This is a genomic window from Streptococcus sp. 20925_1_77 (genome assembly GCF_041432125.1).
Lineage (GTDB): Bacteria > Bacillota > Bacilli > Lactobacillales > Streptococcaceae > Streptococcus.
On sequence record NZ_JAPVZB010000016.1, the window covers coordinates 1 to 48,383 of the forward strand.

Here is a 48,383-nt window from a genome sequence, read left to right on the forward strand (position 1 = left end):
CAAAAATAATTAAGAGGCCAGGACTTTTGTCCCAGCCTCTTGCTGTTTATTTATTATGTTTCCAATTGCTGTAGATCCCAAAAAGAATGATCCAGATGGTTGCTCCAACCGCTCCAATGTATGTTGATTCTTGCAAGAAGAGACAAACGAATACAAAGAGGAAGAAAACAATGGTCAATGGATTCAACACTTTATAGGCCGGCATGACAAAACCATCTGGCATAAATTCTTTTGATTTACGGTACTTAAGATGGGCTAACATGGTCAAAATATAAATAGCAATGTAAACACCAGAAGAAGATGCCGTAATCAAGGCAAAGGCATCTGAGACACCTGGCAAGACATTGATAAAGGCAGAAACAGCAACCACAATCGCAGAAAAAATAATCGCGCGACTTGGAATTCCCATACGAGATAAGCTATTCAACTTCAAACGATTCATCACTTTACTGTTTGGCGTCTCTTTTGCAATCTGGTACAAGTGACGCCCTGTTGAATAGAGGGTGGAATTCAAGGAGGATGCAGCTGCTGTCAGTACAACAAAATTAATCAATCCTGCTGCCCACTTGATTCCAACCATCTGAAAGACCGTTACAAATGGTGATTTATTGACGGGAAGCTGTTGCCAAGGGAAAATAGCCATAATCGCCAACAAAGCCCCTACATAAAAGATTACAATTCGGATTGGAATTTCTTTAATGGCTTTTGGCAATACTTGGCGGGGATTAGCTGTTTCAGAAGTAGTAATTCCAACAAACTCGATCGCTTGATAAGCAAAGAAGACCATTTGGAAGGCCATGACGAACTTGACCCAACCATTTGGAAACATTTGAAAACCACTGGTAATATTGGTTAAGCTAGCGTGTCCAGCTGGTGTTTCAAAATTCGTCGTCACCATAAAGATCCCTGTTGCGATCAGGGCTAAAATCGTGACAATCTTGATCATTCCAAACCAGAATTCAACCTCTCCAAAGACCTTCACAGCAATCAAATTCACACAACTTAAAAGCGCTAAAAAGATGATTTGAATCTGCCAGGCTGGCCAATTTGGAAACCAAAGTTGGACATAGTTGGAAACGGCTGTAATTTCTGCCATCCCAAGAAATACCAAGGAAACCCAATAGGACCATCCTGAAAAATAGCCCCAACCCTTTCCTAAGTACTTGGTAATAAAGTTGATAAAGGTGTGTTGATCTGGATCCATATACAGCATCTCGCCAATCGCCCTCATCATGAAGTACATGAAAGCTCCAGTCAGCATATAGACTAAAATAATAGACGGACCTGTCAAAGAAAGGGAACGACCAGCTCCAAGAAAGAGCCCTGTTCCGATGGTTCCTGCAATAGCAATCAACTGAACATGGCGATTTTGCAGACCACGAACCATCCCATTTTCAGTTTCTTGACTAGGATGATGTTTTTTTGACATATGATTACTCCAATTCTTTTTTCTGTACTTTTTCAGAAAAGTATACTTCCAATTTTCACTCAATCTACTATACCACGTTTTAAAAAATTGGTCAATCTAGTCCAGAATGTTCTGAATTTTGAAGGTACAAAAGAGTGCTGGAGTTTCTTCCAGCACTCTTTTAATTATGAATTGGGGTCATCGAGACTACGGCCATGCAAACCTTTTTCCCGTTGCACTTGGCGTAGTTTCTCAGGTGTCACATCATTTCCTTCTTCATCCACAATTTTGATTCCTTCGATGTGGTGACGAACGGAGCGACGATAACCCTCAATGTATTCTTCACGAAGTTTTGCTTGTTCCACTGCTTCTTCTGGCGTCAAACCTTCTGTTTTTTTCTTTTTAGCAAGCTCATTGATCCGAGCAATTTTTTCAGGTGTCATAATAAGACCTACTTTCTACCTGCCATCAGGTACTTATTTTGTGTTCAATTGGTTAAAGGCTGCAACAGCATTGGCTTTAGACACAAGACCTGCAAGAAGGGCCAAACGGTTGTTTTTTACAGCCTCATCTTCAGCCATAACCATGGTATTGTCAAAGAAGGCATCGATGACTGGGCTAAGAGCAAAGAGCTGTGCCAATTTATCACTAGCTGAACCTGTCAATTCTAATTCTTCAATCGCCTTAGCAAGGGCCTTTTCTTGATCATTTTCAAAGAGACTAGCATCGACTGCTACTGAAGCATCTGCTTTTTCAGCCAAGTTGAAGGCACGAGAGAGTGACTCAACAGCTGCCTTGTAACCATCCGTCTTAGCAGCTTCTGAGAGAGCATCTGCTGCTTCCAGCATATCCGCAACCACGAAATTTGAACCAGCAAGTACAGCTTCTTTGATATCTTTTGGTGTACGTCCCATCATCTTGTCCACACGCGCCTTGATGAAGTTGAGCACTTCTGCTTGATTGTCATAAGAAAGACTAGCAAATGAAAGTCCGTAAAGGCTGTCGATCAACTCATCCATAGGGATGTGCCAACCAAAGGCATCCAAGATACGAACAATTCCTTGTGTCGCACGACGAAGCGCATAAGGGTCGTTTGAACCTGATGGAATCAAGCCAACAGAGAAGAAGGAAAGGAGGGTATCTAATTTATCTGCAAGCGCAAGGATAGCACCAACCTTAGTCTCTGGAAGGGCTCCATCTGCTGAATCAGGAAGGTAGTGCTCACGGATAGCTGTCGCTACTGCAGGATCCTCACCAGCAAGGAGGGCGTATTTTTCACCCATGATTCCTTGCAATTCATCGAACTCTCCGACCATACCAGTCAAGAGGTCAAATTTGTAGATTTCAGCTGCACGAGCTACGGCTGCCCTTTCTTCGGCAGTCAAACCAGCTTGTTCAGCTAGTGATGCTGCAATGACACCGGCACGGGCCATGTGTTCTGAGAGAGAACCGATTTTTTCATGGAAAGTCACGTTCGCCAATTTAGCAACGAGATCTTCAATCTTAAGTTTTTGGTCTTCACGCCAGAAGAATTCACCATCTTCAAGACGTGCCACCAATACTTTTTCATTTCCTCGGATAACATTTTCCAAGTGCTCAGCGTTCCCATTACGGACGGAGATGAAGTTTGGTTTAAGCTGACCATCAAGGTCACGTACAACAAAGTAACGTTGGTGCGTTTCCATTGAGGTCACCAAGACTTCTTCTGGAACGTCCAAATATTTAGTATCAAAACTTCCCATAAAGGCAGTTGGGTATTCGACCAAGTTCAAGACTTCATTCAAAAGGCCTTCTTCGATTTGAACTTGAACACCTTGTTCTGCTTCGATGGCTTTGATTTGCTCACGAATCATGTTTTCACGTTCTTTGCTATCCGCAATCACGTAAACGGTACGAAGGTCTTCTTCATAAGAATCCGCATTGGTAATTTCCACTTCATGTCCAAGAAAACGGTGTCCACGGCTCACACGACCTGAGTGGATATCCAAGAAGTCAAGGTCGAGCGCTTCGTCGCCCAAAAGAACGATCAAGGTGTGAACTGGGCGAATGTATTCAAAGGTGTTGTTAGCCCAGTGCATGCTAACAGGAAAGGTCAATGAAGCAAGCACCTCTGGAACGCCAGCCAAGACTTCTTTAGCTGGTTTTCCAGCTTCGTGCTTCGTAACATAAACGTACTCTTCCCCTTTGACTTCACGGAATTCGATATCATCAACCGTCAAGCCTTTCCCACGGACGAATCCTTGAGCCGCTTTTGAGAAGTTTCCATCTGCATCCAAGGCGATTTTCTTAGAAGGTCCTTTAAAATCTTCAGTCAAATCAGATTGTTGATCTGCTAAACCAATCACACGGACAGCTAAACGGCGTGGTGTTGAGAAGGTTTGAATGCTTTCGTATGAAAGACGGTTGTCATCCAAGAAGGCTGCCATTTTCTCACTGAGTTGTTTTTCACTTGGTGTGACAACGTAGGCTGGCAACTCTTCAAGTCCAAGTTCTACTAATAAGTTTTTTGTCATGTTTTTTCTCCGAAAAATATCTTTTTTTCCAGTTTGCCTTATGTGATTGGCACGCAAGCAACCGACTGCGTCGTTTCATTGCTAAAATCGGAGCCTAAGGTCTCCAATTTTGCCTGGTATCGTTAGTTTCTCTAACGATACCTCTATCACTGCGGCAACTGGTTCTGTAGGATCCCTCTATAACCCAATCCTATTTAATATACTCTCTTTATTCTTCCTCTTCTGCTAGGAGTTTGGCGCGTGTGGCTTCGTCAAGAAGTGGGTAACCGAGTTTCTTACGTTCTGCAACGAAGGTCTTAGCTACGACACGGGCCAAGTTACGGATGCGGGCAATGTAACCGGCACGTTCTGTAACGGATACTGCTCCACGTGCATCAAGCAAGTTGAAGGTGTGTGAACATTTCAAAACGTAGTCATAGGCAGGGTGAACAAGGCCTAATTCCAAAGCACGCCCTGCTTCTTTTTCAAATTTTTCGAAGTTTTCAAGAAGCATATCTTGGTCAGAAACTTCAAAGCTATATTTTGAGTGTTCATATTCTGGTTGAAGGAAGATTTCTCCGTATTTAACGCCTGGAGCCCACTCAATATCATAAACTGAGTCTACTTCTTGGATGTAAGAAGCCAAACGTTCCAATCCGTAAGTGACCTCAGAAGTTACTGGGCCAGTTGCCAAACCACCAACTTGTTGGAAGTAGGTGAACTGAGTGATTTCCATACCGTCCAACCAAACTTCCCAACCAAGACCAGCTGAACCAGTTGATGGATTTTCCCAGTTATCTTCAACGAAACGGATATCGTGCTCCAAAGGATTGATCCCCAATTTTTCCAATGACTCAAGGTAGAGCTCTTGGATGTTTGATGGTGATGGTTTCATCACCACTTGGAATTGGTGGTGTTGGTAAAGACGGTTTGGGTTTTCCCCGTAACGACCGTCCGCTGGACGACGAGATGGCTCTACATAAGCCGCATTCCATGGCTCAGGACCAATGGCACGAAGGAAAGTGTAAGGACTCATGGTTCCCGCACCTTTTTCATTATCATAAGCCTGCATGAGCATACAACCCTGGTCATTCCAGTATTGTTGCAAAGTAAGGATGATTTCCTGGAAAGTCAATTTTTTAGACATTATTTACTCCTTTTTCTATAATTTCTTGCGACACGAGTCTGTCTCGTTGATCATACGAGGCAAGACGAGTTAGTACTGCGTCTAGCTCAGGCACCTTAATGCTGAGCGTTGGGCAGTCCGACTGTAAGGAGGTATCTGCCACTAACGCAGTGAAAGGTTAGTTTTTTTGACATTGAATACTCCTTATTCATAAAGTTTCTTGTGACTTAGGATACAAAAAGAACCGTGTCTCTGCTCCTAAGTCTATGACCTAGGGGCGTTAGAAACGCGGTTCCACCCTAATTTATTACTTCATTTTATTTTACTTTACTCAGCTTTTTACTGAGAGAAAGCGCCACTTGCTTACCTTGCTCTACTTGGCTCTCACTATCCCAAGCTCGCTAGAAAAACGCCGTAAGCCCTTCTTTCTTGACTAGTATTATAGCAGATTTTTAGTGACTTGTAAATTAAAATCCGCATGAAACAATCGTTTCATACGGATTTTAGGCTAACAAACAATGTTGTTTTTCTTATGGACGTCTTGCAGCTTTTGGTTTTTTACCATGAAGTTTTTTCTTGGCATTCTTCAAGGCTGTCAAAGCATCTTTCACATCTTGTTGGCTTGCTCCTGGATTTGAAAGGATGGTTTGTGCATCCTTGAAGGCTACTAGGTAAGCTTCTTTTTCTTCATTTCCAGCATAGATGAATTTAGCATTCTTTTCTTGGAACTTCAATTCTTCTTTGATGTATTTTTCAAGGCTTGAAAAATCAGTTGCTTTCCCGTTTAATTTTCCTTCTGCACGGCTAAGCTCAGCAAGTGCTTGATTGATTTGTTCTTGTTTCACAGTTGGATCAACTGCAAGCAAGGCTACTGTTTGGAAAGCACGATCGTAGTCGCGACGTACTTTTTCTTTGGCATTGGCATAACGACCAGTTTTTGTCGTAGCATCGTAAGCCTGCATAGCTTCTTTCAAGGCCGCAACGTTTGAATCTTTCCCATCCAAAGCTTGGCTGGCAGCTTCAAGACTAGCTAGAGCTTGGTTGACTTGCTCTTGACTAACCTTGTTGGTCAAGGCTGCTTGGGCCGCTTGCAAGGCTTGATCATAGGCTTCCTTCTTATCCGCACTGGCATTGAAGTATTGCGCTGTCTTTGTAACATCTGCTTGGTTGTTCAAAGCAGCTAAGAGATCCACTTTTGAGATCACTCCAATACGGTAATTGTTGTTGCGCCCTGCGACAACTGAAATCACTGGTGCTTCCTCAGCTAGTTCATAGCCTGTAGGAAGAGTTGCAACCAAGGTATATTGACCAGTTGCTACAGATTTACCAAAGCCATTTTTACCATATTTTTCAGCAGGCAAGACAAAGTTTTCACCATCTGCCCCTTTTAATACAATCGTAGCCGCTTTTGAAACCGGTTGATCAAAGTTGATGCTAACTGGTGCATATTCTAAAGTATTGGCAAGAAAAGCGATCGTTTGGAAACTATTATCCTCTGTCAAATCAAATTCTTGCGTCAAGCTGCTGACAAATTTCACTTCTGTACGATCATACGTAAAGATTTCTGCAGTATAATGACCAAAGTTCAAGAAGTTAATATCTTTTGTCTTATCAACTGATACGTATTGACCATTGCTATCTTTGATTCGGTAAACATACATAGTATCCAAATCTTTGTTCGTTTTAGCGTCACGAACTGCAATTTGAACCCGACCACTATTTTGATCCCGAACTAAATCAGCTAGTGAAACATAATCTACGTTACCCGCAAAGTCTTCTACATAGTAGTAGATATTCTTCTTATCGATGTTTTCAGGAAGATCGAAGCTACCATCTGCATTGGCCTTGATCACATGGTAATTTTCAAGCGCACGTGTACCATTCTTATCTTCACTGGTTTGGACCATTGTCCCCTGATCATCGAATGGAGTCACGTAGACGAGTTTTTCAGTTAAGATACCACCATCGCCAACATCTTTGGCTTTACGTGCTATAAACTGTTGAGCCCCATCCTTGAAACGGATATATCCAGATGTGATCACTGGTTTTTGAGTATCGACTTGAACCTTGAAGGTTGTTGATTGCTCCTCAGCTCCAGGAACCATTGGGGTGTAACGAATGACATAATCATATACACCATCTGCTACTGCTTTCCCATTTGCATCGGTACCGTTCCAAGCAGTATTATCTAGTGTGTAACTGCGTGGGTTCTTTTCATTGCCATCAAAGAAGTTCTTACGATGATCAGATGGAGTTCCTTCCCACAGCGGATTTTTATGTTCCGTATCGCTTGCTGCGTAGACAGTTGCATGAAGGTTTTCAATGTTTCGAAGAGCAACCGTCTTGTATTCAACGAGGTCTTTATTTCCATCTTCATTTGGTGAAATGGCAATGCGAACATTTCCATTCTCATCTAGTTGAAGAGCATGAGTTCCTTCCGCATTTTCTTCAATACCAAGAACGGTAATCCGACGACCATCACGTTTCCCTTGTGTAAGGAGAAGGTCATTTTGAAGGGTGACGAGCGCAGAAACATTCGCACTCGATGAGATATTCAAATCTTTTGGAACATGATAGTAGAAGCCATCTTTTCCTTCACGAACTAAATCATAGATTGGTTTTTCAACCGCTGGAAGGTTTTGGAATTCTCCCTTGAATCCCATAAATGGCAAGCTAACCACATCCCCATCATCTGCTGGATCGACAAAACGAACAAATCCTTCAAGGAAATAGCCATTTGGCATTTCTTTGCTTAATTCTTCTGTGAATTTACTTGTGTCGACTTTCACTGTAACTGTTTCAGAACTATGTGCTTTCACGGTTACTTCAGGCCAAGCAGTTTCTGTTAATTTACGTGGACGAAGGGTAAATTTACCATCCTTCACTTCATCTGTGTCAGTATTCACCAACATTTTCAAGGTACGATCGGTATCTGAAATATTGTGAACCGTCACATTAAATGTAAAGCTATCTCCAACGTTACCAAGAGTAACGCTTGGATAGTTGTTTTCACCAGTCACATACAAGTCTGTTGAAACGGCTGCAGCTGTGTCTACAACCCCTGCTCCTTGTTGACGTGGAGAAGTATAAACACCGGTTTCTTTATTAACATGTGGTTTAGCCGTAGACATAATCAAGGCTTTGACAGTTGCAGAAACTTGTTCTGGAGTCAATTCTGGGTGGTTCTTCACAAGGTATTCTTTGACCAAAGCTGCCACACCTGCTACATGAGGAGAGGCCATACTAGTACCACTCATATCCCCGTAGGTATTGTCATTCAAAGAAGAGAAGATATTCCCACCAGGTGCTGTGACATCTGGTTTCAACTGACCATCTGTTGTCACACCCCAGCTTGAGAAATCAGACAATTGGTCTGCTTCTGGAGATGGACGGTTAGCCATGGTATTGTTAAAGACAACTTTGTAAGATCCAGCTTTAAGAGCTTCCCCATAGCGTTTTGAAATGAAGACAGATGGAATTTTCTTAGCATCTCCATCAATTGCCATTCCAAGATTAGATCCTTCTACATTATTGTAAACCATGGCCCCTACTGCACCATGATGGAGGGCATTGGCAATCTTTTCTGAGAATGGAATTTCCCCGCGTTGGATAAGCGCCAATTTACCGGTAAGATCTAGATCTTTGAAATCATCTTCTTTCCCAAGACCAACTGATACATACTCATATTCTTTACCTTTTTCAAAGTCTGTATCTGTTGCAGATTTACTGTAGTCAAACTTCCCGTTATCTACTTCTGCATTACCTTCTAGACCTTTGACTTCGAAAACCTCTGTGGTAATGATTTTATTATTGATTGAAGCAACAGAAATAGAGTCCTCTACTGTTGATGGGTTTCCGACCAAGCCGTAATCTGGATTTTCTGCAGCTGGTCTTGAATAGCCATTCCCAAAAGTATTGCTATTTCCTGCAGAGATTAGGACAGATACACCTTTAGCACGCGCCCGTTTGATGGCGTCAATGATATCTGAACCTGCATTGACCGTAGAACCAGTAGAAGATCCAAGACTCATATTGATGGTATCTGCACCAAGAGCTACAGCATCATCAATTGCTTTTACATAAAGAGCAGAACCCGTTGTTTTTTGACGATCTGAAAAGACACGCATAAACATAACTTGCGCTTCTGGTGCTACACCATAGATCTTTTCTCCGTTTCCTGCTTCTTTATCAGGATTCCCTGTTGCAATCCCTGTAACGTGCATCCCATGAGAATCTCTTTCGGCCTCTTTGATATTGTCGGTCCCATCAAAGTAGTCATAAGCGTAGACAACCTTGTCGTTGTACCATTTACCATAATCGATTCCTGCCGCTTTCTTAGCAGCTTCGATTTCTTCTTGGTTTTTAAACTTAGCTTTTGAAGGATCGGTAATCCGAAGAACCTCGTGGTTCACATCCAAGCCAGAGTCGATGACGGCGACAACCATCCCTTCCCCTTTATAGCCTTGCTTCCAGGTTTGGGGAACAGTAATAATTTCGTCACTTTCGATGCTTTGAGGTTTTTCAGCTGCCTCATGGCGATTCGTTGTTTCAGAACTTGTCGCAGTAGCCACTTCTGCTGCTTTTTCTACAGGTTTTTCCGCTACTTCCGGTTTTGTTTCTGGAACAGTAGCTGCCTCTTTCGGAGCTTCTGTTTTTTCAACAAGAGCTGCTTCTGTTGCATTCGTTGTCTTTTCAGCAACTGTTGCTTCTTTTGCAACTTCTACTTTCTCACTAGCAACTGCTGTACTTGCTTCTGTTGCTTGTGAATGCTCTTCTTCAGCAGGTGCCTGTTGAGTAGTGGCTACAAGCTGTGTTCCAGCACTCGTTTGGCTGGCCGCTTGTTCTTCTGCACTCGCTTGTGCAGATCCAAATACCAAAACAGCCCCTAATAAAACTGAGGCTACACCAAATTTGTATTTTCTTAATGAAAAACGTTCTTGTCTATTCATAGAAACTCCCCTTTTATTTTAATAGTAACTATTATAACGCAAAATTATCTGAAAATTCATTCAAAAAACAAAATGTAACACAAATGTAACATTTACGAATATTACTAACTATTAATTTATTTTCGTTCGGAAAATTGTAAATTAGAACGGGAAAGTATTATAGAACATCTGTTTTTATTGGAACTTTAAAATTATTTAATCATTGAAAGGATTTTAAAAACCGAGAACGAAACTGTCCTCGGTTTTTATTAATGAATAGAAATTCTCTCTTAAAAATCTTTGGTGTCCGGATCTGGTGCACCTGCTTCAACCGGAAGATGGCGAAGGAGTTCCATATCATCTGCCGTCAATTCAAAATCAAAGCACTTTAAATTACTCGCAATCCGCTCAGGCGTAACCGATTTGGGCAATGGAAGGAAACCTTCTTGCAAACTCCAAGCCAGGGCTAGTTGGGCGACGGTCTTTCCATATTTAGTAGCCATTTCTTTTACTTGTTCATTTTGGAACAATTCTCCTTGGCCAAAAGGTCCCCAAGCCTCTAGTAAAATGCCATGCTTACGACTTGCTGCGATGGCTTCGCTTTGGTACACCCCAGGTGCTAGACGAATTTGGTTCACAGCCGGAATGACCCGAGCTGTTTCAAGGAGGGCTTCCAAATGATGAGGCAGAAAATTGCTAATACCAATAGCCCGAACCTTGCCAGCAGCTAGCATATCTTCCATTGCCCGCCAAACCTCAGCATTTCGTTGTTTCCAAGCATCATTTTCTCGAAGAGGTTTTGGATTTGGCCAATGAATCAAATAAAGATCTACATACTCCAAGCCTAGTTTTTCAAGAGACTCTTCCAAAGCAGCTTGAGCATCTTCATAGGTGTGTTGAGTATTCCAAAGTTTGGTGGTAATAAACAGGTCTTCGCGCGCAAGCCCACTGTCTTTAATGGCCCGACCCACACTCTCTTCATTCTGATAAATCGCAGCTGTATCGATATGGCGATAACCTGCTTTTAAAGCAGCTAAGACAGCTTGATAGGCTTCTTCTCCATTCGCTGCTTTCCATGTCCCAAATCCCAATACAGGAATCTCCACCCCATTATTTAAACGATAATGATTCATTTTTTCTTTCCTTTCTTCGATTTCGGTTTCTTAGGCCCTCGAAGCTTGAGCTCTGGCTTAAAAATATTCTTCTTGGTTGGCTCCATCTTCTTGCTATAAAAACTATAGAGTAAAAATGCCCCACCAACGATCACAATAAAGATATTTTTTCTTACAATCCCATAGAGCAAGAAAAAAATTCCCATCAATAAAAAACGTATATCAATTGCCTTCATAAGCTACCTCACATTTCAATTCCCATTATAGCATGAAAAGACAGCATTCACAAAATTGCACTACCATCGGTAAACAAAAACCTCTCTAGGTATGACCTAGAGAGGAAGTATTCTATCTTCGTTTCTTGAATCTAGTTAGTTGCCTGGTAACGTTTGACCCCATCGAGATAGGTCGCAACCAGATCCAAATTTTGATCAAGCACGATGAAGTCCGCATCATACCCTTCTCGAATTTGACCACAAACATCATCAATATGGACTGATTTTGCCGGATTGAGGCTGGCCATCATCACTGCTTCGTGAGGGTTAGCAATTCCCCACTCTACAACATTTTTTAATCCATCTTTCAATTTCAAGATTGAGCCAGCTAGATTACCAGTTGATTTCAAGCGAGCCGTCCCTTCAGCGACCACAACCGGGAATTCCCCAAGCATGTAGTCCCCGTCTTCTAAGCCCCCAGCTGTCATACAGTCCGTAATCAAGGCAACATTTTCTTTTCCTTTTTGTTTCATCAGGATATCACACGCTAGCGGATCCACGTGATGGCCATCACAGATCAACTCTGCTGTAGTATGAGGCAACTCATACATGGCACCAACCATACCGAGTTCACGGTGCGTCAAACCACGCATACCATTGTAGGCATGTACCCAGACACTCGCACCTGCATCAACCGCTTTTTTAGCTTCTTCAAAAGTAGCATTGGAGTGTCCCAGAGCGACAGTCACCCCTTCTCCTGTAATGGTCCGAACAAATTCTTCTACCCCTTCACGCTCAGGAGCAAGAGCAATCTTATTCAACAGACCATTGGCAGCTTTTTGCCAAGCCCGGAATTCTTCCATACTTGGATCCTTCATATAAGATGGGTTTTGAGCTCCCTTGTATTTTTCTGTAAAATAAGGTCCTTCAAAATAAATACCGCGAATCTTGGCTCCTGTTGCTTCTTTGTATCGTGCACCGATATTTTCCGTTACTGCCAAAAGTTGTTCATAAGAGGAAGTCAAGGTCGTAGGCAAAAAACTCGTAACCCCTGTACTCAAGAGACCTTCACTCATGGTATGGAGAGTGCCTTCGATATTGTTATCCATCACATCTACCCCACCAAATCCGTGAATATGGGTATCTACGAGGCCAGGCGCAATGCTGTAACCAGAATAATCCAACACATCCGCACCTTCTGGTAAGCTTTCCACATGTTTTCCAAACTTGCCATCAACAAGCTCCAAATAACCTCCACGACGAACCCCATGTGGGTAATAAAATTGATCTGCTTTAATATATGTAGACATAAAATCGTCCTTTCCATTGTAGGAACTGTGTTCCATTTATATTCATACATATTATAACGCTTTCACTTCCATTTGTAAATGGTCTAGACCTATTTTTAGATAGAATCATACAAAAACAGAGCAAGCTTCCTACTTACTCTGTTTGACATTCATTAAATTTGCTCGATTTGTACTTTTTCAGCTAGATTCATGGCATGGTCTGCAACACGTGTATAGTGAGAAATGATATCAATAAAGTTCACTCCGGCTTGTGGCGTACATTCACCTTGGTTCAACCGACGAATATGAGTTTTCCGAAGTCTTTTCTCCAATTTTTCAATTGCCTCGTGACGTGCTACTAGTTGATTTGCAAGACTCACATCATTGTTCTCGATAGATTTCAAAGCATCCTCTACAAATTGATGGGTTTGGTTGTAAATATCTTCCAATTCGGCCAAGGCTGATTCTGAAAAAACGACTTTCTTACGAATTAAATAATCGGTTAGATTAATTAAGGCTTCCGCATGATCTCCAATCCGCTCCAAATCCCGAGAAGAATCTAAGATATTGGTGAGAACTTCACTTTCTCTCGGACTCAAGGCTTCACTTGACAAACGAATCAAGTAGCGAGTCAAATCATCATCAATGGTATTGATGGCTTCTTCTGTCTTATGGCCCTTTTCAGCTGTTTTCTCATTTTGATGAAGAATATAATCATAAGAGAGGCTAAAGGCTTTATCTGCATACCCACCTAAATGAAGCAACTCTTTTTTCGCATTCCCAAGAGCAATCGAAGGCGCTTGAGTGATCAAGTTTTCATCCAAGTAGAGCGGTTCATATTTGACAACCTCATCCTCACCAGGAATCAGCTTGGTCACAAAGTAAGCCAAAGCTCCAATGAATGGGAATTGAATAATGGTGTTGGTCACGTTGAAGGCACCGTGAGAAAAAGCAATCGTCATTTCCGGAGACAAATGCAAGAGGCCTTGGAAGTATTCAATCATGGCTGTAAAAGGTGTCAGCAAGATCAAACAAAGGATTGTTCCGATCAAGTTAAAGAGCACGTGGGTTGCTGCAACACGCTTGGCAGAAACATTGGCCCCCATAGCTGCAATGATAACCGTCAAGGTCGTTCCAATATTATCCCCAAAAAGGATAGGAAGCGAACCACGAAGATCTAAGAAACCACCTGAATATAAACCTTGTAGGATCCCAATGGTAGCTGAAGAAGCTTGAATCAAAACGGTGATGATGGCTCCCGCTAAAACACCCAGAATTGGATTTTTCCCTAGGGTGATCATATACTGACTAAATTCTGGCAATTCTTTTAAAGGGCTCATTCCCGCACTAATCAGGTTTAAAGCGTAGAAAATTCCTCCAACCCCAAAGAGAATCCGACCAATATTATTAGCCATTCGATTCTTGGTAAAGAAAAGTAAGACCGTTCCAAGAAACATAATTGGAAGGGCATAAGTCCCCAGTTTAAACCCAATAATGAATGAGGTGACCGTGGTCCCAATATTAGCTCCCATGATGATTCCAATGGCTTGGCGCAGGGTCAAGAGACCCGCACTGACCAGACCAACGGTAATCACCGTTACCCCAGTACTAGACTGAATGAGGGCTGTCACAACAATCCCTACTAAGACTCCAAAGAAAGGATTGCTTGTATATTTATCAATATAGTAGCGAAGACGGTCCCCTGCAGCTTGTTGCAGTCCTTCTCCCATGGTTTTAATACTATAGAGAAAGAGACCCAACCCTCCCAAAAAGTTAAACAAAATTTCCTGCCAGTTAATGGACATGATCATTCCTCCAAATATGAGATCAGAAATAAAACTCCTCTCCTATTGTAAAGGATAATTTCCAATCACACAAGAGATTTCTGTAAATTTCTATTATTTTTTGAAACCGTTTTTTTCTTTCTGTTTTATTCTCCTCATTTTAAGAGCCAAAAAAGAGGTTGGACACTATTGGTCCCAACCTCTCTAGTCTTTGTTCAAATTGCGCAACATCTCATCGATCTTATTTCCGTATTCAATGGATTCGTCTTTCACAAAAGTAAGATCTGGAATCTTGTACAATTTCAGATTCCGACCTAATTCACGCTTGATGGTTCCTGTTGCTTTTTCAAGGCCTGTCTGAGCCTTTTGATTATCTGAAGCCAAATCACTCATAATTGAATAATACACTTTGGCCATAGACAAATCACCTAGCATTTGAACATCCGTAATGGTGACACCTTGAACACGCGGGTCACGGACTTTCTTTTGTAAAATCTCGTTGACTTCACGCTTGATTTCCATCCCTACTCGGTCTGTCCGAAAATGACTTGCCATAGGAACTCCTTTCTGCTCTGTGTTTAAAAACTAGGAAATCAGAGGGGAACCCTCTTTTTTCCTAGTCAGCATCTTATTTTTTAATTTCTTCCATGATGTAGGCTTCGATGGTATCATCTGTCTTGATATCATTGTAACCTTCAATCATCAATCCACCTTCACGACCATTTGTGATCTCTTTGACATCATCTTTGAAGTGTTTCAAGCTTGCAAGAGCTCCGTCATAGATCACGACACCGTCACGAATGACACGGACTTTGGAATCACGTGTAACCTTACCACTAAGGACCATAAATCCACCAATGGTACCCACTTTAGAGACCTTAAAGGTTTCACGAATAACTGCTTCTCCGATGACTTTCTCTTCAAATTCAGGATCCAACATTCCCTTCATGGCATCTTCCATTTCTTCAATCACTTTGTAGATAATTGAGTGAAGACGGATTTCTACCTCATCAGCTTCAGCTTGTTGACGTGCTTGTGGCGTAGGGCGGACGTTAAATCCGATGATGAAGGCATTTGAAGCTTCTGCAAGGGTCACGTCTGATTCGTTGATCGCACCAACTGCTGAGTGAACGATGGTCACTTTCACACCTTCCACTTCAATCTTTTGAAGGGAGGCAGCAAGGGCTTCAACCGAACCTTGTACATCGGCTTTAATGATGACATTAACAGATTTCACTTCCCCAGCCTTCAAGGTATCAAAGAGATTTTCAAGGCTGACGCGGTTGGTTGCTTGACGTTGTTTCATAAGAGCACGTTTGGCACGTTCTTCACCAGCTGCACGCGCTGATTTTTCATCTTCATAAACCGCGAAGTGGTCACCCGCCATTGGCGCTTCGTTCAAACCAGTGATAGAAACCGGAGTAGATGGTCCAGCTACTTTCACACGACGGCCAAGGTCATTGGTCATGGCACGGACACGTCCAAAGGTATTTCCGACAACGATTGGGTCTTGGACATTCAAGGTACCTTGTTGAACAAGGAGGGTTGCCACCGCACCTTTTCCTTTATCCAAACGCGCTTCGATAACAGTACCGATGGCACGAACAGTTGGATCTGCCTTGAGTTCTTGGATTTCAGCTACAAGAAGGACAGTTTCCAAGAGTTCATCGATATTTTGGTTGAACTTGGCAGAGATCTCTACAAACTCAGAATCTCCACCCCAGGCAGTTGACATAACTCCATGCTCTGCCAATTCACCGATGACACGCTCTGGATTAGCTCCTGGTTTATCGATCTTGTTGATAGCCACAATGATTGGGACATTGGCAGCTTTTGAGTGGTTGATGGCTTCGATGGTCTGTGGCATCACCCCGTCATCTGCTGCTACAACCAAGATGGTAATATCGGTAACAGATGCACCACGCGCCCGCATAGAAGTAAAGGCCGCGTGTCCAGGTGTATCCAAGAAGGTAATCTTCTTGCCATTTTCCACGATTTGATAAGCCCCGATGTGCTGAGTGATTCCTCCCGCTTCACCTGTTGCTACACGTGAATTACGAAGGGTATCCAAAAGGGTAGTTTTACCGTGGTCAACGTGTCCCATGATGGTGACAACTGGTGGACGCTCTACCAACTCATCTGGATTCAAATAACCATCTTCAACGAAGAAGCGTTCGATATCGGCATTGTCCACTTCAACCTTTTTCTTGGCTTCAATTCCATAATCCACCATCAAGAGTTCAATCGTATCTCCATCCAGCGATTGATTTTGAGTCGCCATGACTCCCATCATAAAGAGTTTCTTGACGATTTCAGCCGGTTCACGCTTGATGCGTTTTGCGATTTCGGCAACCGTCATTCCATCCGTATACTCAAATTCACTTGGTAATTCATGGAATTTACGCTCTGTTACTGGTTTTGGAGCATCATTACGGTTGTTCTTTCCTTTTTTATTTTTCTTATTGTTATTCCAGTTACTATTTCTCTGATTTCTCACTTGATTTTGACTATTTCGATTCCTTTGTTGTTTTCTTGGACCATCTTCTTCACGATCAAAATCATCGCGTTTCTTATCTGGTCGCGCTTGTTTCTTCCGACGTGTATCGACTTGAGCTGGAGCAGCAGCAACAGCTGGTTTTGTATGGTTCTCAAGAGCTGGCTCCTGTACAGGTGCTTTCACTTCTGGTGCTTCTACCCGTTTCCGGCGCTGTTGACGTTCTTGTTCTGCTTTTGCAGCTTGTTGTTTGTAGCGATCTTCACTTCCACGTGCGTACTCAGCATTTTGTTCAGCTTTCAGTGCTGCTGCACGCGCTTTGAAATCAACTTTTGGTGCCACTTGGGGTTGTCCACTACGTCTTTGATCTGGTCGGTTATTGCGACGCTCAGAACCTTGATTTCGTTGTTCATTTCGCTCTTGTGGTCGTTGATTTCGGTTGTCACCATGACGCTGATTGTCCTTGCGATCACGTTTTGGACGATTGTCTTGTTGTTTCCTACGTTCAGCCTGCTCTTTTGCACGCGCTTCTCGTTCCGCTTTAAAGTTACGACTCTTTGGTTTAGCAGCTGGCGTTACTGATTTTGTCTCAGTTGCTCCTTCTTTTTTGACGGGCGCTGCTTCTTTTTTCTCTGCGACAGCCGTTGTCTTGGCAGCCACTTCTGCTACTTTCTTTTCGACTGTTTCTTTTTTCGCTGAAAAGCTCTTGATCAACTTTTCAGCAACATCAGTATCGACACTAGATGCATGACTCTTGACGTCAAAACCTAATTCTTTCGCACGAGTGACGACTTCCTTACTTTCCTTGCCCAATTCTTTGGCAATTTCGTATAATCTTTTCTTAGACAATTGCTGTCCTCCTCTTCTATTCCATAAGAGACCTCATTTTCTTTGAAAATCCAGCATCTACAACAGCGACGACCTTACGGGCACGTCCAATTGCAGTGCTTAATTCTAGTGTTGAAAACACGGTAGATACTTGAACCTCATAATAGTGACCCTTATCTGTCACCTTTTTTGTCAGGTTACTAGCTGCATCATTTGCCAGAAAAACTAATTTCGCTTTTTCTTCCTGGATGGCTTTGATCACGAGTTCTTCTCCAGAAATGAGTTTTCCTGCTCTTTGCGCCAAGCCCAACAAATTACTTATCTTTTGCTTATTCAAGGCCTAACTCTCTTCTCTTCACCTTATGATCTACATAAGCGATCAATTCATCATAGAAAGCTTCTTCCACTTCCATATTAAAGCTACGATTAAAAACTTTCTTTTTCTTAGCAAGTGCCGCTTCTTCATTGTCTAGCTTGATGTAAGCGCCTCGACCATTGGCTTTGCCAGTTGGATCGATAAAGACTTGTCCTTCTTTATTTTTAACAATGCGGAGCAAGTCGCGCTTATCAATAATTTCATTTGAAACGACAGATTTTCTTAAAGGGATTTTTCTTGTTTTTACCATGTTCCCTCCCTCTCTTAATCGACTTGCTCTTCGTCACTTTCTACTTGGTCTTCAAAAGTTTCTTGAGCTGCTTCCATTTCTTCGAACTCACTAGCAGATTTGATATCGATGCGGTAACCAGTCAAATGAGCTGCCAAACGAACGTTTTGACCACGACGACCAATGGCAAGAGATAATTTGTTGTCTGGGACCACAACGAGAGCATGTTTGCTATCTTCATCATCAAAAATAACTTGGTCCACTTCTGCAGGAGCGATCGCATTATAGATGAATTCAGCTGGATCTGGAACCCATTCAATGACATCGATGTTTTCTTCTGTCGGAACCATACGGTCTAATTTTTGATCGTATCGAGCTGGGTGGAACTTGCTGGTAATCTTTTTAATATTCGATCCACCACGACCAACAATAGTCCCAATCGCATCTACGTTTGGATTATGGCTGCGAACCGCAACTTTTGTACGATCTCCAGCTTCACGCGCTACACTCATAATCTCAACAGTTCCATCATAGACTTCAGGAATTTCTTGTTCCATCAAACGTTTGATCATTTCAGGGTGGCTTCGACTAACAAAGACATTGACACCACGTGGATTATCTTCTACCTTGTAGACAAAGACTTCAATCCGGTCATGAGATTGGAAGACTTCTCCTGGAATTTGGTCTTGCTTAGACAATTGAGCTTCGATTGAACCAAGATTGACATAGATAAACCGATTGTCAAAGCGCTCCACCGTTCCACTCATGATTTCATTTTCATGTTCTTTATAAGTGTTATAGGTGATGGTGCGCGTTTGCTTACGCATTTTTTCCATGATCGTTTGTTTGGCAGATTGAGCTGCTACACGACCAAATTCAGCTGGCGCTTCTTCAAACTTGATCTTGTCCCCCAACTCATAAGCAGAGCTAATGGCTAAAGCATCCTTCAAGCTGATTTCTAAACGGCTATCAAAGACTTCATCCACCACTTCACGAACTGTATAAACACGGAAATCTCCAGTTTTTTCATTGAATTCAATCGCTGCACTTTCTGATTGTCCATAACGACGGCGATAAGCTGAACGCAATGATTCTGTGACGGCTTCGATGATATCTTCTTTTTTGATCCCTTTGTCTTCTTCCAAAATGCGGAAGGCTTCTAGCATTTCTTTACTCATGTTTTTCTTGCCTTTACTATAAAGGCATCCTTTCTTTCATTCTGTTACAATTTTACAGCCAACCTTGCTTTGGACACAAGGTTATAAGGAATTTCTACAGTTTTCTTTCGTGTTTTATCCATATACTCAATGGTCAAAACATCCTCTTCAAAACCTACCAAGTTCCCCTCAAAGACCTTTTGCTTTTCAACAGCCTTATACAAGCTGATATTGACATACTTGCCAACAGCTCCCTCGAGTGCTTCCTTGGTTTTCAAAGGTCTCTCCAAGCCAGGACTGGTAACTTCTAAAAAGTACTGTTCTGGAAATGGATCTGGTTTGATTTGATCCAATAGCGGGCTAATGATTTCTGTCAAATCCGCTGTATCATTCAGTGTGATCCCTTCTGGTTTGTCTACGAAAATGCTTAAGACGTAGTCACCACCCATTTTGCCATATTCAACATCGACCAATTCAAATGGTTCTTTTATAGCTGGCTGAATCACTTCTGTTACTAAGTCAACAATCGTTGCGATGGTTGCCACCTCCTCATAGATAAGAGGCGAAGATATTTCCCCGCCTCTCCTTTTCTATTCATTTAAGGTATTATAACACGATTCCCCAATGATTGCAAGGAATATGCTAAAACTGTGCTTCTACACGGTAAATGACCTGTCCTTTACTTGAGAACTTTTTCTCATATTCCGTCATGACATTGCCCTCAAAATCACTAGCATGAAGGTCTAGCCAGACTCCCTTCAAAATCATACCATACTGTGAAAAGCTCACCAAACTGTATTCAAACAGACCTCGATTATCTGTTTTAAAGTGAATCTCCCCATGTTCTGGAAGAATTTGCTTGAAGGTATCCAAGAAAGTCTTGTAAGTCAAGCGACGCTTCTCATGACGTTTCTTAGGCCAAGGATCTGAAAAATTCAGATAGAGTCGATCGATTTCTCCATCTTCAAAATAGTTGGTCAAGCTATCTCCGTCTACCCAAAGCAATTTAATATTAGGAACATCAGCTTCTAAGACCTTATCTAAAGCATAACTCAAGACCGATTTTTGAATATCAATTCCGATGTAGTTGATCTCTGGATTGGCCTTGGCCATCCCAGTAATAAAGGCCCCTTTTCCGCTACCCACTTCGATATGAATAGGATGGTCATTCCCGAAAATTTCATGCCACTTTCCCTTGGCATCTTCTGGATTTAGGACCACATATTGCGGGTTCGCTTCTAATAATTCAGTCGCTCCCTTGCGATTTCTAACTCTCATATTTCCTTTCCATATTTCAACCGGAAATTGCGCAGAGCATAGATCTCGCGATTGACATTTTCTAAATCATTATTTTCATAGTATTTAGCAATTTGGCACAAGAAAGAGTATTGACCAAACCAATAGAGTTTATCAAATACTTTTTGATTGTACTTGTAGCCATAATAACCTAACCAATCGCGCCAATTAGAATCTGGGATATAATGACTCAAGATATGCGCCACATCCAACATCCGGTCTGTCAAACGAACAGAGTCCCAATCGACTAGATAAATCAAGCCGCTCTCTGTCTCAATCCAGTTACTATGACGAACATCCCCGTGAACGATCGTCGCATAATCCTCCCGGAAGGCAGGCACTGTCTTACGTAAATTCTTTACGACTGATTGGATATAGTGGTTCTGACGTAGGGCAATTGGCAACCGATTGCTCCAAGAATTGAGCAATTCTAATGGAGATTCTACAGGATAGCCAAGTTTTTTCAATTGGGTCATCAAAGGTCTAGAACGGTGCAATCTCGTTAAAATATTGACGACTTGTTTTTTCGACATCCCATTTGGCGTGAGAATTTCCCCATTCAACCATTCTTGGGCACTCATCACATTTCCATCTGGCAATCGTCGACTCCATAATAATTGAGGAGCAATCTGTTCTTTTGCTAGACCCGCAAGGATTGGGGTCGTATTCATTTTTACAAAAACGCGCCCACCATCTGGGTAGGTCCCCATGTAGGCCTTCCCACTCTTCCCAGGAATTGGGGTGAGGCTTAGCTCTTTTTCATTCGAGTCCATCTTTTCCTCCGTAAAAAGTTTCCAATCTATTTTACTAATTTTAACGACTTTCGTCAACCAAGCGCGCCATCTTAAATGGAAGATAGAGTAGGATTAAAGCAACTGTGTAAGCCAGTAAGCCTAACAACAGGACTTTATCTGAAATAAAGACCAGGCCAATCCCCCCTTCTATCACCGTTATCATCCCCATGATCAGTTGAATCGTTTTGTTCAAACCTGCCTTTTTACTGCCCTGTTTCATCGGGAAAAGGAGGGTCAAGGGTTGGTAATCAAAAGCACTGTAAAGCCCCAGTAATTGAAAAATAACCAAGTAATTGAGCAAGGCTACAAGGGCAATCACTACGAGAGGTTGAGGAATAAAGATGATAGCGAGAATGGAAAGAGCCAAGAGTCGGAGAGTCATAGAGAAAAGATCTCCATTCCGTAGGAAGGAGCGCATATATAAGTGAAGCCACGTATTACCATGTGTTTTGGGAAGAAGCCCTAAGAAACCATCCAAGTAAGCTCTTCTTTTGACACTGTTGGTAATACCTTTTACCGTTGTAAACAAGGCAAAGAAGCGAAGAATCAATTGTTTCCTTGCATTCTCACGAGCAATGGCTAAGGTCCAATTCAAATTTCCATACTGGTAGAAGCGCGCTTCCTTCCAGCTAAAAACAGCCCCTTTAGCCACTCCTAAGACAAGGATATAGGCTACAATAGCAAGTTTATCCAGCCCCGTTGCCAGAAGAAGAGGCACAAATAATAGAAGGACAACACTTTGAATCAAAAACCAAAACACAAAAGACTTCTTGGCCTGCCCTTTGATATAACGTTTCACTTCCTCTTCCTTTACTAAAAGGAATAAAGCATCGGGCTTCTCTAAGTAGGTCGCAATGGAGCCTATCGGAACCAAGAGGAGCAAGCCAATCATGAGACTCCAGCGGATCAGGCTTGTATCTTTGGGTAGATCTTGCAAGAATTGGCTGTATTGAACCGCCAAAAATCCTATGAAAATCAGCATAAAGAGGACGAAATGATCATTGAGAACATAGCGGCTATATTTTACACATTGAGTTCGAAACGTTTCTTGCCGTTTTTTCATCAACTCTTTCATGCTGTTTCCTCTTCTGTCAAGGTCATGTAGATATCATTTAGACTTGCTTTCTCATCCCCAAAAGTTGAGCGCAGCTCGTCCAAGGTCCCTTTTGCTCGGATCTGACCCTTATGGAGGATCACAAAACCATCACACATCTTTTCAGCCGAATCAAGAACGTGGGTACTCATCAAAATCGATTTTCCTTTTGCCTTCTCATCGGCCAATAACTGAATCAAATCTGCAATCGCAACAGGATCCAATCCCAAAAAGGGTTCATCGACAATATAAAGACTTGGATCCACTGCATAGGCGCAAATAATCATGACCTTTTGCTTCATCCCTTTTGAAAACTGGGTCGGGAACCAATCTAATTTTTCAGCCAAACGAAATCGTTCCAACAAAGGCTGGACGCGCACCATGACCTGATCCATGTCTAAATCATAGGCCATAGCTACGGTCTCGATATGCTCTCTCAGGGTTAATTCTTCATATAGGCTAGGGGTTTCTGGAATATAGCCGATCTTTTTACGATAGTCAGTTGGAGCTTCTGGAAGACTCAAGCCATCAATCCGTACTTCCCCAGCATAAGGATGCAGGAGACCAATAATTTCATTAATAGTGGTTGACTTCCCAGCTCCATTTAGTCCAATCAAACCAATCAGTTGGCCATCCGGAACTGAAAAACTCACCTCTTTCAGGACAGGGATGTTGACATAGCCCCCTGTCAACTTGTTGATTTCTAACATATTTTCTCCGATTTCTGGTATAATGTTCTTATATTATAACAAAATTTAGTCTAAATGAGGTGTATTTATGGTTGACGATTGTATTTTTTGTAAGATTATAGCTGGCGACATTCCTTCCTCCAAAGTCTATGAGGACGAGGAAGTCCTCGCATTTTTGGACATCTCTCAGGTTACACCAGGTCATACGTTAGTGGTTCCAAAAAAACATGCTCGCAATCTATTAGAGATGGACGAAACCGCCACAGCTCAACTATTTGCACGTGTTTCTAAAGTTGCTAAAAAAGTAGAAGCTGCTACCCAAGCTAAGGGAATGAATATCATCAGCAACATGGAAGAAGTTTCTGGACAAACCGTATTTCACACACATGTCCACATTATCCCTCGCTATTCCGATCAAGATGAGCTTGCCATTTCATTTACTGAACACGAGCCTAATTTTGAACAACTAGCAGTTCTCGCAGAAACCATCAAAAACAGTTAAAAAGGAGGCCATATGAAACTCAAAAATCTCTTTTGGTTTGCAACAGGAGCTAGCATTAGCTACCACCTAGTAAAAAACCGCAAAGAAATTAAAACAGAGGTGACTGAATCCAGCCAATTGATCAAGGGAATTCAAGATAACCTAGCAAAAATCCAACGCAATCTGGATATTATCCAAGACCAAAAGACCAATCTTCAAGAATTGGTAACGGATTTCCAATACAAGACCAAACTATTTCGTCAACAAGCAACAGCCTCTCTAAAAGAAATTCAAGACATCTGGCAACCAAGTAAAAACGATTGAGAAAACTCAATCGTTTTTTTCTTATTCTGAAGGTACCGTAGGTGTCACACTGCTCGACTCTGTAGCTGCAGGAGCAACTGGTGTCACTGGTGCAACAGAACTTTGAGGCGTCACCACTCCCGTATCCTGGGTCGATGGTACAACTGGTAGTTGGTTAAACTCTTGGTAAACAGGTGCTTCCTCAGATGATGCCGCTGGCGTATCATTTTGAGAAGAAGTATTCTTCAACTCTTCATCTCCATCTAATAGGTAAGCATTGGTTTTCAATGTTTTAATTTCTTTTAGTCCCAAAGCTTTGCGGATGATATTTTGAATTTTCAAGATATGTTTTGAAGTGACAATCTGATAACTTCCGCCATCTGCTAAGGTGGCATCTTCTCCTTTCAGCTGGTACTGATGAATCGTTGAAAGGGCATCTTTATATCCTAACAATTGAAGAAGACTGTTGCTATCAAGTGAAATGTTGGTTTGCATATTGTCACTAACAGACTCAATGATTCCTTTGTAGTGACTCAAACTATTGAGGCTTAAAACTTTCTCAACAATCTTTTTGATCACTTCACGTTGACGTTTTTGACGTCCATAGTCTCCTTCTGGGTCTTGGTAGCGCATACGTGAATAAACGAGAGCTTGGTCCCCATTAATCTCCTGACGTCCTGGTGCAATCTTAGCCGTATATTCTGGCTCATTTTCCTCGATCGAGATATCGAAGTCAAATGGATTGTTAACCGTGATGCCACCAACCTTATCCACTAATTGAACCAGCCCCTTCATATTGATCATGACATAGCGGTCAATATGGATATTCAAAAGATCTTGAATGGTCTTAATGGCTAACTTCGCACCACCTTGAGCATAAGCTGAATTCAATTTTGCTTGGACCGTTTGACCATCTGAAGTAATATTGGTTAGGATATCTCTTTCCAAGCTTGTCATGGTTGTTTCTTTTGTTTGAGGATTAACAGTCACCAAAATCATGGTATCACTATTTCCGGCCCAAGGATCTTCCCGAGAACCGCTACCTGTATCAACCCCCATCAAAAGGATAGTCATCGGCTTGTTTTCTGCGATGACATTGGTCTCATTCCCAAAGCCCTTATAGGTCTTACTGAGGGTTCCTGTTGTTTGATTAAGGATGGTGAGACCATAGGCCCCGATCCCAATCACTGTTACCGTCAATAAGCTCAAAAACATCAAAATAATTTTTTTAACCATGTAGACTCTCTCTCTAATCTATCAGTTTCCCCATAAGGTAAACATCTAAGAATTCTCCTTCAGCTGAACAAGCTCCACGAGCTTGGCAACCTTCGATCTCAAAACCTAACTTTTTATACAGGTGAACCGCTCGTTCATTGCGCACTTGGACATTCAAGACTAGTTTCCTAAGAACACCGGTCGAGTGCGCCCACTCGATCCCTTCTTCCAACAAAATCTGTCCAAGCCCTTGATTCCAATAAGCTTTGCGAACCACAATAAAGACATCACCAATATGCCGAACAGACCGTTGAGAAGCTGCAGTGATATTTAACAAAGCTGCCAGTTCCTGATCTAAAAATAGCAAGAGGCAAATCCGGTTTTCCGCCATCTCTTGCACCATCAGAAATTGCTCCATGTCTGCTGGAGACATGCCAATTCCAGCTTCATCTAGCGTCATGTAATCTGACTCTTTCCCAACTTGATTTAAGAAATCAACGACAAGAGCCGCGTCTGCACTGTCAGCTTGCCGAATTTCCACTGTCACTTCCTTTTCCTTAGTCATCGGTTTTTTCCACCTGCTCAAAGGATGCTAGTAAAGCTTCCGCACGCGCTCCATGAGCCTCAAAAGCCAACTCTCGCCCATCTTCCAATTTTCGGATAAAAATTTTTAGATAAGCATCCGAGAGACTCGGCTCAATCAGCTCTCCCCATTCAATAATGGTCGCACCATCTCCAAATAGAAAATCATCTAAATCAATAGAATCTGGATCATTCCCAATCCGGTAAACATCCAAATGGTATAAAGGCAAGCGACCTTCGTATTCACGAACAATGGTATAGGTCGGGCTCTTAATCATCTGATCAATCCCTAACCCCTTTGCAATTCCCTTGGTAAAGGTCGTTTTTCCTGCTCCTAGATCCCCTGATAAGATAATCACGTCTTGCTTTTCTAAGAGTTTTCCTAGCTGTTTTCCTAGAGCGATCAGCTCCGTTTCATTGTGACTAATCATTTCTCTATTATACCAAACTTTTTAAAAATCTGCTCTTTCTTTTAGAAATTGTTCGACTCAGGTTTGCTTTTTAGATAGATAGACAAACTATTTTAAAGTAAAATAAGCTAAGTGATTCTGCAAAAAAAAAAAAATAAATTTGAGTTCCAATTTTTAAATCGATTTAAGAAAATACTGAAACTTTCCGCTGTGAGAAAAGTGCCTGAAAAAATAACGTTTCAGGCACTCGGAATTATTGAGACCTTAGGCTCAATAATTAGTCATGGAACTTCAAAGAAGTTCGCTGACGTCCGTACTCACCTAAGGAATGTTTTTGGTATAACTTTGTCTTCAATCTGAAAGGAATGGGAAACCACTCCCATTCCTTTTTAAATATTTCCCTGATAACTAATTCAAGGCCATGCTCACGTAGTTTAAAATAAAGAGAACATCTAGGATCCAAATCATGCTGTGCACTTCTTTGGCTTGTCCTTTAACCACTTTCACCAAGCTATAGGTGATAAATCCAGCAGCGATCCCTTGAGTAATTGAGTAGCTGAAGCCCATAAAGATAGAAGTGAAGAAGGCAGGAACGGCTTCTGACATATCTTCCCAATGGATATTTTTCAAACCACTCAACATCATGATCCCAACAACAATCAAAATTGGAGCTGTGGCAGCGGTCGGTACAATCGCTAGCAAGGGACTAAAGAGACTTGAAATAGCAAAACAGATCGCAACAACCAAGGCTGTCAAACCAGTGCGTCCACCCGCTCCAATACCGGCTGCAGATTCAACATAGGTCGTTACATTCGATGTCCCTGCAATAGCTCCAACTGAAGTCGCTACGAGATCTGAATAGAGGGCTTTATCTAATTTCACTGATTGATGGTTTTCCCCATTCGTCGCAACAATCCCAACTTTTTCACCCGTACCGATCAAAGTTCCAATTGTATCAAAAATATCGGTCAAGGAGAAGGCTAAGATTGCCATTAAGGTTTCAGGCAAACGAGACGTATTGGAAATCAACGAACCCAATCCTTTCGATCCTAAAGCTTGACCAAAGATCGTGCCTAAATCATTAAAGGCAGCTCCTAGATGGTTACTTGCAAAGTCGATTTTGCTGATATCAACAACATGGATTAGAATTCCAAGAACCGTCGTCACTAAGATGGAAAGGATAATCCCTCCCTTAATCCCTTTGACAACAAAGAAAATGGTAATCGCAAGACCAACAAGGGCTAAGAGGACGGCTGGATTGTTAAAATCAACCAAACCAGGAACAGCAGATGCATTGGCTGAGATCGTTGCATTCGCCTTATCTGCTCCTTCTCCGACCACTGTATAGGTATGAGGGTCAATCGTAAATTTCAAAAATCCTGCATTCTTAATCCCAACATAGGCCAAGAAAATCCCAATCCCCGCTGAAATAGCAGAGCGTAGGGCTGTCGGAATCGATTCGATGATCATCTTCCGAACATTTGTCAATGTGATGATCAATGAAATCACACCACAAATGAAGACCATTCCCAAAGCTTCCTGCCATGAGTAGCCCATACCAAATACAACGGTAAAGGTAAAGAAGGCATTCAAGCCCATTCCTGGTGCTTGTGCATAGGGTAAATTGGCATAAAAAGCCATCATCAAGGTTCCGACCACAGATCCAATAATCGTTGCAAGGAAGACCCCTTGAGCTGGCATACCTGTTTGTGACAACATTTGAGGATTTACGAAGAGGATATAACTCATCGCAAAAAAGGTTGTCAGACCAGCAAGAACCTCTGTCCGAACAGTGGTTCCATGTTCTGAAAGTTTAAAAAACTTATCCATTTCAGAATAAACTCCTTTTTCATCATTCTCGCTCCCAATCAATTTGCGAACGTTATATCTATTCTACCAAAAGATCTTTCGTCTTTCAAGAAATCCCGCTTCGCTTCTCGATTTTTGAGCGCTTTTCCGATTTTTCTGATATAATGGTCTCATTCTTCTCGAAAGGAACTGAAATATGCATAAAAAGATGATCGCTCTAGATCTAGACGGAACCCTCTTAAATTCCGAAAGCAAATTGAGCGACTTTACCATTGATACCATTAAAAAAATTAGCGCTCTTGGCCATAAAATCATTATTACAACAGGACGTCCCTACCGTATGGCGCATACCTACTACAAACAACTAGAGCTTGATACTCCGATGATCAATTTCAATGGCTCCCTCACCCATCTGCCGGAAAAAAAATGGGCAGATGAACAATGTTTAACCTTAGATAAAAAATACCTCCTAGATATGGTCGCCAACCGGGATACCATCCAAGCGGACTTTATAGCTGGCGAATACCGCAATAAATTCTTTATTACCGATCCAAATGAGCACATCGCAGACCCTAAATTATTCGGTATTGAATCTTTCCAACCAGAAAATCAATTTAATCCAGAACGGGTAACGAGAGACCCAAACTGTATCCTCCTTCAAACAAAGGCGGAAGATAAGTATGCTCTAGCAGATGAAATGAATCGGCATTATGACTACAATCTGTCTATCAATACCTGGGGTGGTCCCCTAAATATATTGGAATGCAATCCAAAAAATGTGACCAAAGCATCTGCTCTATCCTACCTTCTAGATAAACTCAATATGGATCAGAAAGATTTGATTGCTTTTGGAGATGAGCACAATGATACTGAGATGCTAGCTCTTGCTGGTCATGGATACGCCATGAAAAATGCCAGCTCCGTCCTTCTCCCTTATGCAGACTCCGTCACAGATTTCACGAATAATGAAGATGGTGTCGCGCGTCAACTCATTCAATTATTCTTATAATAGGAACAGACATGAGCTATCCCCTCATGTCTTTTTCTGCGCTAAATCCTTAATCGGTTAATCAATACCCTTCTTTTTTTCCATTTTTTTATTGTTCAATAGATAAGTTTGTGATATTATTAACATAGTTATTAAAGAAGCGCTTTCAAAAATTTTAAATCGCTTCTCGTTCACTTAAGGAGGAACAAAATGAAAGCTGTTGTTGTAAATCCAGAAGGTACTGGTGTTGAAATCGTTGCAAACAAAGGTATGCGTCCACTTGAAACAGGGGAAGCTCTTGTTCAAATCGAATACTGTGGTGTCTGCCACACTGACTTGCACGTCGCTCACGGAGACTTCGGTAAAGTGCCAGGCCGTGTTCTTGGACACGAAGGAATCGGAATTGTGAAAGAAGTCGCTCCAGATGTCAAGAGCCTAAAAGTTGGAGATCGTGTCAGTGTCGCATGGTTCTTCGAAGGATGTGGAACTTGTGAATACTGTACAACCGGTCGCGAAACCCTTTGCCGTACTGTAAAAAATGCTGGTTATTCTGTTGACGGAGGAATGGCTGAGCAATGTATCGTTACTGCAGATTACGCAGTGAAAGTACCTGAAGGATTAGATCCAGCCCAAGCTTCTTCTATCACTTGTGCAGGTGTTACAACTTACAAAGCCATCAAAGAAGCCAAAGCAGAACCAGGACAATGGATCGTTATCTACGGAGCTGGTGGATTGGGTAACTTGGCTGTTCAATATGCCAAGAAAGTCTTCAACGCACATGTCATCGCTGTTGATATCAACAATGACAAACTGGAATTGGCGAAAGAAGTTGGTGCAGACTTTGTCATCAACGGTCGCGAAGTCGAAGATGTCCCAGGATTGATCAAAGAAAAAACAAATGGTGGAGCTCACTCTGCTGTCGTAACAGCTGTTTCTAAAGTAGCTTTCAACCAAGCAGTAGATTCTGTTCGTGCAGGTGGCCGCATTGTCGCAGTTGGTCTTCCTTCTGAAATGATGGACCTCAGCATTGTGAAAACTGTATTAGATGGTATCCAAGTCATTGGTTCTCTTGTAGGAACTCGTAAAGACTTGGAAGAAGCCTTCCAATTTGGTGCAGAAGGCTTGGTAGTCCCTGTCGTTCAAAAACGTCCAGTAGAAGATGCAGTCAAAGTCTTTGACGAAATGGAAGCTGGAACCATTCAAGGACGTATGGTACTTGACTTTACAAACTAAACAACTGAACCTACAGGACTAGCCCAACTGGGCTAGTCTTTTTGAGTGCTCTCAATCACTCTATTTTACAATTTATTATATATTTATTTTTATTTTCGAGAATATCGTTTGATTGTCGGAATCTTTTCATTAAGAACAAAATCCTATAAAACATGTCTATTATTGTTTTTTTAAGCATCAACAAGTAATAAACAAAATGCATTCAAGAGCATTCTTTTTCTATCTAACGATAATTTAATATAATAAATTAATGTTTTTACATCGAGATTTTGATAGAAAAATTGACTTAAGTGTGGAAACGATTTATAATAAAGTAGCTTAAAGTTTTCTTAAACTGAAAGTCAAACAAATTTTATAAGGAGGAATGTCAATAATGAGTATTGGTATCATTATTGCTAGCCACGGTGAATTTGCAGCTGGAATCCACCAATCCGGCTCGATGATCTTTGGGGATCAAGAGAAAGTTCAAGTGGTTACGTTCATGCCAAGTGAAGGCCCGGATGATCTCTATGCTAAATTCAATGCAGCTGTTGCCGCATTTGATGCAGAAGATGAAGTCTTGGTTTTGGCTGACCTTTGGAGTGGTTCTCCATTTAACCAGGCGAGTCGCGTCATGGGAGAAAATCCAGATCGTAAATTTGCGATCATCACAGGATTGAACCTTCCAATGTTGATTCAAGCTTATACAGAGCGTTTGATGGATGCAAATGCCGGCGTTGATAAAGTCGCTGCAAACATCATCAAGGAAGCAAAAGACGGTGTCAAAGCCCTTCCAGAAGAATTGAATCCTGTTGAAGAAGCTAGTACAGCCGCTGCTGCTCCTGTAGCCCAAGCTGCTATTCCAGAAGGAACAGTTATCGGAGATGGAAAACTCAAGATTAACCTTGCCCGCTTAGATACACGTCTTCTTCATGGACAAGTCGCAACTGCTTGGACACCTGATTCAAAAGCCGATCGGATCATTGTTGCTTCAGATTCTGTTGCCAAAGATGAACTCCGTAAGGAATTGATCAAACAAGCGGCACCAAATGGTGTGAAAGCAAACGTTGTCCCAATTCAAAAATTGATCGACGTTGCAAAAGATCCACGTTTTGGAAATACCCATGCTTTGATCTTATTTGAAACACCTCAAGATGCTCTTCGCGCCATTGAAGGTGGTGTTCCGATTAAAACCTTGAACGTTGGTTCAATGGCCCACTCAACTGGTAAAACCATGGTGAACAATGTGTTGTCAATGGATAAAGATGACGTGGCTACATTTGAAAAAATGCGTGATCTTGGAGTTGAATTTGACGTCCGTAAAGTACCAAATGACTCTAAGAAAGATTTGTTTGACTTAATTAACAAAGCTAACGTTCAATAATCGATTACTTACGAAAGGATTTTAAACATGTCTATTATTTCTATGGTATTAGTGGTCGTTGTTGCCTTCTTAGCAGGTCTTGAAGGTATCCTTGACCAATTCCAATTCCACCAACCCCTTGTTGCTTGTACCTTAATCGGTTTGGTAACAGGTAATTTGACTGCTGGCATTATGCTTGGTGGTTCACTTCAATTTATTGCACTTGGCTGGGCAAACATTGGTGCCGCAGTTGCACCCGATGCTGCCCTTGCATCTGTCGCTGCTGCCATCATCATGGTACTTGGGGGAGACTTCAGTACAAAAGGAATCGCTGTCGCTCAAGGTGTCGCTATTCCACTTGCAGTTGCTGGTCTTTTCTTGACCATGATCGTCCGTACCCTTTCCGTTGGTTTGGTTCACACTGCCGACGCTGCTGCTAGAAAAGGGGATATCAAAGGTGTAGAACGCGCTCACTTTGTGGCCCTTCTTCTTCAAGGTCTTCGTATCGCCATTCCTGCAGCCCTCTTGTTGATGATTCCTGCTGAAACTGTCAAAACTGCTCTTGAACAAATGCCAAAATGGCTCTCTGATGGAATGCAAATCGGTGGTGGTATGGTTGTAGCCGTTGGTTATGCCATGGTTATCAACATGATGGCGAGCCGTGAAGTATGGCCATTCTTTGCCATCGGTTTTGCTCTTGCAGCTGTTAGCCAATTGACCTTGATCGCCCTTGGAGCAATTGGTGTTGCCCTTGCCTTGATCTACCTTACTCTTTCTAAGAAAGGTGGCAATGGAGGTGGCGGAGCCGCTACTTCTAACGATCCAATTGGCGACATTCTCGAAGACTATTAAGAAAGGTGTGACACTATCATGACTGAAAAATTACAATTATCTAAATCAGATCGTCAAAAAGTTTGGTGGCGTTCAACCTTCTTGCAAGGTTCTTGGAACTATGAACGGATGCAAAACTTGGGTTGGGCATACTCATTGATCCCAGCTATCAAAAAACTCTACACAAAGAAAGAAGACCAAGCGGCTGCTCTTGAGCGTCACATGGAATTCTTTAACACTCACCCATACGTTGCCGCTCCTATCATCGGGGTAACGCTTGCTCTTGAAGAAGAAAGAGCAAACGGTGCCGCTATTGACGATGCTGCCATCCAAGGGGTTAAAATTGGTATGATGGGTCCTTTGGCGGGTATCGGAGATCCAGTCTTCTGGTTCACTGTCCGTCCAATTCTTGGGGCTCTTGGTGCATCACTTGCTGCGTCTGGTAATATCCTTGGTCCACTCATCTTCTTTATCGCATGGAATGCGATTCGTATGGCCTTCTTGTGGTACACGCAAGAACTTGGCTACAAAGCAGGTTCTGAAATTACCAAAGATATGTCTGGTGGGATCTTGCAAGACATCACTAAAGGGGCTTCTATCCTTGGGATGTTCATCCTCGCTGTCTTGGTAGAACGTTGGGTATCTATTAAATTCGTCTTCAATGTTTCTTCTGTCAAATTAGACGACAAAGCTTATATCCATTGGGATAAACTTCCTGAAGGTTTCAAAGGAATTCAAGAAGCCTTCGCTCAAGTTGGTTCAGGCCTATCTCAAACACCTGAAAAAGTTACAACTTTCCAACAAAACTTGGATTCATTGATTCCTGGTTTGATGGGATTGCTTCTTACTTTTGCTTGTATGTGGTTGTTGAAGAAAAAAGTATCTCCAATCACTATCATCATCGCTCTCTTTGTAATCGGTGTATTAGCACACGTTGCTGGCTTGATGTAAGCAAAGATCAACTAAAAAGAAGGTTTCGGCCTTCTTTTTATTATGATATAATGGAGTGAACAGCAATACAGGAGGATCTCATGGCTCAATCATTGAATAAAACCGTTGAATTCCATACTACAGGGGTTTCTTACCTTGGAGTGGGGGGAAAGGTTGGAAAAATCCTAGTCGGGAATGCCGCTTTTGAATTTTATGCGGATGCAAATGTAGAAGACTACATCCAAATTCCCTGGCAAGAAATCGAGCGAATCGGAGCCAATGTATCCGGACGTAAAATTAGCCGCCATTTTGAAATCTATACCAGAGAATCAAAATTTCTCTTTGCTTCAAAAGACTCTGGAAAAATTTTAAAGATTGCTCGGGAACATCTAGGGAATGATAAAATTGTCAAACTTCCTACGTTGATCCAAATCATCACGGCTAAAATTAAAAATCTATTTGCAAAATAGGATCTTTTCTTGTATAATAGACGCAAACGGATAAGTAAGTTAAGAGTCTCTTTCAGAAAGTCTGCGGTTGCTGCGAGCAGATAGGAATCTTAATTGAAATTCTACCGTTTCTTTAAAATACAATATCGAATCAAGTGCACACCTGTGAAGTTGGATGGAACCGTGGCTCTGCCACTCCAACACTCTAACAGGTGTGTTTTTTGTTAAAGGAGAAGCTATGTTAGATATTAAACGAATTCGTACAGACTTTGATACGGTTGCTAAAAAATTGGCAACACGTGGCGTAGATGCAGCTATTTTGAATGAAATGAAAGAAATCGATGCCAAACGTCGAGATATCTTAGTCAAAGTAGAAAATCTCAAAGCAGAGCGTAACACTGTATCTGCTGAAATCGCACAAGCTAAACGCAACAAGGAAAATGCAGATGATAAGATTGCTGCCATGCAAACCCTCTCTACAGAAGTCAAAGCATTGGATACAGAATTGGCTGAAATCGATGCAAAATTAACTGAATTCACTACTACCCTTCCAAACATCCCTGCTGATAGTGTCCCTGTTGGAGCAGATGAGGATGACAATGTTGAGGTTCGTCGTTGGGGAACACCGCGCGAATTTGGCTTTGAACCAAAAGCTCACTGGGATTTAGGTGAAGACCTTGATATCCTTGACTGGGAACGCGGGGCTAAAGTTACTGGTGCTCGTTTCCTCTTCTACAAAGGACTTGGGGCTCGCTTAGAACGCGCTATCTACAACTTCATGTTGGACGAACATGGCAAGGAAGGCTACACTGAAGTCATCCCTCCTTACATGGTCAACCATGATTCTATGTTTGGTACTGGTCAGTATCCAAAATTCAAGGAAGATACTTTTGAACTTAGCGATACCAATTATGTCCTCATTCCAACTGCTGAAGTTCCTTTGACGAACTACTACCGCGATGAAATTCTTGATGGAAAAGACCTTCCAATCTACTTCACCGCTATGAGTCCATCATTCCGTTCAGAAGCTGGTTCAGCTGGTCGTGATACTCGTGGATTGATCCGTTTGCACCAATTCCATAAGGTTGAAATGGTGAAATTTGCTAAACCAGAAGAATCATATGATGAATTGGAAAAAATGGTTGTCAATGCTGAAAATATCCTTCAAAAACTGAACCTTCCATACCGTGTGGTAGCTCTCTCAACGGGAGACATGGGCTTCTCAGCTGCCAAGACTTATGACTTGGAAGTATGGATTCCAGCGCAAAACACCTACCGTGAAATCTCAAGCTGTTCCAATACAGAAGATTTCCAAGCTCGCCGTGCGCAAATCCGCTACCGTGATGAATCAGATGGCAAGGTAAAACTCCTTCACACTTTGAACGGTTCAGGGTTAGCTGTCGGACGTACCGTCGCTGCTATTCTTGAAAACTACCAAAACGAAGACGGTTCTGTGACCATTCCAGAAGTCCTTCGCCCATACATGGGTGGCGCAGAAGTCATCGCACCAAAATAAAGTTTAAAAAAACTGAGTCTTGCAAATTGCAAGCTCAGTTTTTTAATATTTACGAAAACGTTGGTAGCGTTGCTCCAGAAGCTCTTCGAGAGGTAAAGCTTGTAAAACCTTTAACTCTTCCTGTAATTCCTTCTTCACTTGAGCCAGTAGTTCTCCATTTGAAAATCCATGCTCGGGAATCACCTTATCGACAATGTCCATATTTAACAACTCGTGAGAAGTAATCTTCATCAACTCTGCTGCTTCCATGGCACGGCTTCCATCTTTCCAAAGAATAGAGGCAAAACCTTCTGGACTCAAGACTGCATAGATGGAGTTTTCTATCATCCAGACCTTATCTGCTACAGCCAGAGCCAAGGCACCACCAGAGCCACCTTCTCCGATGATAATCGCGATAATTGGAACTTTTAAATCACTCATTTCCATGAGGTTGCGGGCAATAGCTTCACCTTGTCCTCGTTCCTCGGCACCAACACCAGGATAAGCACCCGCTGTATTGATAAAGGTCACAACTGGACGGCCAAACTTCTCCGCTTGCTTCATGAGGCGTAAAGCTTTTCGATAACCTTCTGGATGGGGTTGCCCAAAATTACGTTTTAGGTTATCCTGAAGATTTTTCCCTTTTTGGATCCCGACGACAGTAACGGTTTGATCACCTAAGCGTCCAATCCCACCAATCACTGCACCATCATCACGGAAGTTTCGATCTCCATGTAATTCGATAAAATCATCAAAGATTCCTTGAGCAAAATCAAGCGCAGTCAATCTTCCTTGATCACGTGCCTCTTTTATAATCTGTGTTATTTTACTCATGTTTACCTCCATGAAGGGCCAATAATTGTCCAACTGTTGCTCGGATTTGGCTTCTCTCCACGATCAAGTCAACAAATCCATGTTCTTGTAGAAATTCTGCTTTTTGGAAATCATCTGGCAATTTTTCACGCACAGTTGATTCAATCACGCGCCGACCGGCAAACCCAACCAAGGCTTGACTCTCTGCCATGATAATATCACCTTCCATAGCAAATGAAGCCGTCACCCCACCGGTTGTTGGATCTGTCAATACCGTCAAATAAAATAATTTTTCTTTAGAATGACGTTGAACAGCTGCAGAAATTTTTGCCATTTGCATCAAACTCACGATACCTTCTTGCATCCGAGCGCCACCGGAAGCAGTAAAGAGAACAACTGGCAATTTTTCTTTTGTCGCAAATTCAAATAAACGAGTAATTTTTTCACCTACTACAGAACCCATTGAAGCCATGATAAAGTTGGAATCCATGATCCCAAGAGCAACTTTTTGGCCTTTAATCAAGGCAGTTCCAGTTAGCACAGCTTCATCCAGCCCTGTCATTTCCCGCACTGCTGCCAGTTTCTTCTTATAATTAGGAAAATTCAAAGGGTCTGTCGTTTCGATTCCTGTAAACATTTCCTCAAAGCTAGCTGGATCCACTGTCAGCGCCAAGCGTTCTTTAGCAGAAATACGGAAGGTATAGCCACAATTCGGGCATACCCGTTCACTACCTAAATCTTTTTGGTAAATGGTATGTTTACAACCTGGGCATTGTGAAAATAGTTCATCAGGTACTTCAGGTTTTGGCTGAGGTTCCTTCCAGGCTGACCTATTCGGATTGATCCGAATATATTTATCTTTTTTAGAAAATAATGCCATTACTTACTCCTTATAATATGCTACTGCATCTGTAGCATTACTATAAAAGCCTGCAACTGTGAGGATGATGTTCATACTTCCCTCACAAGTCCAGGCTTTTTCATCATTCCTTATTATAATTTGGAAGGAATTGTTCCATCAAAAATGCAGTATCATAATCACCAGCGATCACATGTGAATCTGAAATCAAATCCAACTGGAAACTGCTATTGGTTGTGACACCATCGATTTCCAACTCATAAAGAGCTCTCTGCATTTTCATCAGTGCATCAAAGCGATTTTCACCATGGACAATGATCTTAGCAATCATACTATCATAATATGGTGGAATCGTATAACCAGGATACACAGCCGAATCCACACGCAATCCAACCCCACCACTTGGAAGATAGAGATTAGTGATCTTACCTGGGCTTGGTGCAAAGTTAAAGGAAGGATTTTCCGCATTGATCCGGCATTCAATCGCATGGCCTTTAAAGACAATATCCTCTTGAGTAACGGATAATTCTTGTCCAGCTGCAATTTTAATCTGTTCCTTAACGATATCAACTCCTGTTACAAATTCTGTAACAGGATGCTCTACTTGCACACGGGTATTCATTTCCATAAAGTAGAATTCACCCTTGCCTTCATCATACAAGAATTCAATCGTTCCAGCATTCTCATATCCAACTGACTCAGCTGCCCGAACAGCAGCAGAACCAATTTGATTACGAAGAGTTTTTCCGATAGCAATTGAAGGGGATTCTTCTAGAACTTTTTGATTGTTCCGTTGAAGAGAGCAATCGCGTTCACCTAAGTGAATGACATGTCCATGCTGATCCGCTAAAATCTGTACTTCAATATGGCGTGCCGGATAAATCACCCGCTCCATATACATGGCACCATTCCCAAAAGCAGCTTGAGCTTCTGAGGAAGCAGATTCAAAAGCAGCAACCAAATCTTCTGGTTTTTCAACCTTCCGAATTCCCTTACCACCGCCTCCTGCAGATGCTTTCAACATCACAGGGTAACCAATACGTTCTGCAATCTCGAGGGCTTCTTCAGCAGTATACACTTCACCATCTGATCCAGGAATAACAGGCACTCCTGCTTTGATCATCTGTTTACGAGCATTAATCTTATCCCCCATCAAATCCATGACTTTAGCAGAAGGACCAATAAATTTAATGCCCACTTCCTCACACATGGTTGCAAATTTTGAGTTTTCACTTAAAAATCCAAAACCAGGGTGGATAGCTTCTGCACCTGTTAAGACAGCTGCAGACAAGACAGCACTCATATTCAAATAAGATTCTGTTGATTTAGCAGGGCCAATACAGACTGCTTCATCCGCTAGTAAGGTATGCAAGGCTTCTTTATCAGCAGTAGAATACACCGCAACCGTCTCGATGCCAAGTTCACGAGCCGCACGAATAATGCGCACTGCAATCTCACCACGATTGGCGATTAAGATCTTACGAAACATAGATAGGCCTTTCTTAATTTCCAATTGCAAAAGTAAGTGTTCCTGAAGCTGCAAGCTTACCGTCTACCTCTGCTTTCGCTTCAACAACAGCAATGGTTCCACGACGTTTGACAAAAGTAGCTGTCATCACCAGTTGATCTCCTGGAACGACTTGTTTTTTAAACTTCACCTTGTCCATCCCTGCATAAAAGACTAATTTCCCTTTATTTTCAGGTTTTGACAACTCTAATACACCTGCTGTTTGTGCCAAAGCTTCCATGATGAGAACACCTGGCATAACAGGATATTGTGGAAAATGTCCATTAAAAAATGGTTCATTAATTGTCACGTTTTTAATGGCAACAATCGTATCTTCGCTTGTTTCTATAACGCGATCCACCAAAAGCATTGGGTAACGATGCGGCAAAGCCTCACGAATAGCATTAATATCAATTGTCATTTGATTCGAACCAATCCTTTTCCAAATTCAACCATTTCTTCATTCGTTACCAAAATTTCAGTGACTACCCCATCTTTTGGTGCTGGGACTTCATTCATCACTTTCATGGCTTCGATAATCAAGAGTGTTTGACCCTTAGTAACTTTGTCTCCTACAGATACAAAGGCTGGTTTATCCGGTGCTGGCGACAAGTAAGCCACCCCAACCAATGGACTTTCAACCACATCACCTTCTGCAGCCTGAGCTGGAGCAGCAACTGGTTCAGCCGCTACAGCTGGAGTTGCTGATGCTTCAACAACAGGGGCTACTACAGGAGTTTGAGGAGCTGCTACCACTTCAACTGCAGGAGCAACCGGTGTAGCCGCAACTGAACTCGTTTGGTTTTTACTCAAATTCAATTCTTCGCCATTATTTTTATATGAGAATTCACGCAAAGTTGACGCATCAAATTGAGCCAACAAATCTTTGATTTCAGAAATATTCATGAATTACCCCTCCCAACGTTTAAAGGCCAGAACAGCATTGTGTCCTCCAAAACCAAAGGTATTTGAGATAGCGTACTGAATATCCGCTTCTTGGCCTTCACCATAAACAACGTTTGCTTCGATATAGTCAGATAATTCTTTAGTACCAGCAGTTTTTGGTACAAAACTGTGACGAATCGCTTCGATGGTAGCAATCGCTTCAACCGCACCAGCAGCACCAAGCAAGTGTCCTGTAAATGATTTAGTCGATGATACAGGAACTTCTTTACCAAGTACAGAAACAATAGCTCCGCTTTCACCTTTCTCATTGGCAGGTGTAGAGGTACCATGGGCATTGACATAGTCAACATCTTCAGGCTTGATACCTGCTTCATTGATCGCTAATTTAATCGCTTTAGCAGCTCCTGAACCGTCTGGAGTTGGTGTTGTCATGTGGTAAGCATCACAGTTTGATCCGTAACCAACAATCTCAGCTAAAATATTAGCACCACGTTTTTGGGCATGTTCCAAACTTTCGATGACAAGAACCCCTGCACCTTCCCCCATCACAAAACCATTACGGTCTTTATCAAATGGAATAGAGGAACGTTCTGGGTCTTCTGTTGTTGAAAGGGCCGTAAGAGCGTTGAAACCACCGATACCAATTCTAGTAATTGAAGCTTCTGAACCACCGGCTAAAACAACATCATGGAACCCAAATTTAATTTCGCGGAAGGCTTCACCGATAGCATCATTGGCAGAGGCACAGGCAGTTGTCACTGATTTACATACCCCTTGTGCGCCAATTTTAAGCGCAATATTCCCAGCACCCATATTTGAAAGAGCTTTAGGGATAAACATTGGTTGGATTCTCTTCATTCCACGTTCATGCATACGGATAATTTGATCTTCCAATTCTTGCAAACCACCGATACCAGATGAGACAATCACACCTACACGATCGCGGTTTTCTTCTTCCATATTCAAGCCTGAATTTTCAATAGCTTCCATCGCAGCATAGATTGCATACAATGAGTAAGTATCCATACGGTTTTGATCTTTTTTCACAAAATATTTATCGAATGGGAAATCTTGAATTTCACCAGCATTAAAGACTGGAATTTCGGAAGCATCAAATTTCGTAATGGGCTTGATTCCAATTTTTCCTTCATGAAGGCTATTCCAGAACTCCTCTGGTGTATTTCCGATTGGTGAGGTTACACCGTAACCTGTAACAACAACACGATTTGTAGACATATATATTCTCCTTTTGTCGGATGGATATTAAAGTAATTAGTTCTAGACCAGATAGCGCCTTATTGCATAGTCATTCCGCCATCAATGGCAATTGTTTGACCAGTTAAATATTCTTGACCTGCCAAGAAAGCCGCAACTTCTGCCACTTCTTCAGCTTGACCAATTCGTTTCATTGGCACTTGCGCTAGCATGGCGTCTTTCATTTTCTCTGGAATAGCGTCTGTCATATCTGATTCAATAAAACCAGGTGCAATGGCATTCACACGAACCCCACGAGCCGCAACTTCACGCGCAACGGATTTTGTAAAACCAATCAATCCAGCTTTTGAAGCTGCATAGTTCGCTTGACCAATATTCCCCATAAGACCCACTACAGAGGACATGTTGATAATGGCACCTTGACGCGCCTTAGACATAGGTTTTAAGACAGCTTGAGTCATATTAAAGGCACCGGTCAGGTTGATTTTCAAGACCTGTTCAAAATCTTCTTCAGTCATTTTCAACATCAACTTGTCGTTTGTGATGCCAGCGTTATTGACCAAAACATCAACACTTCCAAGCTTTTCAATTGCTTCAGCTACCATACGTTGCGCATCTTCGCCATTAGAAATATCCCCAGAAATACCAACAACAGTCACACCATAATCAGCAAACTGTGCAAGCAAATCCTCAGAAATTTCAGAACGTCCATTTAGGACAACATTGGCACCGAGACTCGCAAATTTATGAGCCACAGCCAATCCAATTCCACGTGTTGAACCGGTTACAAAAACATTTTTATTCTTAAGTTCCATCTTTACCTCGTTTTAAGCATTCAGAAGTGCATCTAGACTAGCCTGATCTTCAACGTTATGAGTTGGAAGAGTTTTATCAATTTTCTTCAAGAATCCCGACAAGACTTTTCCAGGTCCGATCTCGATGACCTCATCTACACCAAATTCTTGAATCGTAGCAATTGAATCATAGAAACGAACCGGTTCTTTTACTTGACGGGCCAAAAGTGCTTTCACATCTTCTGACTTCATGATAGTAGCTTCTGTATTCCCAACTAAAGGAAGATCAAAATCATTAAATGATACTTTTTCTAGTTCAGCTGCCAATTTTTGACTAGCAGATTCCAGTAAGGCTGTGTGGAATGGACCTGAGACATTCAAAGGGATCAAGCGTTTGGCACCTGCTTCCTTCAAAAGTTCCACAGCATAGTCCACAGCCGCAACCTCACCACCAATCACAATCTGTGCGGGTGTATTGTAGTTAGCTGGTGTCACTACACCCTTTTCAGATGCTTGTTGACAAATCTCTTCAATCAAACTTGGATCTGTATTCATAACAGCAACCATTTTCCCACTTCCAGCGGGAGCTGCTGTTTCCATAAATTCACCACGTTTCGCAACCAATGCTACTGCATCTTCAAACGAAAGAGCTCCGGCCGCAACCAGGGCAGAATATTCCCCCAAAGAAAGGCCGGCAACAATGTCAGGAGTGATACCATTTTCTGCTAAGAGACGATAAATGGCTACTGACGTTGTCAAAATAGCTGGTTGAGTATAGCGGGTCTGATTCAGTTTTTCTTCGTTAGAATCAATCAATTCACGCAAGTCATAACCTAGAATACGACTAGCCGTATCAAAAGTCTCTTTAATAACGGGATAAGCCGCATACAAATCGCTCGCCATGCCCAATTTCTGAGTCCCTTGACCAGCAAATAAGAACGCACGTTTTGTCACTATCCTAATCCTTTCGACGTTTTTAGACGTTTACATCTGCCCAACGAGCAGCCTCTTTTTTAATCACCTTGGCTGCACCATAATAGATATCTTCTAGAATTTCAGCACAAGTTTCTTCCTTGCTTACAAGTCCAGCAATTTGACCCGCCATTACAGAACCATTGTCAACATCTCCATCAACAACGGCATTGCGAAGGGCTCCTGCTCCTAATTCTTCAATTTCTTCTTGAGTCTTCTTACCTGCCAAGAAATCTTTTTCAGCTTGGTTATAGGCAGAAGCCAATTTATTCTTGATCGCACGAACAGGGTGTCCAACAACTGATGCTGAAACTACAGTATCGATATCTTTTGCTTTCAAGATTTTATTCTTAAAGTTTTGGTGAGCATTAGATTCTTTTGCAACCACGAAACGAGTTCCCACCTGAACAGCTTCGGCACCTAACATAAAGACAGCTGCAGCACCGGCACCATCAGCGACTCCTCCAGCACCAATTACTGGAATAGAAATAGCTTCAACCACTTGGCGAACCAAGGTCATAGTCGTCAATTTACCAATGTGACCTCCAGCTTCCATTCCTTCTGCAATCACTGCATCAGCGCCCAATTTTTCCATCCGTTTTGCAAGTGCGACAGACGGAACCACTGGAATGACAGTGATCCCTGCTTCATGGAAACGATCCATGTATTTCCCTGGATTTCCAGCACCAGTTGTAACAACCTTTACACCTTCTTCAATCACCAGGTCAACAATGTCATCTGCAAATGGGGACAAAAGCATGATATTTACACCAAAAGGTTTATCTGTAATAGACTTCACCTTATCGATGTTAGCCTTTACAACTTCTTTTGGAGCGTTCCCACCACCAATGATTCCAAGACCTCCAGCATTTGATACTGCTCCAGCCAAATCACCATCAGCAACCCATGCCATCCCACCTTGGAAGATTGGATATTTAATATTCAATAGTTCAGTAATTCGTGTTTGCATTATACCTACCTCTTTTTTCGCTTAAGTAATAGTTTGAGTTCGAAATATTGTTTCTTTGAGCCTCAAACTATTACCTAAACAAGAGAGAATATCTTTCGATACTCTCATCTATCATTATTTTGTTTTTTCTTCTACGTAAGCGACAAGATCACCAACTGTAGATAATCCTTCTTCAGTTTCGATTTGAATATCAAAAGCATCTTCGATTTCAGAGATCACTTGGAACAAATCCAATGAATCAGCTTCTAAATCTTCGAATGTAGATTCAAGAGTTACTTCTGATGGTTCTTTACCAAGTTCTTCAACGATAATTTCTTGTACTTTTTCAAATACTGCCATGACAGGCCTCCTTAAAAAATAATATATAAATTTTTAAAATGTGTTTCCACATGTTTAACTAGATTGTAACAAGAAGTGTGCCCCATGTCAAACCTCCACCGAATCCTGTAAGAAGAATTTTTTGACTTCCATCCATCTTGATTCGATGATTCTCGACACACTCCGATAATAGAATGGGGATACTAGCAGCACTAGTGTTCCCATATTCCATCATATTTGCTGGGATCTTCTCTCTAGAGACACCCAGTTTTTTTGACATCTTATCTAACATTCGGTCATTCGCCTGATGTAAAAGAAAATAGTCAATCTCTTCTGCTTCCATAGAAGCGTCTGCTATAATCTTTTGAATGCTTTTCGTGACATCACGAATTGCAAAATCAAAAACTGCCCGTCCATCCATCGTCAGATATCTTCGATCGGTAACTTCCTCTGAATAAGGAGAAGACAGACCCAAATAGCAAGATTCAAGACTAGAACCTCGGCTACCATCCGTAAAGAGATTTTCAGACAAAAACGATTTTTGATCGCTCGCTTCAAGCAAGACACCGCCAGCTCCATCTCCAAAAAGTACTGAAGTAGAGCGATCTGACCAGTCTAATACTTTTGAAAGCGTCTCACTACCGATCACAATCCCTCGCCGGTACATCCCTGAAGAAATGTATTTTTCAGCAGTGGCTAATGCAAATACAAATCCGCTACATGCTGCAGTCAGGTCAAAAGCAAAGGCTCGAGAAGCTCCAATATTAGCTTGTACCCGGGCTGCGGTCGATGGCATTAAGCTGTCTGGAGTAATTGTAGCGACAGCGATAAAATCAATTTCTTCAGCGTCTAAGTTTGCTTTTGCTAATAATCTTTGTGCGACAACTGTTGCAAGATCACTGGTCGTCTCATCTCTTGAAATGTGACGACGAAGAATGCCTGTCCGACTACTGATCCATTCATCACTTGTATCCATAATCTCAGCTAAATCATCATTCGATACGACTTGGTCAGGTACATAATGAGCAACTTGACTAATTTTAGCAAAGACCATTATTTAATTTCCTCCAAGAAGCGATACAGATTTTGCAATCCTTTTTGCATCACTTTCTTCTCTTCGGGGCTCATATCTCCAATAATTTGGTTGACCATCCGTTTATGGAATTGCTGATGAAGTCGATAAAGTAGACGACCATTCTTTGTTAAACTCAAGTGTACAACCCGGCGATCAACTTCAGATCTTCTTCTTTCGATATACCCTTTGCGCTCAAGATTATTCAAACTTGTCGTGACAGTCCCCAAAGTCACCATCAACTCCCGTGAAATATCACTCGGGGTTGCATTCGGTGTCGAACCAATCACGTCGATCGTATGCATTTCTTTAATAGAAACATCTTTAAATCGACTTGCTCTTAGGCTCGTCTCCTCGATAACCAAAACATTATTAAAGATGGATGTTAAATAGTCATTAACTAATTGGTAATTCAAAACTCCACCTCCTAATTTTACTTTGATAGTCAAATTTTATCAAAAATGAAAATAATTTGCAAGCTTTTTTTCACAAAACATGGAAAAGATACAAATTTATTTTCCTTTAAATTGTGGCCGACGTTTTTCAGAGTAGGCAATAACCCCCTCTTTAAAATCTTCTGTAAATGCTAGTTTCTTTTGCAAATTTAATTCAAGATTCGCATATTGGTCCCATTCTTTCAAGAAGGCTTCCCAAACCATTTCTTTCATAGCAGCATAAGAATTTGAAGATCCTCTTCTTAATTTTTTAAGCAATTGATCAACCGTTTTCTCAAGTTTTTCAGATTCACAAACGCGGTAAGCTAGGCCATACTCCAATGCTTTTTCTGCAGTCAAAGCTTCACCTGTCATTACTAAATGAGTAGCCCGAGACATACCAATAGCTTTTCCTAATAAGAATAACCCACCCGCATCTGGTGCTAAACCAACCCCAACAAAGGCTTGGATAAATTTTGTACGATCACTAATTATACAAAAATCAACAGCTACTGCTATGTTGGCCGCCGCTCCTGCGACCGCTCCATCAGCTACCATAATAACCGGCTTAGGTAATTGCTTAATTTTCTTAGAAATAGTATTAACTAATTCAGCAATTAAAACAAGAGACTCGATGTCATCTGCATCGACTGCGCGTTTCATTTCACTCAAATCTCCACCAACTGAAAAGATTTTCCCTTCTGCTGATAGAATAATGAATTTTACTTCCTCATTTTTTTCTGCATCTTCCAAGGCAGCCAAAATTTCCTGACACATTGGAATGTTAAAACCATTAGAAACTTCAGGACGATTTAAAGAAATTGACGCGAGATCGTTTTCGACAGAATACAAAATTGTTTCAAACATCACAGACTCCTTTTATTTAAATATAAAATATTTTGATATCAAAACTTTTTAATTATAACATATCATACCATAAAAAATAAGAATAGTAAAATATATCTATAAGATGTAACAAAATTGTAAAATTTGAATCATGACAATTTATAGCCTCTTAGATCCACCAATTTTATGCCCTATTTATAAATACATTGTATCAATAACTGAACTTTGGTATAATGTACTAATGAAACTATTAAGGAGAAAATATGAAAGTAACTAAATTCGGTGGAAGTTCTCTAGCATCAGCTCCACAATTAAAAAAAGTACTTAATATCATTAAAGATGATCCAGAAAGAAAATTTGTAGTTGTATCAGCTCCTGGTAAGCGAAATGCAGAAGATACAAAAGTAACAGATGCACTGATCCGTTATTATAAAGAATTCACTTCAGATAAAGATGTTACACAAACACAACAGTGGATTATTGAGCGTTATCGTGCCATTACAGAAGAATTGGGTCTAAAAGATTCTATCATTCAAGAAATTGCTGAAGATATCTATGATCTGACAAATTTGCCTAAAAAAGGAAATCCATTTACATACGATGCATTTTTGGCAGCCGGTGAAAATAACAACGCTAAACTCATAGCTGCCTATTTCAATCAAAATGGATTAGAAGCAAAATATATCCATCCAAAAGAAGCAGGAATAACAGTCACTGCGGAACCTTCCAACGCTCGTATTTTACCTTCTAGTTACGATAAAATTGAAGAACTAAAAGATGCAAGTGAAGTAATTGTCATTCCAGGGTTCTTTGGTGTTACCCAAGATGGGGACATTTGTACATTTTCTCGTGGTGGATCGGACATTACAGGATCTATCATTGCAGCTGGCGTAAAAGCAGACTTATACGAAAACTTTACAGACGTAAATGGTATCTTTGCAGCACATCCAGGTATTATTAAACACCCACATTCAATTCCTGAATTAACTTACAAGGAAATGCGTGAATTAGCCTATGCAGGTTTTTCAGTCTTACATGATGAAGCACTCGTTCCAGCATACAGAGGTAAAATTCCATTAGTCATTAAAAATACAAATAATCCAGACCACCCAGGAACCCGAATTGTTTTGGAACATTCAAATGATCATGTGACTGTTGTAGGGATTGCAGGTGATTCAGGATTCGTTAGTATCAACACTACCAAATACCTCATGAACCGCGAAGTCGGTTTTGGTCGAAAATTCCTTCAAATATTAGAAGATCTCAATATTAGTTGGGAACATATGCCAACTGGAATCGATGACTTGTCCATCATTTTGCGTTCACGTGAACTGACTCCGATCAAAGAACAAGAAATTCTGAAACAATTAACACAAAAACTCGAAGTTGACACAGCTGAAATTGAACATGATCTTTCAATCATTATGATTGTTGGTGAAAAAATGAAGAGCCAAGTAGGGGTTACCGCAACTGCAGCTAAGGCACTGTCAGAAAATGAAATTAATATTCAAATGATTTCACAAGGATCTAGTGAGGTTTCTATTATGTTCGTTGTAAGTAAAGATCAAGAAGAAAAAGCCATTAAAGCCCTATATAATGCATTTTTCCCGAATAACTAAAACTATAAAAGCTCCGTTATAAAAACGGAGCTTTTATACTTTTACCAGATTTGTAAAATTAAGCTAGAGAGAAAAATCCATCTATGTTAGGCTCAGATAAACACCACATTTGTCTGAAAGGAACTAACATAAATGACTTATATTCATCTTACCCCAAACGAACTTGTAATGATAGAGGCTTACTATCAAGAAAACATAAAAGTTTCAGATATTGTGACTTCACTTGGCAGATTAAAACAGACAATCTATGTTTTGAAAAAAATAAAAATAAAAAAGACCAGCCCACTGGTCTAATTTCTATACTCCGCCAGTAGGACTCGAACCTACGACATCATGATTAACAGTCATGCGCTACTACCAACTGAGCTATGGCGGAATAAAGCTAAGCGACTACCTTATCTCACAGGGGGCAACCCCCAACTACTTCCGGCGTTCTAGGGCTTAACTGCTGTGTTCGGCATGGGTACAGGTGTATCTCCTAGGCTATCGTCACTTAACTCTGAATGATTAAACATTCAAAATTGAATATCTATATTCTAACAAGTTAACCTTACGTTGTCAATATCTTTTGACTCTTTGGATAAGTCCTCGAGCTATTAGTATTAGTCCGCTCCATTGCTCACACAACTTCCACTCCTAACCTATCTACCTGATCTTCTCTCAGGGCTCTTACTGATATA

The 48,383-nt window shown here is 41.5% G+C and carries 45 protein-coding genes, 1 tRNA gene, 2 rRNA genes and 2 pseudogenes; 10 read left to right on the top strand and 40 right to left on the bottom strand.

What is annotated here, in order from left to right; all coding sequences use genetic code 11:
- Positions 1–46: 46 nt before the first annotated feature.
- The 20 genes and pseudogenes from O3626_RS08515 to O3626_RS08610 form a co-directional block, all read right to left on the bottom strand.
- The gene (locus O3626_RS08515; RefSeq protein ID WP_371496394.1) at positions 47–1,429 is read right to left on the bottom strand and encodes an amino acid permease; all 1,383 of its coding nucleotides are present in this window, start codon (positions 1,427–1,429) and stop codon (positions 47–49) included.
- A gap of 164 nt (positions 1,430–1,593) precedes the next feature.
- On the bottom strand, positions 1,594–1,851 hold the full coding sequence (locus tag O3626_RS08520; RefSeq protein WP_003012632.1) for a DUF896 family protein: 258 nt from the start codon (positions 1,849–1,851) through the stop codon (positions 1,594–1,596).
- Between the two features lie 33 nt (positions 1,852–1,884).
- Complete coding sequence (gene glyS / locus O3626_RS08525) at positions 1,885–3,921, bottom strand: glycine--tRNA ligase subunit beta (RefSeq protein ID WP_371496396.1); 2,037 nt, start codon at positions 3,919–3,921, stop codon at positions 1,885–1,887.
- Positions 3,922–4,129: 208 nt separating this feature from the next.
- Positions 4,130–5,047 carry a glycine--tRNA ligase subunit alpha gene (gene glyQ, locus O3626_RS08530; RefSeq protein WP_002886077.1) on the bottom strand — a complete coding sequence of 306 codons (918 nt, stop codon included), beginning with the start codon at positions 5,045–5,047 and terminating at the stop codon, positions 4,130–4,132.
- 509 nt (positions 5,048–5,556) lie between these two features.
- Positions 5,557–9,975: a S8 family serine peptidase gene (locus O3626_RS08535; protein ID WP_371496398.1), complete on the bottom strand. Its 4,419-nt coding sequence runs from the start codon at positions 9,973–9,975 to the stop codon at positions 5,557–5,559.
- Positions 9,976–10,244: 269 nt separating this feature from the next.
- Positions 10,245–11,087, bottom strand: coding sequence for an aldo/keto reductase (locus tag O3626_RS08540; RefSeq protein ID WP_371496400.1), 843 nt, complete (start codon positions 11,085–11,087; stop codon positions 10,245–10,247).
- Complete coding sequence (locus O3626_RS08545) at positions 11,084–11,302, bottom strand: hypothetical protein (RefSeq protein WP_003018530.1); 219 nt, start codon at positions 11,300–11,302, stop codon at positions 11,084–11,086. Before O3626_RS08545 ends, O3626_RS08540 begins: the two co-directional genes overlap by 4 nt.
- A gap of 131 nt (positions 11,303–11,433) precedes the next feature.
- Positions 11,434–12,591: an N-acetylglucosamine-6-phosphate deacetylase gene (nagA, locus tag O3626_RS08550; RefSeq protein ID WP_042760248.1), complete on the bottom strand. Its 1,158-nt coding sequence runs from the start codon at positions 12,589–12,591 to the stop codon at positions 11,434–11,436.
- 152 nt (positions 12,592–12,743) lie between these two features.
- Entirely contained in the window at positions 12,744–14,375 is a 1,632-nt protein-coding gene (locus O3626_RS08555) for a Na/Pi cotransporter family protein (protein ID WP_371496403.1), read from the bottom strand.
- Positions 14,376–14,558: 183 nt separating this feature from the next.
- Positions 14,559–14,909 (bottom strand): 30S ribosome-binding factor RbfA, encoded by a 351-nt coding sequence (gene rbfA, locus O3626_RS08560; protein WP_003003976.1) that lies wholly within the window; start codon positions 14,907–14,909, stop codon positions 14,559–14,561.
- Between the two features lie 73 nt (positions 14,910–14,982).
- Positions 14,983–17,475, bottom strand: a pseudogene (gene infB / locus O3626_RS08565) (translation initiation factor IF-2); the annotation flags it as partial.
- 98 nt (positions 17,476–17,573) lie between these two features.
- Positions 17,574–17,697: pseudogene (locus O3626_RS08570) on the bottom strand (translation initiation factor IF-2 N-terminal domain-containing protein); the annotation flags it as partial.
- 16 nt (positions 17,698–17,713) lie between these two features.
- Complete coding sequence (locus tag O3626_RS08575) at positions 17,714–18,013, bottom strand: YlxQ-related RNA-binding protein (RefSeq protein ID WP_003010399.1); 300 nt, start codon at positions 18,011–18,013, stop codon at positions 17,714–17,716.
- The gene (rnpM, locus tag O3626_RS08580; protein ID WP_003010401.1) at positions 18,006–18,302 is read right to left on the bottom strand and encodes an RNase P modulator RnpM; all 297 of its coding nucleotides are present in this window, start codon (positions 18,300–18,302) and stop codon (positions 18,006–18,008) included. Before rnpM ends, O3626_RS08575 begins: the two co-directional genes overlap by 8 nt.
- Positions 18,303–18,316: 14 nt before the next feature.
- Complete coding sequence (nusA, locus tag O3626_RS08585; RefSeq protein ID WP_031575236.1) at positions 18,317–19,459, bottom strand: transcription termination factor NusA; 1,143 nt, start codon at positions 19,457–19,459, stop codon at positions 18,317–18,319.
- 44 nt (positions 19,460–19,503) lie between these two features.
- Positions 19,504–19,983, bottom strand: coding sequence for a ribosome maturation factor RimP (gene rimP / locus O3626_RS08590; RefSeq protein ID WP_021154518.1), 480 nt, complete (start codon positions 19,981–19,983; stop codon positions 19,504–19,506).
- A gap of 97 nt (positions 19,984–20,080) precedes the next feature.
- Positions 20,081–20,716, bottom strand: a complete 636-nt coding sequence (gene trmB, locus O3626_RS08595) for a tRNA (guanosine(46)-N7)-methyltransferase TrmB (RefSeq protein WP_049472473.1) — start codon at positions 20,714–20,716, stop codon at positions 20,081–20,083.
- Positions 20,713–21,507, bottom strand: coding sequence for a cell cycle regulator CcrZ (ccrZ, locus tag O3626_RS08600; protein ID WP_003003852.1), 795 nt, complete (start codon positions 21,505–21,507; stop codon positions 20,713–20,715). Before ccrZ ends, trmB begins: the two co-directional genes overlap by 4 nt.
- Positions 21,508–21,547: 40 nt before the next feature.
- Positions 21,548–22,603: an ABC transporter permease gene (locus tag O3626_RS08605; protein ID WP_371496406.1), complete on the bottom strand. Its 1,056-nt coding sequence runs from the start codon at positions 22,601–22,603 to the stop codon at positions 21,548–21,550.
- Complete coding sequence (locus tag O3626_RS08610; RefSeq protein WP_021154515.1) at positions 22,600–23,331, bottom strand: ABC transporter ATP-binding protein; 732 nt, start codon at positions 23,329–23,331, stop codon at positions 22,600–22,602. Before O3626_RS08610 ends, O3626_RS08605 begins: the two co-directional genes overlap by 4 nt.
- A 67-nt stretch (positions 23,332–23,398) precedes the next feature.
- Here O3626_RS08610 and O3626_RS08615 point away from each other — a divergent pair, with 67 nt between their 5' ends.
- Both O3626_RS08615 and O3626_RS08620 read left to right on the top strand, forming a co-directional pair.
- Positions 23,399–23,812 (top strand): HIT family protein, encoded by a 414-nt coding sequence (locus O3626_RS08615; RefSeq protein WP_003012582.1) that lies wholly within the window; start codon positions 23,399–23,401, stop codon positions 23,810–23,812.
- A 12-nt stretch (positions 23,813–23,824) separates the two neighbouring features.
- Positions 23,825–24,115, top strand: a complete 291-nt coding sequence (locus O3626_RS08620; protein WP_118228683.1) for a hypothetical protein — start codon at positions 23,825–23,827, stop codon at positions 24,113–24,115.
- A 21-nt stretch (positions 24,116–24,136) separates the two neighbouring features.
- On the opposite strand, the gene O3626_RS08625 is transcribed toward O3626_RS08620, so the two are convergent.
- From O3626_RS08625 to O3626_RS08640, 4 genes are all read right to left on the bottom strand, one after another.
- On the bottom strand, positions 24,137–25,330 hold the full coding sequence (locus O3626_RS08625) for an LCP family protein (protein WP_371496409.1): 1,194 nt from the start codon (positions 25,328–25,330) through the stop codon (positions 24,137–24,139).
- Between the two features lie 13 nt (positions 25,331–25,343).
- Positions 25,344–25,874, bottom strand: coding sequence for a GNAT family N-acetyltransferase (locus tag O3626_RS08630; RefSeq protein ID WP_049482600.1), 531 nt, complete (start codon positions 25,872–25,874; stop codon positions 25,344–25,346).
- A complete protein-coding gene (tsaE, locus tag O3626_RS08635; RefSeq protein WP_031575203.1) occupies positions 25,867–26,322 on the bottom strand; it encodes a tRNA (adenosine(37)-N6)-threonylcarbamoyltransferase complex ATPase subunit type 1 TsaE in 456 nt (151 codons plus the stop codon). Before tsaE ends, O3626_RS08630 begins: the two co-directional genes overlap by 8 nt.
- A gap of 387 nt (positions 26,323–26,709) precedes the next feature.
- Positions 26,710–28,131, bottom strand: coding sequence for an NCS2 family permease (locus O3626_RS08640; RefSeq protein ID WP_371496412.1), 1,422 nt, complete (start codon positions 28,129–28,131; stop codon positions 26,710–26,712).
- 175 nt (positions 28,132–28,306) lie between these two features.
- On the opposite strand from O3626_RS08640, the gene O3626_RS08645 reads away from it, so the two are divergent.
- The 7 genes from O3626_RS08645 to serS all read left to right on the top strand — a co-directional run bounded on the left by O3626_RS08645 (position 28,307) and on the right by serS (position 35,399).
- Entirely contained in the window at positions 28,307–29,119 is an 813-nt protein-coding gene (locus O3626_RS08645) for a Cof-type HAD-IIB family hydrolase (protein WP_371496416.1), read from the top strand.
- Positions 29,120–29,308: 189 nt separating this feature from the next.
- On the top strand, positions 29,309–30,331 hold the full coding sequence (gene adhP / locus O3626_RS08650; protein ID WP_371496418.1) for an alcohol dehydrogenase AdhP: 1,023 nt from the start codon (positions 29,309–29,311) through the stop codon (positions 30,329–30,331).
- Between the two features lie 373 nt (positions 30,332–30,704).
- Positions 30,705–31,694, top strand: a complete 990-nt coding sequence (locus O3626_RS08655; RefSeq protein ID WP_031575194.1) for a PTS sugar transporter subunit IIB — start codon at positions 30,705–30,707, stop codon at positions 31,692–31,694.
- A gap of 27 nt (positions 31,695–31,721) precedes the next feature.
- On the top strand, positions 31,722–32,525 hold the full coding sequence (locus tag O3626_RS08660; protein WP_048789380.1) for a PTS mannose/fructose/sorbose transporter subunit IIC: 804 nt from the start codon (positions 31,722–31,724) through the stop codon (positions 32,523–32,525).
- A gap of 18 nt (positions 32,526–32,543) precedes the next feature.
- Positions 32,544–33,455, top strand: coding sequence for a PTS system mannose/fructose/sorbose family transporter subunit IID (locus tag O3626_RS08665; RefSeq protein WP_031575187.1), 912 nt, complete (start codon positions 32,544–32,546; stop codon positions 33,453–33,455).
- 80 nt (positions 33,456–33,535) lie between these two features.
- On the top strand, positions 33,536–33,904 hold the full coding sequence (locus O3626_RS08670) for a DUF956 family protein (protein ID WP_023920226.1): 369 nt from the start codon (positions 33,536–33,538) through the stop codon (positions 33,902–33,904).
- 217 nt (positions 33,905–34,121) lie between these two features.
- Positions 34,122–35,399, top strand: a complete 1,278-nt coding sequence (gene serS / locus O3626_RS08675; protein ID WP_371496421.1) for a serine--tRNA ligase — start codon at positions 34,122–34,124, stop codon at positions 35,397–35,399.
- 42 nt (positions 35,400–35,441) lie between these two features.
- Here the strand turns inward: serS and O3626_RS08680 are convergent, their stop codons facing one another.
- The 13 genes from O3626_RS08680 to O3626_RS08740 all read right to left on the bottom strand — a co-directional run bounded on the left by O3626_RS08680 (position 35,442) and on the right by O3626_RS08740 (position 46,108).
- Entirely contained in the window at positions 35,442–36,212 is a 771-nt protein-coding gene (locus tag O3626_RS08680; RefSeq protein ID WP_371496423.1) for an acetyl-CoA carboxylase carboxyl transferase subunit alpha, read from the bottom strand.
- Complete coding sequence (gene accD, locus O3626_RS08685) at positions 36,205–37,071, bottom strand: acetyl-CoA carboxylase, carboxyltransferase subunit beta (protein ID WP_003003810.1); 867 nt, start codon at positions 37,069–37,071, stop codon at positions 36,205–36,207. Before accD ends, O3626_RS08680 begins: the two co-directional genes overlap by 8 nt.
- A 103-nt stretch (positions 37,072–37,174) precedes the next feature.
- On the bottom strand, positions 37,175–38,539 hold the full coding sequence (locus O3626_RS08690) for an acetyl-CoA carboxylase biotin carboxylase subunit (protein ID WP_371496425.1): 1,365 nt from the start codon (positions 38,537–38,539) through the stop codon (positions 37,175–37,177).
- A 13-nt stretch (positions 38,540–38,552) separates the two neighbouring features.
- Positions 38,553–38,978, bottom strand: coding sequence for a 3-hydroxyacyl-ACP dehydratase FabZ (gene fabZ / locus O3626_RS08695; protein ID WP_049490988.1), 426 nt, complete (start codon positions 38,976–38,978; stop codon positions 38,553–38,555).
- A complete protein-coding gene (accB, locus tag O3626_RS08700) occupies positions 38,975–39,463 on the bottom strand; it encodes an acetyl-CoA carboxylase biotin carboxyl carrier protein (protein ID WP_049490989.1) in 489 nt (162 codons plus the stop codon). The genes fabZ and accB overlap by 4 nt, the downstream gene beginning before the upstream one ends.
- A 3-nt stretch (positions 39,464–39,466) precedes the next feature.
- Positions 39,467–40,699 carry a beta-ketoacyl-ACP synthase II gene (fabF, locus tag O3626_RS08705; RefSeq protein ID WP_049471732.1) on the bottom strand — a complete coding sequence of 411 codons (1,233 nt, stop codon included), beginning with the start codon at positions 40,697–40,699 and terminating at the stop codon, positions 39,467–39,469.
- 59 nt (positions 40,700–40,758) lie between these two features.
- Positions 40,759–41,493, bottom strand: a complete 735-nt coding sequence (gene fabG, locus O3626_RS08710; RefSeq protein WP_371496428.1) for a 3-oxoacyl-[acyl-carrier-protein] reductase — start codon at positions 41,491–41,493, stop codon at positions 40,759–40,761.
- Between the two features lie 12 nt (positions 41,494–41,505).
- On the bottom strand, positions 41,506–42,426 hold the full coding sequence (gene fabD / locus O3626_RS08715; RefSeq protein WP_371496432.1) for an ACP S-malonyltransferase: 921 nt from the start codon (positions 42,424–42,426) through the stop codon (positions 41,506–41,508).
- Between the two features lie 22 nt (positions 42,427–42,448).
- A complete protein-coding gene (fabK, locus tag O3626_RS08720; RefSeq protein WP_269796430.1) occupies positions 42,449–43,414 on the bottom strand; it encodes an enoyl-[acyl-carrier-protein] reductase FabK in 966 nt (321 codons plus the stop codon).
- A gap of 114 nt (positions 43,415–43,528) precedes the next feature.
- Entirely contained in the window at positions 43,529–43,753 is a 225-nt protein-coding gene (locus O3626_RS08725; RefSeq protein ID WP_003003892.1) for an acyl carrier protein, read from the bottom strand.
- A 58-nt stretch (positions 43,754–43,811) separates the two neighbouring features.
- A complete protein-coding gene (locus tag O3626_RS08730; protein ID WP_371496434.1) occupies positions 43,812–44,786 on the bottom strand; it encodes a beta-ketoacyl-ACP synthase III in 975 nt (324 codons plus the stop codon).
- On the bottom strand, positions 44,786–45,220 hold the full coding sequence (locus O3626_RS08735; RefSeq protein WP_009732277.1) for a MarR family winged helix-turn-helix transcriptional regulator: 435 nt from the start codon (positions 45,218–45,220) through the stop codon (positions 44,786–44,788). Before O3626_RS08735 ends, O3626_RS08730 begins: the two co-directional genes overlap by 1 nt.
- Before the next feature lie 96 nt (positions 45,221–45,316).
- Entirely contained in the window at positions 45,317–46,108 is a 792-nt protein-coding gene (locus tag O3626_RS08740) for an enoyl-CoA hydratase (RefSeq protein WP_070659612.1), read from the bottom strand.
- A 239-nt stretch (positions 46,109–46,347) separates the two neighbouring features.
- On the opposite strand from O3626_RS08740, the gene O3626_RS08745 reads away from it, so the two are divergent.
- Positions 46,348–47,703 (top strand): aspartate kinase, encoded by a 1,356-nt coding sequence (locus O3626_RS08745; protein ID WP_371496437.1) that lies wholly within the window; start codon positions 46,348–46,350, stop codon positions 47,701–47,703.
- Between the two features lie 302 nt (positions 47,704–48,005).
- Here the strand turns inward: O3626_RS08745 and O3626_RS08750 are convergent.
- The 3 genes from O3626_RS08750 to O3626_RS08760 form a co-directional block, all read right to left on the bottom strand.
- Positions 48,006–48,079 (bottom strand) — tRNA-Asn (locus O3626_RS08750).
- Positions 48,080–48,084: 5 nt separating this feature from the next.
- Positions 48,085–48,200 (bottom strand): 5S ribosomal RNA (rrf, locus tag O3626_RS08755).
- A 79-nt stretch (positions 48,201–48,279) separates the two neighbouring features.
- Positions 48,280–48,383, bottom strand: a 23S ribosomal RNA gene (locus O3626_RS08760); the annotation flags it as partial.

Coding starts and splice junctions, on each gene's coding strand:
- O3626_RS08515 (WP_371496394.1), bottom strand. CDS start 1,429: ATGTCAAAAAAACATCATCCTAGTCAAGAAACTGAAAATGGGATGGTT.
- O3626_RS08520 (WP_003012632.1), bottom strand. CDS start 1,851: ATGACACCTGAAAAAATTGCTCGGATCAATGAGCTTGCTAAAAAGAAA.
- glyS (WP_371496396.1), bottom strand. CDS start 3,921: ATGACAAAAAACTTATTAGTAGAACTTGGACTTGAAGAGTTGCCAGCC.
- glyQ (WP_002886077.1), bottom strand. CDS start 5,047: ATGTCTAAAAAATTGACTTTCCAGGAAATCATCCTTACTTTGCAACAA.
- O3626_RS08535 (WP_371496398.1), bottom strand. CDS start 9,975: ATGAATAGACAAGAACGTTTTTCATTAAGAAAATACAAATTTGGTGTA.
- O3626_RS08540 (WP_371496400.1), bottom strand. CDS start 11,087: ATGAATCATTATCGTTTAAATAATGGGGTGGAGATTCCTGTATTGGGA.
- O3626_RS08545 (WP_003018530.1), bottom strand. CDS start 11,302: ATGAAGGCAATTGATATACGTTTTTTATTGATGGGAATTTTTTTCTTG.
- nagA (WP_042760248.1), bottom strand. CDS start 12,591: ATGTCTACATATATTAAAGCAGATCAATTTTATTACCCACATGGGGTT.
- O3626_RS08555 (WP_371496403.1), bottom strand. CDS start 14,375: ATGTCCATTAACTGGCAGGAAATTTTGTTTAACTTTTTGGGAGGGTTG.
- rbfA (WP_003003976.1), bottom strand. CDS start 14,909: ATGGCAAGTCATTTTCGGACAGACCGAGTAGGGATGGAAATCAAGCGT.
- rnpM (WP_003010401.1), bottom strand. CDS start 18,302: ATGGTAAAAACAAGAAAAATCCCTTTAAGAAAATCTGTCGTTTCAAAT.
- nusA (WP_031575236.1), bottom strand. CDS start 19,459: ATGAGTAAAGAAATGCTAGAAGCCTTCCGCATTTTGGAAGAAGACAAA.
- trmB (WP_049472473.1), bottom strand. CDS start 20,716: ATGAGAGTTAGAAATCGCAAGGGAGCGACTGAATTATTAGAAGCGAAC.
- ccrZ (WP_003003852.1), bottom strand. CDS start 21,507: ATGGACTCGAATGAAAAAGAGCTAAGCCTCACCCCAATTCCTGGGAAG.
- O3626_RS08605 (WP_371496406.1), bottom strand. CDS start 22,603: ATGAAAGAGTTGATGAAAAAACGGCAAGAAACGTTTCGAACTCAATGT.
- O3626_RS08610 (WP_021154515.1), bottom strand. CDS start 23,331: ATGTTAGAAATCAACAAGTTGACAGGGGGCTATGTCAACATCCCTGTC.
- O3626_RS08615 (WP_003012582.1), top strand. CDS start 23,399: ATGGTTGACGATTGTATTTTTTGTAAGATTATAGCTGGCGACATTCCT.
- O3626_RS08620 (WP_118228683.1), top strand. CDS start 23,825: ATGAAACTCAAAAATCTCTTTTGGTTTGCAACAGGAGCTAGCATTAGC.
- O3626_RS08625 (WP_371496409.1), bottom strand. CDS start 25,330: ATGGTTAAAAAAATTATTTTGATGTTTTTGAGCTTATTGACGGTAACA.
- O3626_RS08630 (WP_049482600.1), bottom strand. CDS start 25,874: ATGACTAAGGAAAAGGAAGTGACAGTGGAAATTCGGCAAGCTGACAGT.
- tsaE (WP_031575203.1), bottom strand. CDS start 26,322: ATGATTAGTCACAATGAAACGGAGCTGATCGCTCTAGGAAAACAGCTA.
- O3626_RS08640 (WP_371496412.1), bottom strand. CDS start 28,131: ATGGATAAGTTTTTTAAACTTTCAGAACATGGAACCACTGTTCGGACA.
- O3626_RS08645 (WP_371496416.1), top strand. CDS start 28,307: ATGCATAAAAAGATGATCGCTCTAGATCTAGACGGAACCCTCTTAAAT.
- adhP (WP_371496418.1), top strand. CDS start 29,309: ATGAAAGCTGTTGTTGTAAATCCAGAAGGTACTGGTGTTGAAATCGTT.
- O3626_RS08655 (WP_031575194.1), top strand. CDS start 30,705: ATGAGTATTGGTATCATTATTGCTAGCCACGGTGAATTTGCAGCTGGA.
- O3626_RS08660 (WP_048789380.1), top strand. CDS start 31,722: ATGTCTATTATTTCTATGGTATTAGTGGTCGTTGTTGCCTTCTTAGCA.
- O3626_RS08665 (WP_031575187.1), top strand. CDS start 32,544: ATGACTGAAAAATTACAATTATCTAAATCAGATCGTCAAAAAGTTTGG.
- O3626_RS08670 (WP_023920226.1), top strand. CDS start 33,536: ATGGCTCAATCATTGAATAAAACCGTTGAATTCCATACTACAGGGGTT.
- serS (WP_371496421.1), top strand. CDS start 34,122: ATGTTAGATATTAAACGAATTCGTACAGACTTTGATACGGTTGCTAAA.
- O3626_RS08680 (WP_371496423.1), bottom strand. CDS start 36,212: ATGAGTAAAATAACACAGATTATAAAAGAGGCACGTGATCAAGGAAGA.
- accD (WP_003003810.1), bottom strand. CDS start 37,071: ATGGCATTATTTTCTAAAAAAGATAAATATATTCGGATCAATCCGAAT.
- O3626_RS08690 (WP_371496425.1), bottom strand. CDS start 38,539: ATGTTTCGTAAGATCTTAATCGCCAATCGTGGTGAGATTGCAGTGCGC.
- fabZ (WP_049490988.1), bottom strand. CDS start 38,978: ATGACAATTGATATTAATGCTATTCGTGAGGCTTTGCCGCATCGTTAC.
- accB (WP_049490989.1), bottom strand. CDS start 39,463: ATGAATATTTCTGAAATCAAAGATTTGTTGGCTCAATTTGATGCGTCA.
- fabF (WP_049471732.1), bottom strand. CDS start 40,699: ATGTCTACAAATCGTGTTGTTGTTACAGGTTACGGTGTAACCTCACCA.
- fabG (WP_371496428.1), bottom strand. CDS start 41,493: ATGGAACTTAAGAATAAAAATGTTTTTGTAACCGGTTCAACACGTGGA.
- fabK (WP_269796430.1), bottom strand. CDS start 43,414: ATGCAAACACGAATTACTGAACTATTGAATATTAAATATCCAATCTTC.
- O3626_RS08725 (WP_003003892.1), bottom strand. CDS start 43,753: ATGGCAGTATTTGAAAAAGTACAAGAAATTATCGTTGAAGAACTTGGT.
- O3626_RS08730 (WP_371496434.1), bottom strand. CDS start 44,786: ATGGTCTTTGCTAAAATTAGTCAAGTTGCTCATTATGTACCTGACCAA.
- O3626_RS08745 (WP_371496437.1), top strand. CDS start 46,348: ATGAAAGTAACTAAATTCGGTGGAAGTTCTCTAGCATCAGCTCCACAA.